37 protein-coding genes and 1 other annotated feature are annotated in these 41,652 nt (G+C 30.1%); of the genes, 29 read left to right on the top strand and 8 right to left on the bottom strand.

The annotated features are described in order from the left end of the window. Positions 1–238: 238 nt before the first annotated feature. The 8 genes from ACJDT4_RS22655 (at position 239) to ACJDT4_RS22620 (ending at position 6,877) form a co-directional block, all read left to right on the top strand. Positions 239–1,639, top strand: a complete 1,401-nt coding sequence (locus ACJDT4_RS22655) for an ABC transporter substrate-binding protein (protein WP_406789892.1) — start codon at positions 239–241, stop codon at positions 1,637–1,639. A gap of 219 nt (positions 1,640–1,858) precedes the next feature. Then, positions 1,859–2,341 carry a hypothetical protein gene (locus ACJDT4_RS22650; RefSeq protein WP_406789891.1) on the top strand — a complete coding sequence of 161 codons (483 nt, stop codon included), beginning with the start codon at positions 1,859–1,861 and terminating at the stop codon, positions 2,339–2,341. Between the two features lie 125 nt (positions 2,342–2,466). After that, complete coding sequence (locus ACJDT4_RS22645; protein WP_406789890.1) at positions 2,467–2,790, top strand: hypothetical protein; 324 nt, start codon at positions 2,467–2,469, stop codon at positions 2,788–2,790. 207 nt (positions 2,791–2,997) lie between these two features. Continuing rightward, a complete protein-coding gene (locus ACJDT4_RS22640; RefSeq protein ID WP_406789889.1) occupies positions 2,998–3,159 on the top strand; it encodes a hypothetical protein in 162 nt (53 codons plus the stop codon). Between the two features lie 187 nt (positions 3,160–3,346). Then, positions 3,347–4,045 carry a response regulator transcription factor gene (locus ACJDT4_RS22635; protein WP_406789888.1) on the top strand — a complete coding sequence of 233 codons (699 nt, stop codon included), beginning with the start codon at positions 3,347–3,349 and terminating at the stop codon, positions 4,043–4,045. A 21-nt stretch (positions 4,046–4,066) separates the two neighbouring features. Beyond that, complete coding sequence (locus ACJDT4_RS22630) at positions 4,067–5,149, top strand: sensor histidine kinase (RefSeq protein WP_406789887.1); 1,083 nt, start codon at positions 4,067–4,069, stop codon at positions 5,147–5,149. Between the two features lie 17 nt (positions 5,150–5,166). Continuing rightward, complete coding sequence (locus tag ACJDT4_RS22625) at positions 5,167–6,318, top strand: sensor histidine kinase (protein ID WP_406789886.1); 1,152 nt, start codon at positions 5,167–5,169, stop codon at positions 6,316–6,318. Beyond that, entirely contained in the window at positions 6,305–6,877 is a 573-nt protein-coding gene (locus ACJDT4_RS22620) for a hypothetical protein (RefSeq protein WP_406789885.1), read from the top strand. Before ACJDT4_RS22625 ends, ACJDT4_RS22620 begins: the two co-directional genes overlap by 14 nt. 481 nt (positions 6,878–7,358) lie before the next feature. Here the strand turns inward: ACJDT4_RS22620 and ACJDT4_RS22615 are convergent, their stop codons facing one another. After that, positions 7,359–7,736: a L,D-transpeptidase gene (locus ACJDT4_RS22615; protein ID WP_406789884.1), complete on the bottom strand. Its 378-nt coding sequence runs from the start codon at positions 7,734–7,736 to the stop codon at positions 7,359–7,361. A 572-nt stretch (positions 7,737–8,308) separates the two neighbouring features. Here ACJDT4_RS22615 and ACJDT4_RS22610 point away from each other — a divergent pair. After that, a complete protein-coding gene (locus ACJDT4_RS22610) occupies positions 8,309–9,202 on the top strand; it encodes a D-alanyl-D-alanine carboxypeptidase family protein (RefSeq protein WP_406789883.1) in 894 nt (297 codons plus the stop codon). A 60-nt stretch (positions 9,203–9,262) separates the two neighbouring features. Beyond that, positions 9,263–10,462 (top strand): HD-GYP domain-containing protein, encoded by a 1,200-nt coding sequence (locus ACJDT4_RS22605; RefSeq protein ID WP_406789882.1) that lies wholly within the window; start codon positions 9,263–9,265, stop codon positions 10,460–10,462. 95 nt (positions 10,463–10,557) lie between these two features. Here ACJDT4_RS22605 and ACJDT4_RS22600 read toward each other — a convergent pair whose 3' ends face one another. Beyond that, complete coding sequence (locus ACJDT4_RS22600; protein ID WP_406789881.1) at positions 10,558–12,525, bottom strand: methyl-accepting chemotaxis protein; 1,968 nt, start codon at positions 12,523–12,525, stop codon at positions 10,558–10,560. A gap of 419 nt (positions 12,526–12,944) precedes the next feature. Between ACJDT4_RS22600 and ACJDT4_RS22595 the strand changes: the two genes are divergently transcribed. The 12 genes from ACJDT4_RS22595 (at position 12,945) to ACJDT4_RS22540 (ending at position 26,153) form a co-directional block, all read left to right on the top strand. Beyond that, positions 12,945–14,327, top strand: coding sequence for an ABC transporter substrate-binding protein (locus tag ACJDT4_RS22595; RefSeq protein WP_406789880.1), 1,383 nt, complete (start codon positions 12,945–12,947; stop codon positions 14,325–14,327). Positions 14,328–14,400: 73 nt separating this feature from the next. Continuing rightward, a complete protein-coding gene (locus ACJDT4_RS22590; RefSeq protein ID WP_406789879.1) occupies positions 14,401–14,832 on the top strand; it encodes a hypothetical protein in 432 nt (143 codons plus the stop codon). Positions 14,833–14,888: 56 nt separating this feature from the next. After that, entirely contained in the window at positions 14,889–16,244 is a 1,356-nt protein-coding gene (locus ACJDT4_RS22585) for an ABC transporter substrate-binding protein (protein WP_406789878.1), read from the top strand. A gap of 17 nt (positions 16,245–16,261) precedes the next feature. Further along, complete coding sequence (locus tag ACJDT4_RS22580) at positions 16,262–16,696, top strand: hypothetical protein (RefSeq protein WP_406789877.1); 435 nt, start codon at positions 16,262–16,264, stop codon at positions 16,694–16,696. An 89-nt stretch (positions 16,697–16,785) separates the two neighbouring features. Further along, entirely contained in the window at positions 16,786–17,676 is an 891-nt protein-coding gene (locus ACJDT4_RS22575) for a carbohydrate ABC transporter permease (protein ID WP_406789876.1), read from the top strand. A 4-nt stretch (positions 17,677–17,680) separates the two neighbouring features. Next, a complete protein-coding gene (locus ACJDT4_RS22570) occupies positions 17,681–18,508 on the top strand; it encodes a carbohydrate ABC transporter permease (protein WP_406789875.1) in 828 nt (275 codons plus the stop codon). Between the two features lie 11 nt (positions 18,509–18,519). After that, complete coding sequence (locus ACJDT4_RS22565) at positions 18,520–19,680, top strand: efflux RND transporter periplasmic adaptor subunit (protein WP_406789874.1); 1,161 nt, start codon at positions 18,520–18,522, stop codon at positions 19,678–19,680. A 4-nt stretch (positions 19,681–19,684) separates the two neighbouring features. Beyond that, on the top strand, positions 19,685–20,923 hold the full coding sequence (locus ACJDT4_RS22560) for an ABC transporter permease (protein WP_406789873.1): 1,239 nt from the start codon (positions 19,685–19,687) through the stop codon (positions 20,921–20,923). A 152-nt stretch (positions 20,924–21,075) separates the two neighbouring features. Next, entirely contained in the window at positions 21,076–22,485 is a 1,410-nt protein-coding gene (locus ACJDT4_RS22555; RefSeq protein ID WP_406789872.1) for a S8 family peptidase, read from the top strand. Between the two features lie 543 nt (positions 22,486–23,028). Then, complete coding sequence (locus tag ACJDT4_RS22550) at positions 23,029–23,382, top strand: PPC domain-containing protein (protein ID WP_406789871.1); 354 nt, start codon at positions 23,029–23,031, stop codon at positions 23,380–23,382. Positions 23,383–23,450: 68 nt separating this feature from the next. Next, entirely contained in the window at positions 23,451–23,753 is a 303-nt protein-coding gene (locus tag ACJDT4_RS22545; RefSeq protein WP_406789870.1) for an MTH1187 family thiamine-binding protein, read from the top strand. A 315-nt stretch (positions 23,754–24,068) separates the two neighbouring features. Continuing rightward, positions 24,069–26,153, top strand: a complete 2,085-nt coding sequence (locus ACJDT4_RS22540) for a methyl-accepting chemotaxis protein (protein WP_406789869.1) — start codon at positions 24,069–24,071, stop codon at positions 26,151–26,153. Between the two features lie 560 nt (positions 26,154–26,713). On the opposite strand, the gene ACJDT4_RS22535 is transcribed toward ACJDT4_RS22540, so the two are convergent. Genes ACJDT4_RS22535 through ACJDT4_RS22515 form a run of 5 tightly spaced genes read right to left on the bottom strand, consistent with a single transcriptional unit; the run spans position 26,714 to position 30,998 of the window. Beyond that, positions 26,714–27,778: an ABC transporter substrate-binding protein gene (locus ACJDT4_RS22535; protein WP_406789868.1), complete on the bottom strand. Its 1,065-nt coding sequence runs from the start codon at positions 27,776–27,778 to the stop codon at positions 26,714–26,716. Next, a complete protein-coding gene (locus tag ACJDT4_RS22530) occupies positions 27,775–28,557 on the bottom strand; it encodes an ABC transporter permease (RefSeq protein ID WP_406789867.1) in 783 nt (260 codons plus the stop codon). Before ACJDT4_RS22530 ends, ACJDT4_RS22535 begins: the two co-directional genes overlap by 4 nt. Beyond that, the gene (locus tag ACJDT4_RS22525) at positions 28,551–29,381 is read right to left on the bottom strand and encodes an ABC transporter permease (protein WP_406789866.1); all 831 of its coding nucleotides are present in this window, start codon (positions 29,379–29,381) and stop codon (positions 28,551–28,553) included. The genes ACJDT4_RS22530 and ACJDT4_RS22525 overlap by 7 nt, the downstream gene beginning before the upstream one ends. A gap of 2 nt (positions 29,382–29,383) precedes the next feature. After that, a complete protein-coding gene (gene potA, locus ACJDT4_RS22520) occupies positions 29,384–30,430 on the bottom strand; it encodes a spermidine/putrescine ABC transporter ATP-binding protein (RefSeq protein ID WP_406789865.1) in 1,047 nt (348 codons plus the stop codon). A gap of 28 nt (positions 30,431–30,458) precedes the next feature. Continuing rightward, a complete protein-coding gene (locus tag ACJDT4_RS22515) occupies positions 30,459–30,998 on the bottom strand; it encodes a helix-turn-helix domain-containing protein (protein WP_406789864.1) in 540 nt (179 codons plus the stop codon). A gap of 358 nt (positions 30,999–31,356) precedes the next feature. Here ACJDT4_RS22515 and ACJDT4_RS22510 point away from each other — a divergent pair, with 358 nt between their 5' ends. Beyond that, entirely contained in the window at positions 31,357–33,168 is a 1,812-nt protein-coding gene (locus ACJDT4_RS22510) for a multicopper oxidase family protein (RefSeq protein ID WP_406789863.1), read from the top strand. Between the two features lie 61 nt (positions 33,169–33,229). Here ACJDT4_RS22510 and ACJDT4_RS22505 read toward each other — a convergent pair whose 3' ends face one another. Beyond that, the gene (locus tag ACJDT4_RS22505; RefSeq protein ID WP_406789862.1) at positions 33,230–33,742 is read right to left on the bottom strand and encodes a ferritin; all 513 of its coding nucleotides are present in this window, start codon (positions 33,740–33,742) and stop codon (positions 33,230–33,232) included. A gap of 234 nt (positions 33,743–33,976) precedes the next feature. Between ACJDT4_RS22505 and ACJDT4_RS22500 the strand changes: the two genes are divergently transcribed. The 6 genes from ACJDT4_RS22500 (at position 33,977) to ACJDT4_RS22475 (ending at position 41,475) form a co-directional block, all read left to right on the top strand. Beyond that, the gene (locus ACJDT4_RS22500; protein ID WP_406789861.1) at positions 33,977–34,822 is read left to right on the top strand and encodes a DUF4037 domain-containing protein; all 846 of its coding nucleotides are present in this window, start codon (positions 33,977–33,979) and stop codon (positions 34,820–34,822) included. Positions 34,823–34,825: 3 nt separating this feature from the next. After that, the gene (locus tag ACJDT4_RS22495; protein WP_406789860.1) at positions 34,826–35,656 is read left to right on the top strand and encodes an AraC family transcriptional regulator; all 831 of its coding nucleotides are present in this window, start codon (positions 34,826–34,828) and stop codon (positions 35,654–35,656) included. Positions 35,657–35,750: 94 nt separating this feature from the next. Then, positions 35,751–36,971 (top strand): multidrug efflux MFS transporter, encoded by a 1,221-nt coding sequence (locus tag ACJDT4_RS22490; RefSeq protein WP_406789859.1) that lies wholly within the window; start codon positions 35,751–35,753, stop codon positions 36,969–36,971. An 81-nt stretch (positions 36,972–37,052) separates the two neighbouring features. Then, the gene (locus ACJDT4_RS22485; protein ID WP_406789858.1) at positions 37,053–37,949 is read left to right on the top strand and encodes a LysR family transcriptional regulator; all 897 of its coding nucleotides are present in this window, start codon (positions 37,053–37,055) and stop codon (positions 37,947–37,949) included. Positions 37,950–38,021: 72 nt separating this feature from the next. Then, positions 38,022–38,220: a binding site (T-box leader), on the bottom strand. Positions 38,221–38,831: 611 nt separating this feature from the next. Beyond that, on the top strand, positions 38,832–40,490 hold the full coding sequence (ilvD, locus tag ACJDT4_RS22480; protein ID WP_406789857.1) for a dihydroxy-acid dehydratase: 1,659 nt from the start codon (positions 38,832–38,834) through the stop codon (positions 40,488–40,490). Between the two features lie 25 nt (positions 40,491–40,515). Beyond that, a complete protein-coding gene (locus ACJDT4_RS22475; protein WP_406789855.1) occupies positions 40,516–41,475 on the top strand; it encodes a bile acid:sodium symporter family protein in 960 nt (319 codons plus the stop codon). The last annotated feature ends 177 nt before the right edge of the window (positions 41,476–41,652 follow it).

The following is a 41,652-nucleotide window of genomic DNA, read 5'->3' as shown; positions in this document are numbered from 1 at the left end:
TTTTTAGCAAAGTAATTTTTAAATCAAATTTTATATCACTTCAATTTATTGTAAGGTTTCTTAAGTTGATGACATTGTTTGGGCGGAGCCCATGTGATTCATGAACTATAAATTAGTCTTCTCCATAATAAGGGTAAACCCAATAAACTAGCAATACCAAGCTGTGGTTCCCTCTTAACGATAGCTTAATACTTAATTTGATAATATGAATGCAAGCTATAATGAAAGAGGGAAAATGATGATGAGTGGTAAAATTAAAAAGAAAAAGATAATAATCGGTGCACTTATTGTAATTGTAATTGCAATTGGTATGTATCCAGTAATTAGTAAAAAGGCTTTAACTTTTAGCAATAGGGTTGGTAATAAAGTTTTTAAATTAAAAAACCCAGATGCAATAACCATTTATGCTTTGTCTTATAATGGTAAACTTGATGTTGATATAGAACCTATTGTAAATGAGTTTAAAGCAAAATATCCTAATGAAAAAATAAATATTGTAAAGTTTGATGAAAATGATAATGGTTTTCAAAAGTATAGCAAGAGTATTTTGAGTGATACTTTGGCTGGAGAAGGTCCAGATATAATATATTGTAATACAGTATATACTAATGCAAGGGCTTTCCAAAAGTCTGGTTTGCTTTGCGACTTAAAGCCATATATAGAAAAAGATAAGGATTTTAACAAAGAAGACTATGACTCAAAGCTTTTAAATACTGGCTTATATAAAGGAAAATTAACTTTTGTACCAGTAGATTATTATGTTCCTGCTTATATAACTACAAAGGAATTATTGGAAAAAAATAATGTGAAGCTTGATAGTAATATGACTCAGAATGATTTTATAAAAGCAGCAGCTGGTTATATTTCACAGGCTAAAAATACTAATGGAAAAAACCTTTTTGCAGCATCAATAGATGTGGGCCAGTTTATAGCAAGCAGTGGTTTTGAATGTATAGATTATGATAACAGGAAAATGAATTTTGATAAGCCAGAATTTAAAAATATAATGGAAAATTACAAAAAAATATATAACTCAACTCCTAAACCAACTAATAACACCAGTGGTGAAGAAGGACTTCAAGGAATAAAGAATGGCTCTACGCTTTTTTCAACCGATCAATCATATGCATATGGTTCAGAGATTTTTAATTCTGAATCGTTAATAAAAAGCCTTACTGGACAAACTCAAATTATTAATAGCTTTCCAACTTATAATGGTGGAAATAAGACGATTGCAATTGTTGGAGATTTAATTGGCATGAGTAAAAAGACAAAAAACAAGAAGGCAGCCTATGATTTTATAAAAGTAGCTTTATCTGAAAAAACGCAGTCTGGTGATAAATTTTATGCTCCACCTATAAATAAAAAAGCACAAATAGATGTAAAAAATGAATACTCAAAAAAGTGGGTTGGCAAGAAAGATAGAGAATACGAAAAAGTAACATTACAAGCACCATCAGATGATCTTAATAAGTATTATGACAAAATAACAAATAAAGTAGATGAAGTTAAAATTTTAGACAGCGATGTAGATAAACTAATTCAGGATTGCATGGCTCCATATTTTGAAGGGAAATCTTCCTATGACAGTGCACTTAAAACGCTAGAAAATAAAGTTAAACTGTATATTAATGAGTAAACATATGGGGGTTTGGGCGAAGCCCATGTGATTCATGAACTATAAATTAGTCTTCTGAAAAATAACGGAAAATCCTAAATATAAGTCTTACTAAGCTATGGGGGTTTGGGCGAAGTTTCTAAGTGACTAAAATTATGTTCAAGAAGGATAATGGGCTGAAGCTCAAGCCCCATGTAGGTTTATGTGATTTAAGAATGTTAAATAGGAAGTGAAATTAAAATGAAAAGAATCATTAAAAAAAATGTTGTTTTGATTATAGTACTTATTTTGTTATGTATATTTGGATATGTAGTTGTAATAAATATACCAAAACTATTAAATGTAAAAAATAATAGCACAAATTTAACTAGCTTGAATAATAAGAATGATGATAAGGAAATTGTGGATAAATTAGGAGATTTGAAAGGTCTTTGCACTGTTACAGATTTAAATGGAAATGAAATTACAGTAGATATAGTTAAAGGAAAGCGAACTAAAGATGGAGGATCTATGGGTGGGAAAATTCAAAAAGGCAAAAAAGTAGAGATTGATAATGCAAATATATTAATAGATAATTACGATAGAGAAACAAAAAAATCTAATATAAGTAGTGGGAAAATTAGTGATATTAAAATAAGGTCAACTTTAACTATATGGGGTAGAGAAGAAGAAGGCTTGTTTAAAGCAACTAAAATAAAAATATTTAGAGAAGTTAATAGTTGAAGTATTATTTTTATATTTCTTAGGATTTATTTAAAGTAATATTAAGATAGTAGGATTAAAATTACTTATATAGAAGAAAGTTTAATAAATTATGACTTCGATTATCTTGACATGGAGAGTATAAAATGAAAGGTAGGAGAAATTATAATATATTTATAATTTCATTAATAATAGCTCTTTTTATAGCAATTTCAGGATGTGCGATTTTATATACTATTAGAATTTTTGATTTAAGGTATCAATATAAAATTGTTCATCCTCCTAATAGAAAAAGCTATTATGCAGCTGATTTTAGAAAAGCAAATAATAAATCAAGTATAATGAAGTCAAAAATTAATAAAGTAGCCACTGAAATTAAAACTTTGCTAATGATAAGTTTAGTTTATCTTAACTATTTTTACTATACAAATAGCATAAATAAAGGATCTATAAGATATTTATTCATATAGATTCTTTTTTTATTCAACTAAAAGTAAATCTTTATAATTCTTAAGATTTATTTTAAATTATCTTAAACAAATATAATTAAAATTAATAACATAAGATAACGGCCTATAATTAAGAAAATCTTAATAAATTTTTATACTGCTCTGTAATTTTTAACTATTAAAATTAAGCTATTGATTATAACAAATTATTTTATGTGAGAGGTTAAGATGAAAAATAAAGAAAATTATAGATTATTTATAAGTTCATTAGTAATAGTTTTTTTAATATCAATTTTAGGATATATAATTTTAAGCAGTTTGGATGCTTTTGATTTAAATTGTAAATATCAGATTATACATTCACCTAATAATAAAAGTAAATCTTTATAATTCTTAAGATTTATTTTTAATTACTTCAGACATAATAATTAAATTTTAGTTTATAATTAATATAAATAAACCGCTTCAACTATTGAAATTCATGTGCACGAAAATGCACAGAAGATGGCAATTGGTACAAATAAATTTTAAGTTTCATAGTGGTTTATCTTTAATGACTTTTATCTGAGGTGATAAAATGAATGAGAAAATTTTAATTGTAGATGATGATAAAGAAATCCTTAATTTAATTTCAATATATTTAAATAATGAGGGCTACACGGTTATTAAAGCAATGAATGGAAATACAGCCTTGAAGCTTGTAGAGGAAGAAAAGCCTAAGCTTGTAGTTCTAGATATCATGATGCCGGGAATAGATGGACTTGAAGTTGTAAGGAGAATACGCCAAAATCTCAATATACCAATTATATTGCTTAGTGCTAAAGTTCAAAATAATGATAAAATTGCAGGTCTTTTGACGGGGGCAGATGATTACATAACAAAACCTTTTGATGAACTGGAGTTTGTTGTTAGGGTGAAAACGCTTCTTAGAAGAACTTATTTATTTGATAAAAAAGATGAGAAGAAAAATGATGATTTGCTGCAATTGGGGCAAGTAGCTATTAAAAAATCAACTCATTCTGTATTTGTATGTGATAAGCCAATTACTTTAACTGCAAGGGAGTTTGATATACTATTTCTTTTAGCAAATAGTCCTGGAAGAGTTTTTAGTGCAGAGGAGATATTTGAGAGAGTTTGGAAGGAAAAATATTTTCAATCTAATAATACTGTTATGGTTCATATAAGTAACCTTAGAGATAAAATTGAAAGTCAGCTTGAAGGAGAAAAGCTTATTCATACGGTTTGGGGAGTTGGCTATAAAATTGAAAAACCATAATGCATTATAGGAGGAAAAAATATGAAGATAAAAAAGCTCGATATTTATAAAATGGAATTTAAAATTGTTTTTATGATTGTGATAGGATTAATATCTTCAGACATAGGTGTTTTGCTAATTGATTTTATTGGGCGTGTAATAAAAAATATATTGCAGTTAAGTAATATGCAATATCCTAGCGTTCTCACATCTACAATAAGTAGATTTGGAAAGATAGAATTTGTTTTAATCCTTATAATATATTTTCATATAGCATGTAGGAAAAAAGTAATTGCTTTTTTAGAGATGAATAGTATTGTAAAAGATATGGCAAACGGAAATTTTAAAATTCGCATTAATAATAATTCAGAAGATGAACTTGGAAGGCTTTCCCAAAATATTAATAAAGTTATGAACAAATTTAGCTTGGTTTTAGAACAAGAAAAAAAAGCAGAGCAAACAAAAATAGATTTAATAACAAGTGTTTCTTATGATCTCCGTGCTCCAGTTACATCAATTCTAAAGAACTTAAACTTTGTGGATGAGGATGAATTTACAATTAGAAGTTATGTAAATATGGCTTTAGTCAAGACAAAAAAATTAAAGGTTTTAATAGATGATCTTTTTGAGCTTACAACCTTAAATAATTATGGAACAAAAATTTCTAAAAATAAAATTAATATTGTAGAGCTATTAAAGCAGATGATTATAGAACATAAAGCAAATTTTAAGAAGGCAAATATAGAGTGCAGACTTAACATGATTGATGAAAAATTACATGTTTTAGGTGATAGTAATAAGCTTGTAAGAGCTTTTGAAAATTTAATTTTTAATTGCGTAAAATATTCAAAAAGGAGTGAGTTTATAGATATATCAGTAGCTAGGGCTGCTTCTAAAGTTATTTTGGAATTTACAAATTATGGACAGTCAATACCACCTATGGATATACCGTATATTTTTCAAAGATTTTATAGAACTAATAAGCGGGAAGATAATGAAAATAGTGGTTCGGGTTTGGAACTTGCCATAACAAAAAATATAGTAGAATTACACGATGGAAAAATAAGTGTTGAAAGTAACATTTTAAAAACTACTTTTAGAATAGAACTTCCATGTTTAGAGTGAAAATAGAGAGGTGCATGATGGAAAAGAGCATGAAACCCAAAAAATTTGATGCCTATAAAACTGAATTTAAAATTATTCTGCTGCTAATAATAGCATTAGTGCTTACGATTATAACTGGAGAGCTAATTCAGTATTTTAAAAATATAGTTGATGAGCTACTTAGAGTATATTTACCTGCAATGTTTAATAAACTGGAAAGAGCACGAGATGCTTTAAGGTCACTATATGATATAATGGGGTATTTTGAGTTTGCTGTAATTTTGGCTGCATATTGTCATTTAATATTCAGGAAAAAGATAGCTTTGTTTTTAAAAATAAATTATACTGTAAAATCTGCAATAAATGGAAATTTTCAAATCCGAATTCAAAGTGTTTCTGAAGATGATCTTGGAAAGTTTTCTGAAAATATTAACAAAATCATGGAGAAATTTAATTCAGCCTTAGAAGAGCAAAAAAAATCGGAACAGACAAAAATAAATTTGATAACAAGTATTTCTCATGATTTGCGAACTCCTCTTACATCAATATTAGGCTATTTAAAGCTTGTAGACAATGATGAATATGAGGATGAATTTATCCTTAGAAGCTATGTAAATATAGCTTTAAATAAAACAAAGGGTCTAAAGGTTTTAATAGATGATCTTTTTGAGCTTACAACCTTAAATAATTATGGAATAAAAATTACCAAGACAAAAGTAAACATTATAGAGTTAATTAAACAGTTAGCTGTAGAACACAGAGTGAATTTCAAGAAGGCAAATATTGAATGTAGATTAAAGGTAAGCGATGAGAAGATGTATGTTTTGGGTGATAGTTTTAAGCTTGCAAGAGCCTTTGAAAATTTGATATTTAATTGTATTAAATATTCTAAAAGTAGTAGGTTTATGGATATATCCGTAAGTAAAATTGCTTCTAAAGTAAGTTTAGAATTTACTAATTATGGTGAACCGATACCACCAATGGATTTACCATATATTTTTCAGAGATTTTATAGAGTTGATAAAGCAAGATCTAGTGAAATAGGTGGCTCAGGGCTTGGACTTGCTATAACAAAAAATATAGTGGAATTACATAATGGAAAGATTACTGTAGAGAGTAATGCTTCAAAAACTACCTTTAAAATAGAACTTCCATGCTTGGAGGAGGAGAAGGCTCATGAACAAGATTAAGGATAAGAAAAAATATATTATTATAGCTTTAACATTAGTTTTAATAATAGCAGCTTTTAAAATAGTGAGTTCATATTTAAGAAGAAAGTCCTTAGAAAAGGTTTCGGTAGCAGTTGTAAATTATTTAAGTGTTACTTCTAATAGGAGAAAAAATATAGATGAGGCAGCTAGATTGAATAGTGGCATTTACACTAATACCTGTGTTTATTTTGCATCTGGCGCACTTAGGGCAGCCGGACTTGATGTGCCTACAGATGTTGGAAATACTACTCAGCTTACAGAGTTTCTACTAAAGAAAGGATATAAAAAATACTATGATTTAGACAAGCTTAAACCAGGTGATATTTGTTTTGCAGCTCCATCGGGAAATGCAAATGAAACTCCAGACCATACGTATATATTCAAAAGTTGGACAGATAGTTCCCATAAAGATGCCTATATATTCGACAATCAGTTAACTGAGTATGGAAGCTGTTATCATATTAGAAATGTAACTTATAAAACTATGCGTAATGGCAAGAGCAAAAGCCCAGCTATATATTTTATGAGACCAAAGTAACTGAATTTACACATAAGCAAATAATGCGAAGTAACAATACTTCGTCGCATTAAAAAGGTTCTATAAATCTAAGATAAAAAAATCCTAAGATCCTAAGAGGGTTCAATAACTCGCTTTGCTCAAACAGATTGAAACCTCTAAGGATTTTAGGATTTTTTTATCAAGATTTATTAGAATCTTTTTAAACTGTTCCTTCAGCATTGTTACTTCGCTTCCACAGTAGTGCAAGGAAAAAATTCCTCCGTACCTATGGAATTTTAGGCGTGAATTTTTGTAGCCCATTTTACCACGAAAAATAATTTAATGTGTTTTGCCTAAACCTATATTAGAAGATTTTTCGTAATGTAATGGAGGAAAAGCAACCTTCACTGTTTACCGAAAGTAAATCCTTTCACTTTTGACGTGCGATACATCGTCAAAGCTTTCACTATTTGCTGCTTTCGGTCAGCAAATTCTTTTGTTTTGCGTTAGTTAGCATTATTTATATGATTGTGACTATAGTGCCTATTGGAACAAGGTTGCTAAGTTCAATAACTTGTTCGTTAAACATTCTTATGCAGCCATTGGAAACACTTTTTCCAATAGAGGATGGATTATTTGTACCATGGATTCCATAATCTCCATTTGGTGCATTTAAACCAAGCCATCTTGCGCCAAATGGTCCCCCAGGATTTATTGCTCGGTTAATTATTTTAAAAGTTCCTTTAGGGGTTGGTGTAGACGGTTTTCCTGTAGCAACTGTATATGTTTTATAAACGATATTGTTTCTAAATAAGGTAAGTTTGTGAGCACTTGTATTTATAAGTATTCGATATATAGATCTATAAGCATTATTGTATGGATATAAACAATAAAACATTATTTTAACTCCTAAAAAAATAATTATATAAGTATAATATTAAACTTATACAAAGATAGTGAAGGAATATACACATATAGGAGTTTGGGCGAAGCCCATGTGATTCATGAACTTTAAAATAGTCCCTACTTAATTATAGATAAAACCAATAAATTAGTCCTACTAAGATAGGAGTTTGGGCATAAGCCCATGTGATTCATGAACAAAATGTTATTTTCTCTCTATAATCTGTTTCTCTACGAAAAATACACTGTTAACGAGATTTTAAAATGCTGAAGGAATGATTTGAAAAATCCTAATAAATCTTAGATTTATAGGATTTTTTTATTCAAAGTGCTTTTAGCTTATTCTAGAAGGATAATGGGCTTACGCCCAAACCTCGTATATGTTTATGTGACGAAGCATTGTTACTTCACAATCTTTATGTTTCTTAAGCTTTAATTAAAAGTATTTTAAATTATAGGTTTTAAAATTATTTATATGAAGTGACAAATACAAGGAAGTTAACGTTATCTTAATAGTTTACTTGATATCATTAAAAAAGATTATTAGAAAAAGGAAGGATAAAGGTTATGAAATATATATTAAAATGTATAGTTGGAATTTTTATAATAATATTTGTATGGATTTTGTTTAGCGGTAATATTGGAAAAGTAGTTCAGGTGTTTAGCTCAAAGAACACAAATTCTTTGATTAAAACACAAGGAAAGGTAGCAGAAGATAACCAATATAATGAAATTCCTTCAGTGACTTCTGTGTCGGCGTTAACATTAGATGTAAGTGATAATAAAATAATATATGCTAAAAATATACATAGACGAATGTATCCAGCAAGTACTACTAAGCTTTTAACTGCACAGGTATTTGCTGATAGTGAAAATAAAAATAGCTTAATAACTTATACAAGAGATTCAAAAATGCAGCCACAAAGTAAGCTGGATTTAATAGTAGGTGAAAACCTAAGAGGGGATACAGCAATGAAGGCAATGCTTATATATTCTGCTAATGATGTTGCTGAGGCTATAGGAGAAAATGTAGCGGGAAATATACCAACTTTTGCTGAAAAGATGAATGAAAAAGCTTCTTCACTTGGTCTTAAAGAAAGTCACTTTGCAAATGCAAATGGGCTGCCTAATGAAAATCATTATACAACTGCATATGATCTTAGTAAGATTGCTAAAAACGTATATAATTATCCTTGGATAATGAACACTATTGAAGAAAAAAGCGATGATATTAAAACAAGAGGAAGATATATTCATTTAGAAAATACTAACAAGCTCCTTGGCATTAAGGGATGCATAGCAGGAAAAACGGGTTATACAGCAGCAGCAGGTAGATGCTTAGTTGCATATTATGAAAGAAATAATAAAAAAATGATAGGAATTGTGTTGAGTTCAACTAATGAACAAACAGTAGATGTTGATATGGAAAAAATCATAGACTGGAGTTATGGAAAACTTTAATCATATATACTAAATTAAGCTTTCATAGTATAATTTATAGCATAAAGAGGTGATTATATTATGAAATTTAATTTAAATCAATTTCTAATGGCTGTATCGCTTGCACTTGATTTTGTTGAAATAGATATAAGGGGAAGAAGTACAAATCATGGTAAAAGAGTTGCATATGCGGCCTTAAGGATAGCTGAAAAATTGGGATTTAAAGATGAAGATCTATATGATATAGTGTCACTTGCTATACTGCATGATAATGGTATATGTGAAGCAAGCAGTAGGGATGTAAAAGATGAGACAAATGAAGAAGAACGTAAAATAGAACACTGTATAATAGGAGAAAATAATATAGTTAATTATCCATTTTTGAAAAAGAGAGTGGATATAATAAAATATCATCATGAAGCATATGATGGAACTGGATTTTATAAGCTTAAAGGTTCTCAAACTCCAATAATATCACAAATTATTTTCTTTGCTGATTACTTAGAAAATAAATTTGAACTTGATAAAATAGATGCAAATAATAGAAAAGAGATAAGGAATTTTGTAATGGAACAAAGTGGTAAGATATTTAATCCGGAAATATGCAGCATATTTTTACAATTAGAAAGTAACGAGAGTTTTATACTTGATTTTAAAGATAATTTTATAAATTTAGCTTTGAGTAGGGGCGTTCATGAGTTTGATTTAGAGTTAAGTTTGAAGGAAATACTAAATATAACTGATGTTTTTTCAAAAATAATAGATTCAAAGTCAAAGTTTACAAGAAGACATTCTAAAGGAATTGCAGAAAAGGCTGGGATTATGGCTGATTACTATAAATATGCTGAAGAAGAAAAAACAAAGCTTATTATTGCTGCTAACTTGCATGATTTAGGCAAGCTTGCAATCCCTAACACAATACTTGATAGTCCAAGGAAGCTTACCGAAGATGAATTTTATATGATAAAATCTCATACTTATTATACTAGAGCAGCATTGTCACAAATCGATGGGTTTGAGGATATAACAGAATGGGCTTCCAATCATCATGAAAAATTAAATGGAGCAGGATATCCTTATGGTAAAAAAGGAGACGAGCTAGATTTTAATTCAAGGTTAATGGGTTGTATAGATATTTATCAAGCACTTACAGAGGAAAGACCGTATAGAAAACCGCTGAAACATACTACGGTTATGAATATAATGAATGATATGGTTCAAGGTGGATATATAGATGGAAGTATAGTAAGTGATATTAATTTTGTTTTTTCACTTACATAGCTTGATTTCTTGTACACAAAGTGGCTGCCGGATTAATTTTTTAGTACGACAGCCACTTTAAGTGATCTTAATTATTAATGTAGCATCATATTTTTTTACAGTTTAAATTTAAGTACCATTTCATTTAATTTTTGAGCCATTTCAGCTTGGTTTTGAGCTGTATTTGCAATTTGATCAATACCTTGTGAAACTTCATCAATGCTTTCTTTTATTACAGTTGTACTTTTAGAAGAACTTTGAGCAAGTTTAGACATATTTCTCATGCCAGCTGTAACCTTTTCCATTGTAGATGAAAGTTCCCTTGTCATAGAAGTTATTCCATTTGACATAGAACTTATAAAGTTTGCATCATCGTAGTACTGGCTGCCTATTGAACCCATATTTTTAAGTTCTGTTTGAACATTTTCTCTTATGAAGCTTAAAATATCGCTACTATTTTGAGAAAGATTATTAAATGCAGCTTCAACTTCACCAATAGTATTTTGAATATTTACTACGGCATTAGAGGATTGCTCTGCAAGTTTTCTTACTTCTTCTGATACAACAGCAAATCCCTTACCCTGTTCTCCAGCTCTTGCAGCTTCAATTGCTGCATTAAGTGCTAAAAGATTAGTCTGCTCAGCTATATTTGCAATTGTATCTGCCATAATTTTAATAGTTTCGACAACCTTACCATCCTCGATAGCTTGAAGAATGTTTCTCTCCTTTTCATTGAAGTTTTTTTCAATATTTTGTATTGATATTTTACTTTTGTTTTGTATTTCTAAAGCATTATCTTTGGATTTTATTGAATTTTTGTTTCCTTCATTGGATTTATCATTCAACTTTATAACATTTGATTCAATATTTTCTAAAGAAATTGTTATTTCTTCCGACGACAAGCTTGTCTCGTTGACTTTGCTTGAAATTTTCTTTGTTTCACCATTTATCTCATAGAACTTTGAAGTAAGTTCTTCAACAGTCGCAGAAAGCTCTTCACTAGCGGCACTTAAATCCTGTGAATTATCAAGTATATTTTTAATAAGTGAAACTATTTCTTTTTTCATAAAAATAAAGGATCTAGTAAGTTCACCAATTTCATCACTTGAATTTAGAAATGTATTACAACTATCATCATCACTTAAATCAAAATTAGAAGCCTTTTTTACTAGCCTAGTTGTTAAGATAATTGGCTGAGCAATCTTTTTACCAATATAGAATGCTAAAATTGAGAATATAATAATAAGTATTATAGTGGTAAGAATGATAACTATTTGAAGAGAGTTCATTTTGCTTAACACTTCATTTGTAGTAGCATTTATAACCAGTATATTACCATTTTCTAATTTGTTGTATCCGAGTATAGAGGATTTACCATTCATAGTTACATAAACAAAACCTTCTTTATTATTAGATATAGCTTCTGCAGCAGATTTTAATTTCCCATTTTCAATTTTTGCGAAATTATCTTTTGAAGTAAAATTCTTATCTACTAAAAAATCAAAATTTTTATTCAAAAGAAAAGCATATCCACTATTGTAAACTTTTATATTGTTGATCATTTTAACATAATCATTAAAAAATAAATCTATTGCTAGTACTGCAACTAGTTTATTATCCTTGTAAATAGGTGCTGTATAGGTGATTCTTATGGATGTATCGTTTTTATTGTTGGCATCTACATGAGGATCACTCCATATTCCTTTACCCTGCTTTATAGGATTATAATACCAGGACATACTTCTGTTACTTTCGTTAAATTGATTTATATTAAACTTAGTTTTTTTTATAAAATCTCTGTTTGTTGTTGAACCTTCATAACAAATTTGGTATAAATTTTTAGTTATATCAGGATTTAATATAAGAGTAATTCCAAGAACGTTGCTTCCCTTCTCACCAATTTTTTTAATTGATGGATCTAAAAAATCAACATATGAGCTAGCATAATTTGTATCCTTTGAAGCTTTGACATCATCATAATTTGATGATATCAAATTAGAAATATTGTTAGCAGTATTTTCTGTATTTAAAATTAACGTGTTTAAATTATTAGACTTATTTTTAGAAAGTTCAGCAAGTCTCAATTGCGATTCGCTTTTTATAGCGGCTTTGCTTTGAAAAATGCATATGATAGATATAATTAGTGAAGTAAAAAGACAACATATAGATATAGCAGCAACAATTTTATAACGTATACTAGAACTTAATTTAAATATAATAAACACTTCCTTAAACAAAATATTAATGGAGCTGTGGTACTAAAACATGTTAAACAATAATTTTTAGTGCGGCAACTCCATTTTATTATCGGTACGTAGTAAAAAAAGTAAATGATGTATAATTGCATGATATGGAATATACTTACTCTGGCAACGATTACTATGCATTTTATAATATAAATTTTAATTTTGAAGTGGTTTATCTTTATATTTCTTAAGGTTTAATTAAATTTATTTTAAACAAAAAGTTTTAAAGTTGTCTTATAGAAGAGGTGGTAATAGCAATGAAGATTAGTAGGAAAAGGTTGGTAGCTGTTGGGTTTGTGATTATTATAGCTGCAGCAGGAATATATCCTGTTCTTAATAAAAATGGAGTTAAAGGTATTAGCTTAGGAAAATCAAATAATCTAAAGGTATATGTTATGCAGATTGCAGGAAAAACTCATCCGGAGATGCAGGCATGGATAGATAATTTTAAAAAGAAATATCCAAATATAAATATTAAAGAAACACCTGTTTCTGTGGAAAACAATCAGTATTCAAAAAAACTTTTAGCTGATAGTTTGGCTGGAAATGGTCCTGATGTGTTGTACTTTGATCCAGAGGAACTTAATGTGCATTCAATGCAAAAGTCACAAATACTTACAGATTTAAAACCATTTATTGAAAACGACAAGGACTTTGATGCGGAAAATTATAATAAAGCTGTATTAAATGCAGGTAAGTACAATGGAAAAATGACATTTATACCATTAGATTACTATGTTAATAGCTATATAACTACAGATAAGCTGTTAAAAAATAATGATATAAATTTAAAAAATAATATGTCTCAAAATGATTTTATTGAAGCAGCTAGCAAATATATATCTTCAATAAATGGCAGCAAGAATAAAACATTATTTGCTTACCCAATGAGTATTACTAGCTTTTTAGCAAGTAGTGGAATTGATTTTGTTGATTATGAAAATAAAAAAACTCACTTTGATAAGCCTGAATTTAAAAAGATAATAGACAATTATAAAAAAATATATAATTCTTCTCCAAAGCAAGCTGAAATTACTGGTACTTCTGGTGAAGAGGGATACGATGCAATTAAGGCAGGAACTACTCTTTTTTCAGATGATAGATTAGCTCTTAGGGATCTTTTGGAATCAGAATCTAAAATAAAGGGAGTAACAGGAGAAACACAGATTATAAATAGCATGCCAACATATAATGGAGGAGATAAAGTAATTGCAATGGCAGGAGAATGCATGGCAATTAATAAAAGTTCCAAGAATAAAGAAGCAGCATACAATTTTATAAAAACTGCATTATCTACAGAAATAAAAATAGAGTCTAAGGGTAATTATGTGCCTCTTCAAAATATACCAGCTGGTAAAAAATTTAGAGATATAACTTTTAATCAGTATTTAAAAGATGAAGTGGGTAAGACTGAAGAGATTAGTAAACATGATGGAAGCGTGACTATGTTAAAACCATCTAATAAGTTTGAAGCTTACTATAATAAAATAACACAGGATATAGAAAAAACTGAAGCTTATGACCCTACCTTAGATGATTTGATAATGAAATGTTTAATGCCATATTTAGAGGGCAAGGATTCTTATGATAGTGTGTTTAAAAATTTACAAGAAAAAGTAAAGGTATATTTAAATGAGTAAAGATAAACAAACTGAAAGATTGGAGGCTCCAATTTTAATATTCCAAGTTGTCTATATATAGAGGGGTGAAGAAATGAAAACTATGGTGAGAACTTTAATTGCAGTGGTAATAATTTTAATAATAGCAGTTTTGGGTTATAAAATTTATACAGCACATACAGCCAATGTTTTAAATAAAGCTATTATAAAGGAATATGGAGATTTATACGGTTATGTTAATAAGGTAGATAATGAAATTTTTACAGTTTCTAAGCAGAAGGTTATTAAACAAGGCAATAGAACTATGAATCAGGATACAGGGCAAACGATTAAATTTAAATGCAATAAAGATACCAAAGTTATAAAAAGAACTATTTATAGTATTAACAAGAGTAAGGCAGAAGCAAAAGATCAAGCTGGAAGTTTGAGTGATATAAAGGTAGATAAATTAGTTAGTGTGTGGGGAAAAAGTGGAGCTGATGGCACTATTACAGCTGAAACTGTAGTTTTAATGGAATTTAATTAAGGCATACTCAAAAAAATTATTATTATGGTGATTAGTTGTATTTGAGAGGAGAGGAAATGAAAAAAAATAAAATTATAATTATCGCTGTAGTTTTAATAATTGCAGCTGTTATAGGAATTTATCCTGTTCTTAATAAAAAAGGTTTTAAAGCTGAGAATATGAATACACTTAAGATTTATAGCGAAGAGCAGGGAGGAGGAGAAACTCCAATTCTTAAGTCTATTATTGATGAATTTAAAAATAAGTACCCTAGTATAAAAATAGAAAAAGTAGTGTTTAATGATGCACAGAAATATAATCAAAAACTTTTAAGTGATACATTATCAGGTTCTGGACCAGATATATTATTTTTTAATACAAATTATGTAAATGAAAAAATACTTGAAAAAAGTGATGTTTTAACTGATTTAAAAACTTTTTTTAAAGGTGATAGTAAAAATTATAATATGAATGTTATTAATTCTGGAGTATATAAAAATAAATTGTTTGTACTTCCAATAGATTATTCTGTTAGTGGATACTTATCAACAAAACAGCTAATGGATAAAAACAATATTAAATTAGATAAAAGTATGAATGAAGATAATTTTGTAGAAGAAATAAGTTCTAAATTTTTAAATACAAGTGAAAATAGTAAAAAAACACTTTTTGCATATCCAATAAAAATTACAGATTTTATAGCAAGCAGTGGAATTGATTTTATTGATTATGAAAATAAAAAAGTATATTTTGATAAAAAAGAATTTAAAAATATAATTGATAATTATAAAAAAATATACAATTTAACACTTAAAGCAGAAAGTTTTTCAGGCCATTCAGGTGAAGAAGGAGTAGAAGCACTTCAAAATGGAAAAACACTTTTTTCAGATGATGAAGCAGTGCTTAGCTATCCATTAGGTTTATTACAATCGCAATCGAAGATAAAAGCATTAACTGGAGAAGATGTAGTAATGGGCACCATGCCAACTTACAATAGAGGACAGAATGAGGTAATAGCAAAAGTAGAAGATTGTATGGCCATAAATAAAAAGACCAGTAATAAAAAAGCAGCATATAACTTTATAAAAATTGCATTATCTCAAAAAGCACAGAAAAATATAAATTCAATCCCCGTCAATAGAGGTACAGCGGAAGACATAAAAAGTAATTATTTAAAGCAATTTAATGGAAAAGATTCAATAGTCCTTTCTGATCCTAGTGGTTCTGAAAAACTTACACTTATTAAGCCATCTAATGATATTGAGAAATACTATGATGATGTTACAGGAAATATAAGTGAAGCTAAAATAATTGATCCAACAATAGAAAAATTAATAATGGAAAGTTTTAAACCTTATTTTGAAAATAAAAAATCTTATGATGAAGCTCTTAAAGTTTTAAAAGACAAAGTTAAATTATATATTAATGAATAAAATGGGGATGTATTTATATGAAAAATAAAATTATATTTGCTGTGATTATTATAGTTGCTATTACAGGAGGATTTTTTGGTTTCAATAGATTGCATAATGCTAGTAGAAATGTATCTAAAGTAGTAAATTTGCCGAAAAATATTAATAATCTAGATGGAACAATAAGAGAAATCAATGGTGGAGAACTTTCAGTTGAAAAAAGTACTATTGAACATTTAGGACACAATAGATGTGCAAGTGGTGGAAAAGGAGAAATGTTGAAAGTTAAAGTTCAAAAGAATACACAATATACATTAAGGGTCACTTATGATCAGGGAAAAACACATACAGATAAAGCTGGTAACAAGAGTGAATTAAAGGTTGGAAGAGTTATAACTATTTTTGGTGAAAGTGATGGTACAGCTATTACAGCTAAAAATATAAGAATACTACAAGTTAATCAGCGTAATTAACGTTATCTTAATGATAGCACTGTTAATATTAAAATAGCAATTAAGGTATCTTCTTTCAGATGCCTAAAAAGGAAGGAGGAGGTTTTTAGATGGAAAATTGTAAAGAACTTATTAAAATAGAAGACTCAAGCTTAAAGAAAAAGGAAAACCTTATAGGTTATATTTTTGCAGGACCTTCAATATTTGGATTTTTGTTTTTTTTCGCAGTTCCGTTTTTAATAAGTTTAATGTACTGTTTTACAGAGGGAGCTGGAGACATAGAATTTGTTGGCTTTCAAAATTTTATAGATTTATTTCAAAATTCTTCTTTTAAATTAGCAGTTAAAAATACAGTGTTATTTAATGTAATAGCTGTTCCATTAGTTATTATTGTTTCCCTTGGAGTTACACTTGTGTTAAATAGTAAAATAAAAAAAGCATCATTTTTTAGAACAGTACTTACTTTTCCATTAGTTATACCAATAGCTTCAGTAATACTTGTATGGCAAATATTTTTTGCTGAATCCGGCGTAGTTAATGGGATGCTTTTGAAATTTGGAGTTGTAGGACCTGATTACCTTAAAACCGGTTGGTCATTTTTTATACTGGTTTTGCTATATGTATGGAAAAATTGTGGGTATAACATGATAATATTTCTTGCAGGTTTAAATAATATACCTAAGGAATATTACGAAGCGGCTTCAATAGATGGCTGCAGTGAAACAAAAGCCTTTTTTAAGATAACCTTGCCGCTTCTTGTACCAACAATATTTTTTGTATTCATAATTTCAATAATAAACTCACTTAGAATTTATAGGGAAGCTTATTTGCTTTCTGGGCAATATCCAGATTCAAGTATATATATGTTGCAGCACTTTATGAATAATAATTTTACAAATTTAAATTATCAAAGACTTTCAACAGCATCTGTAATAGTTTTTATATTTGTAGGACTTGCAGTTTATTATTTGTTTAAGTTCCAAAAGAAGTATGAGGTGTAGAGTTATGAGACAAAAAAATAAAATAGCAGCGTTTTTTGAATATGTAGTGCTAATTTTTTTTGCTTTATGTGCAATATTTCCGGTTGTATACATGATTTCAAGTTCTTTAATGGGTGAGGATGAAGTAAAGACAGCTGCTCAAAATTTTAAATTTCACATTATACCGAATGGCTTTACGATGATTCAATACTACACTATTTTACTTAGAAAGCCTGATTTTTTACTGAAATTTTGGAATTCTATAATACTAACTGTACCGGCAGTTATTGGACAAATATTAATATCAATTTTTGGAGCATATGCTTTTGCCAAGATAAGATTTAAATTTAAGCAAGAAATATTTTTTATGTTTATTTTGCTTATGATAATGCCATATCAGGTAACCCTTGTGCCAATATACATTATTATGAAGAAACTTAATTTAGTTGGTTCTTATGCAGCGGTAATATTTCCAGCAATGTTTTCAACCTTTGGGGTGTTTTTAATGACACAATTTTTAAAGGCTATCCCCGACGAAGAGTGTCAAGCTGCAAAAGTTGATGGAGCAGGTCATCTGCAGATTTTATTTAAGATTATTATTCCTCAGTGCAAGGGAGCAGTGGTTTCTCTTGCAATACTAAGCTTTGTTGATAATTGGAACATGATTGAGCAGCCACTAATACTCTTATCAGAGCAAAAGCAGCCCCTTTCAACTTTTTTGTCTCAAATTAATGAAAATGAGCTTGGAGTTGCATTTGCCTGTGGTGTAATGTTTATGCTGCCTTCGATATTTATGTTTCTCAAAGGTGAAGAAGAACTACTTCAGGGAATACAACATCTAGATATGAAGTGAGGTAAGTGTATATGAAAAGTAAAAGAAATAAAATAGTGAATATAAGCATTATAGTGTTTATAGTAATTGTTGTACTTTGTACGTATCTTTCAAAAACAGTAAAAAATATGCTGCTTCCTGAAGTTACTGTGGCTTATTTAAAGCCTGGAACAATAGGTGATGGTTTTGAAGGTACAGGAACAATAGATTATGAAGATACACATAAAATATATTCAATGCCAAGCTGGTCTGTTAAGGAAATTAGTGTAAAATTAAATCAAAGTGTAAAAAAGGGAGATGTGCTTGCAAAGGTAGATAATGATGCAATAAACTTGAAGGAAAGAGAAGAAAAGGCGGTTATAATGCAGCTTCAAGATGAAATTGATACCTTAAAGAAAGCATCAACTCCAGATCAAAATAAAATTAATGAAGATCAGTATAAGCTTGATACAGAAAATGCAAAGTATAAGACAATAAGAAAAGGCTTAACAGATGATGGAAGCATTCTTTCAGATGTTGATGGAAAAATAGTAAGTATAAATTCAAAAAATAGTGGAGAGTCTTCTTTAAACGGCCAAGATGAAGGTTCAAGTGGAGCTTCAGGTGATTCGGATAGTTTAGGATCAGGGGATGATTTAGGTCAAAGTAGTAGTGCATTATTTGAAATTGTAAGTAATGAACCTAGCCTTTGTGTAAAATGGGCAGTTCCATATAAAGATGATGATAAATTTTCAGTTGGTACCAAAGTAAATGTTATTAGCGGAGATGATGATAAAGATTCAAAAGCTTCATCAGTAACAGGAGTAGTTTCAAAAAAAATATACAACTCTGGAAGAGATGAATATGAAATTTACGCAGATATAAACGATAAAAGCAATTTGAAAAAAGATGATAAGGTTACAATAACTACTCAAGGAAGTACTAAACGATATAATAATGTAATACCAAAGAGCTGCTTATATGAAGAAAATGGTATAGATTATGTGTATGAATTTAGCGCTGGCGGTGGCACTCTTGGTGAAGAAAGTTCTGTAAAAAAAGTACAGGTACAGGTAGTTGCTTTTGACAGCATGAACTGTTCAATTAAAGCAGAAAGTAATTCACAGTTAAGCGGCGGCATTGTAACTAATACTTCTAAGCCTATTAGCGATAATGATGAAGTAAAATGTACTTTTACAGCTGCATCGAGGTGATCACATGCATATAGGTAAGATTACAAAATTTAAATTAATAGTAAGCTTTAGTATTTTAATTGTTTTAATCATAATGAGTAATTATCTTAACTTTAATGTAAATAAGAATGTATCAAATGTAATTGAATATAAAAGCATTAATAGCGCAAGCGGGGGTATTACCTTTGATGAACTTAGCAAAGTAAAAAATAAGTACAAAGATTTGGAACTTACTGGCTGCAAAGAAATGACGTCTAGTGTAACAAACAAATATGGAGTGTCTCCACAAAAAGAAATGAAGACAGAAGAAGCTATAAGAACAAAAATAGTACTTACAGATGAAAATTATTTTGATTTGTATCCTTTTAGAATGATAAGAGGTGGAAAATTAGATTTTTTAACTGTAAAGTATGGAAGCAAGGTTGCCATAGTAAGTGATGTACTGGCAAATTCACTATTTAAGAGCGTTGATGTAATAGGTAGCACTTTAAATGTTGGTAACTCAAAGTATAGAATTGTGGGAGTGTATAAAGAAAATAAATCCTTACTGTATAGTGCAGCTGAGGATGGATATGAAAGAATTTATGTTCCGTATACAGCATATTCTGACCAAGATAAAAAGGATAAGTCTTTCATTGATATAATGGCAACAAGGGAAACAAAAAATTATGATGAAAAAGCTATAAATGATAAGCTTAGTAAGGCTTTAAATGATAAGATGCCTTTGTATAAATCTGTGAATTATACAGTTTCAAAGCAAATAGTGCTGCAGAACATAAAGATACTATATTTTATAGTTGGTTGTATTGTAATTGCCTTTTTTATAAAGCTTATATTAAAGTTTATTTGCGAAATTAAGTTGCTTTTTAAAGAAAAATTGAGAGTCAGCTATTTAAAAGAAGTAATATTAAATAATAAGAAGGAAATTTTGATTCTGTTTAGTAAGGTATTTATATGCATTGTGGGAATTGCTACTGTGTTTAATTTGATTAAATTTAATCTAGTCATTCAAAATAAGTATTTACCTTCTGAAAATATTTTTGATGTTAGCTTCTATAGAACGACTATTATTTCTAATATTCAGCTTAATAATGCAAATGAGAATGGTATAAGTAATGTTTATAATAGGTATTTAGCTATTGTGGGTAAAACAGAAGCTTTTGTCCTTTTAGGAGAGGTTGCTGCATTAGCTGCAGGAGTTATGCATTTGGTTTGGGCATTAGCTCACTGTCATTCTGAAGCTAAAGAAAATATTTGTAGTTGAGCTGGTTTATCTATAAACAAAAATACATCTGGTTTAATAATAAAAACTGGATGTATTTTTTTTGTTTTACATATTAACAACATATTTACATTTAAGTAATAATGATGTATTATCAAGACGAATAAAATATCTTACTAAAAAGGGGGATAAAAATGAAGAAAATTAAAAAATACTTATGTTTCTTACTTATTTTATTAATCTCTTTTATGGCCAATCCTAGCTATAATATTAAAGCAGAAGGTGTTTCTAAACAGAAAACGAATTTATCAATAACTTTTGCTGATAATATTAACCATGATGTTGAGAAATTGGTTACCAAATCTGGTGGACAAGTTGTTTCTGAGTTTCCTAAGATAGGTGCTTTGAAAGTTAAATGTAGTGATGAAATAGTACCACAAATTTTAGAATGTTCAGGTGTAGAATCAATTTCTCCTTCATTAGAAATGAAATTACCATCTGAAAAAGTTATAAGTTTTAATGAAGAAAAAGCTGTTTCAAGTGAAGCTTCAGATCTATACGACAAATATCAGTGGGATATAAAAAAAGTGACTAATGACGGTGAAAGCTATAAACTTGGAACTGGAAATCATAATGTAGTTGTAGGTATAATAGATTCAGGAATAGATGAAAATCATCCTGATTTAAAACCAAACATATTAGGCGGAGAAAATTTTGTGCCAGCTAATTATAAAAATGATAGTACTGAAACTGGAGACAAAAGTGATATACAGGATAGAAATGGGCATGGCAGTCACGTGGCGGGAACTATAGCAGGAAATGGAAGAATTAAAGGAGTTGCTCCTAATATTGGAATCAAGGCTTATAGAGTTTTTGGAAAAGAAGGAACTACAGATACATCAATTATAGTTAATTCAATAATTAAAGCAACAGATGATGGAGTTAATGTTATAAGCTTAAGTTTAGGTGGTTATGGATTGAAAGGAAAGTGCTTTTGGAAAGATCCTAAAACTGGAAAGGTTAAGAGAGTAGGGAATGATATAGCAGATATGGATATATATAAAAGGGCCGTTAAATATGCTATAAAGCACAATGTAGTTGTAGTTGCAGCAGTAGGAAATGAAGCTTTAAATTGTGATAATAAAAAAAGTGTTACAAATTATATAAATAGCCAGAATACTGATAAAGCATTTACCTATGAGGGCTTGGGCTATGAACTACCAGCATCAGTTAAAGGAGTTATAGGCGTTTCAGCAGTTGGACCAACTGACAAATTAGCTTCATATTCTAATTATGGACGAGGCTTTGTAGATGTGACAGCACCAGGAGGAGATCTTTTGAATGTAGATAAATCTGATTATTATGATTTATGTTTAAGCTCATATCTTAACAGAGGGTATGCTTTTATGGCAGGTACTTCTATGTCCACACCAAAAGTTTCAGCTGTAGCAGCACTTGCAATATGTAAATATGGTAATGTAGGAACGAAGAAAATATCTAAGATAATATATAGTAGTTGTGAAAAATTAAATAATGATCCTACAGAAATGTATTATGGACATGGCTTGGTAAATGCTTATAAGTTGTTAAAAGGTCAAGATTAGTGAAGTAACAATGCTTCGTCGCATAAACATGCCCGAGGTTTGGGCGTCAGCCCATTATCCTTCTAGAATAAGATAAAAGCACTTTCAATAATAAGTCCTATAAATCTAAGGTTCAAAAATTATAAAATACTAAGATATTCCAATAACTCGCGTTGCTCAAACAGATTGAAATATCTAAGCATTTTACAATTTTTGAACCAAGATTTATTATAATTTTTTTAAATCGTTCCTTCAGCATTGTTACTTCACTCCCACGGTAGTGCAAGGAAAAAATCCCTCCGTTCCTACGGAATTTTGGTGTGAATCTTTATAGTGCATTATTTAAACAATTTATCACTATTTTTATTGTGAAACCTCGTATATATGTATATTCTCCTTGCTTTTCGGGCTAAGCGAAGTGATGTTGATTTGGGATATTAAATAAAGCTTTATTTAATATCCTAAGTCAATATTACTTCACTAATTTTCAGTTTACTTGTTATAAACTCCATAATATGTTAGTATTGGTATTAGGTAGGATTTATATGATAGGAGAATATATTTATGAAAAAAACTAGGATTGTAACTGTTTTGTTAGCGTTTTTATTGATTTTTTTATCAGGTTGCAAGCATGATGTAACAAGTATAAGCAAGACATGTAGTTCTCCAGTTACGCAAAGTTCAACAGGAAGTTTTTCAGCCCAAAAGGGTGATAAGGTTAATATTAGATACAATTCTAAGGTTAAAAGTGGAGAGTTAAAAATACAGTTAATTGATCCAAATGAAAAAGTAATAAATAATTTTGAAACAAATTTAAATGGAAAAGAACAAGTAACGATAAATAAAACAGGAGAATATACTGTGATGATTAGTTTATATAAATTTAAAGGAAATGTTAATGTAAGAATTAAGGAATAGTTACGGTCATTTTTAATAAGTTTAAAATACAGTATCAAAATGAAATTATGAGAGAGAAGTGATAAGAAATGGCAATTGCGGAGGCAACAATATTTCCAGTTGGAACAGGTTCAACTAGTTTGAGTAGTTATGTTGCAGCTTGTGAAAAAGTATTACAGGATGAAACTAGGATAAAATATCAGCTTACACCTATGGGAACAATTTTAGAGGGCGAGCTTGATGTGATTTTAGAGATTGTAAGAAAAATGCATGAGGTTCCTTTTGAAAATGGAGCTGAAAGAGTAGAAACTTACATAAAAATTGATGATAGAAGAGATAAGAAATCAACTATGAGTCAAAAATTGAATTCTGTTATGGAGAAATTAAAGTAATAATAAAGGGATATTTCAATTTTATGAGAAAATGGTCATGTTTACTGTAACTGCGATAATGAAATTAAAATTTTTAATTGAAGAGTACTAAATGTTCTCTTCAATTTTTTTTAGTCTATTTTTTAATATAGTAGTTATAAAATAATGTAGAGAAAGTACGAAAAATATAGTATGATGTAAAGTAAGTTTTTTAAATCAATTATAGATAAACAGCTTCAACTATTGGAATTTATGTACTGTAATGTTAGAAACACACATTTTGGTACAAATAAATTTTAAGTTTTAGGGTAGTTTATCTTTACTGGGAGGAAATTTATGAAATCTATAAAAAAGCAGTTCATAGTACTAATTTTAGCACTAGTCTTAATTCCAATAGCTATTGTAGATTTAAGCTACTATTTTTTGGCATCAGATGCTATAAAATCGCAAGTTAAAAATAACAACAAGGTTATTGCAAATTCTGTTTCAAAGGATGTACAAAGTTTTGTGCAAAAAGCGTATTCAGTTTCAGAAGAAATTGTTAATAACAACGATGTAAAGAGTTTGGTGCCAGATAAACAAAAAAGCGTTTTAGTTAGTAGTATTAATAGAAACAAATATTTTGATTTGTTTTATATTCAGGATACTAAAGGTATGCAGACGGCCAGAAACAGTGGGAAATTAGCAGATAGATCAAAGAGATGGTGGTTCATCAAAATTATTAAGGATAAAGAACCATTTGTAACAAAATCTTATTATTCTGTATCTAATAATTCAACTGTATGTTCTATAATTTTGCCTATTTATGACCAAGCTAAGAAGCTTATTAGTGTTTTTGGAGCAGATTTAAAGCTTGATTCTCTTCAATCTTTAGTAGAAAAAAGCAATACCCAAAAGGGAAGTTATACATATATAATTGATGGAGATGGTACTGTCATTGCACATCCGGATAAAAATCAGGTTGCTCAAATGTATAATTATAAAACTAAAAAGAAAACTGTAATGCTTAAGGATGCAAGCGGTAAAGTAATGATGAACAGTGATGGTTCACAAAAAACTAAGCAGGTTGATATTAAAGTACCAGAAAAATTGGGTAATTCAGTGGCAAATGCATTAAAAGGTGAATCTGGAAATATAGAATATGTAGATAATGACGGCAAGAATCAAATGTGCGTTTATAATAGTATAAGTATTCCAGGAAGCTCAGATAAATGGGCGGTTATTACGGTTCAAGATAAGTCAGTAGCACTTCAACCAATTAAAAATATTCAGTATATAAACATCACTATTTTAGTAATTGTGGTTGTGTTAATAATTTTAATAACACTTTATTCGGTACAAAGCTTAACCAATCCTATAATTAAACTTAAGGCACTTATGGAAAAGGCTTCTCAGGGTGATTTAACTGTACATAGCTATTATAACTCTAAAAATGAAATAGGAGATTTAAGTAATAGTTTTAATTCAATGATAGATGACATGAAGAAATTAATTAATAAAATATCAGAAACATCAGGTAAAGTAACTTTATCATCTTCTTCACTTGTAAGTGTAGCAAATGAAAATGTAAAGGCAATTGAAGAAATAGCAGGGACCATTACAAATATAGCTGAAGGTGCACAAGATCAGGCGGTTGGAGCTGAAAATGGTTTAAATGCAGCGAATAATCTTTCAAATGAATTAGAGAAAATGATGAGTGATGTAGAAAGAATGATGGCGTCAACAGAGGAAACTGTTAATTCAAATAACAGAGGAGTAAAAGTTATAGACAAACTTGAAGGTGAATCTAATAAAAATAATGAAGTTATTAAAAAAGTTGCCAAGGTAATTAATTTACTCAATGATAAAGCTAATAGTATTGGAGAAATAGTAGAAACTATATCAGCGATTTCAGAGCAAACTAATTTGCTAGCATTAAATGCAGCAATAGAAGCTGCAAGAGCTGGTGAACATGGTAAGGGATTTTCAGTAGTAGCTGAGGAGGTAAGAAAATTATCTGAAGGTACTTCAAATGCTAGCAGCAAAGTTAAAGAAATACTTGATACAATTCAAAATGATGTAGCTGAAGCTAGTGAAGCTATTAATTATGCTAACAGTGTTGCAGATGATCAAAATGCTGCTGTCAAAGATACAAAATTAATATTTAGCGATATTGCTTCATCAGTTAATAATGTGATTATAAAGGTTAAAAATATTTCAAAGAGTATAGAAAATGTAGATACTAGCAGAAATGAAGTACTAGATGTATTAAATAAGGCCGCAGAAATGGCTACTAATCTTTCTAGTTCTTCAGAAGAGGTTTCAGCTGCAACACAGCAGCAGACAGCATCTATGAATGAGATGAACAACTTTGCACTGCAACTAAAAGATGTATCAAACAATTTAAATGATGAAATAAAAGCATTTAAAATTGCAAAGTAACAGTGCTTTGGAACATTAAAAAAAATCCATAAATCTAAGGTGAAAAAATCGCAAAATCCTAAGATATTTCAATAACTCGCTAAAAAAAAGCTCAAACAGATTGAAATATCTAAGTATTTTAAGATTTTTCCACCAAGATTTATTGGATTTTTTTAAATTGTTCCTTCAGCACTGTTACTTTGCTACCACGGTAGTACAAGGAAAAAATTCCTTTGTACCTACGGAATTTTAGAGTAATTCTACAACTAAACAAAAAAGGCCATATATTCTATATAAACATAGATTAATAAAATAAATGATATAGATTTGAATTACAGTGTCATTTTCCGTAGGTACGGAGGAAAATGTTCCTTAAATAATGTATAATGCGAAGTAACAATAGTGAAGAAATAGTTTAAATAAAATTTTATAAATATTAGAGGTTAAATGGTAAAAGTCTTAGATATTTCAATTTGTTTGAGCCAAAGGCGAGTTATTGAAATGTCTTAGAATTTTAGAATTTAACCTCTTAGATTTATTAATTTTATTTAATATTTCAAGGTATTGTTACTTCGCAGTTTTTACTTCTTAGCTGTTATTTTCACCCAGGTATCATTGTAAAGTTTTCTTGTATCTCCAAGATCTTTGAAGATTTCAGCATTCTTAAGAGAAGCATCATCTGGGTAAGAAGCTTTGTTATTTTTTTCTGAGTCTTGTAAAAGATTGTAGGTAGCTTTGTTTGGTGTTCCATATCCAATAAAGTCTACATTCTTTTTGTTTACCTTTGCATTAAGTAAAAAGTTAAGAAATTTTTCTGCGGATGTTTTATTTGAAGCATTTTTAGGAATTACCCAGCTGTCAAACCATAAATTTGTGCCTTCCTTTGGTATTACATATTCGAATTTTTCAGGCTTTTCTTTCATAAGTACAGCAGCATCTCCAGAATAAATAACTCCCATTGGCTTTTCACCATTTCTTAGAGAATCTTTAATTTCGTCTCCTATATAAACTGGATTCATGCTTTCCTTTTGTTTTGTAAGTTCAGTTGCTGCTTTTGAAATTTGCTCTGTGTTTGTAGAATTCATGGAATAACCAAGTCTCTTAAGTGAAATTCCTATAGAGTTTCGCATATCATCTGACATAAAGATTTTATCTTTGTATTTTGTATCCCAAAGCACATCCCAGCTGTCTATTTTATCTTTAATTTGAGTTTTATCATAAATTATTCCTATAGTTCCCCACATATATGGTACTGAGTATTTATTTTTAGGATCAAAGCTTAAGTTTTTATATTTATTATCTATATTTGAATAGTTTGGTACATTTTTAAAATCAATTGGTTGGACGAGATCTTCTTTAATCATTCTATCAACCATGTAATCTGAAGGGCAAATGAGGTCATATTTGTTTGTACCAGATTTCACTTTTTGGTACATTTCTTCATTTGTTGAAAAGGTTTGATAGTTTACCTTTATGCCTGTTTGTTTTGTAAAATCTTTTATTATGCTTTCATCAATATATTCACCCCAATTAAAAACACTGATAGTTTTTTTGCTTGAATTAGGAGCTATGCTGCAGCCTGTAAACATTGAAACAATTATCCCTAATGCAGCAGAAATTGATATGATTTTTTTTATGGTTTTCATTTCTTTTCCTCCTTAGATAAAAATTCTTTTCCGTTTGCAAGAAATAGCAATATTAGGATAGTTAAGAACATTAATGTAGATAGTGCATTTATTTCAGGACTAATACCTCTTCTAGCCATGGAGTATATTTCTATTGATAAATTTGTAACATCATTTCCAGTGTTGAAAAAACTAATTACAAAATCATCTATGGACATTGTAAAAGCAAATAAAAAGCCAGCTACTATGCCAGGTTTTATTTGTGGTAATATTATTTTTCTCATGGTATATCTAGGAGTAGCACCGAGATCTAGAGATGCCTTTACAATATCCTTTGGAAGCTGTTTAAGTTTTGGAAGCACAGATAATATTACATATGGGGTAGAAAATACAATATGAGCTATGATAAGCGTAGTTATCCCAAAAGGTATCTTAAAAAATATAAATAGTGTCATTAAGGATACAGCGGTTACAATGTCAGGATTGAGTACTGGTATATTGTTAAAGTTTAATATGGCTTTCTTAGATATACCAGACATCTTGTCTATGGCTATTGCACTTAAAGTTCCAAATATTGTTGATACTAAGGATGAAACTACAGCAACAAATACAGTGTAATAAAGTGCAGTAAGTATTCTATCATCACTTAGTAAGGAGCTATACCACTTTAGTGAAAAGTGTCCCCAATTTGAGGAGTATTTTTCCGAATTAAAGGAAAATATAATCAAGAAAAATATTGGTGCATATAAAAAAATATAAACTAAGGCTAAATAAAACTTTTTTGAATATTTTTCTACCATAGCCGACCACCACCTTTAACATCATCTGTATTATCAAATTTTGAAAGTACAGCCATTGAAATCAGTATTATAATCATCATTAAAATTGATATAGCAGATCCAAAGTACCAATCTCCAACTGTTGTAAACTGAGATTCAATAAGATTACCTATAAGCATAAATTGTCCGCCGCCTAAGAGCTTTGATATTACAAAAGTTGAAACAGCAGGCATAAATACCATAGTTATGCCAGACATTATTCCTGGTATGCTTAAAGGGAAAACAACCCGCCTAAACACAATAAATCTATTTGCACCAAGATCTGAAGCTGCTTTTATTACATCTTGATCTATTTTTATAAGCACTGTGTATATAGGGATTATCATAAATGGTAGAAAGTTGTATACCATTCCAAGAATAACAGCTCCATTTGTATAGAGTATGTCTACTTTAGAAAAACCTATAAAAGAAAATATTTTATTTATTATTCCATTTTTGCCCAAAATTGACATCCAGGCATAGGTTCTTAATAAAAAATTCATCCACATAGGAATTATAAATAAAAGCATTAGTAGGTTTCTGGTTTTAATTTTTGTTTTTGCTACTATGTAAGCAGCAGGATAACCAAAAAGGAGACATATAATTGTAGAAATAAGTGCTAGTTTTATAGAGTTAAAAAATACTAACATGTATAGGGAATTAAATAATTTTTTATAGTTATCTAGGGTAAAGATTCCATCATTATTTGTAAGGCTGAAATATATTACAAGGAAAATAGGAACAACTATAAAGATTATGCTCCAAATTAAATATGGATATTGAGATAATGAAGTTTTCTTTTTCATTATTACTTAAGAGCCTTTCTCATGATGTGTATATCATCAGGAAATATATTTATTCCTATTTCTTCCCCAACTATGGCATGCTTTGTGTTATGGATTATCCATACAGCATTATTTATTTCAACCTTAATTTCGTAGTGAACACCTCTAAATACAACAGAAACGACCTTACCCTGTAGCCTTCCTGTTTCTTTGTCTGAAATTTTTATGTCTTCTGGTCTTATTACTACATCAACCTTTTCATTTTTATCAAAGCCCTTATCTACACAGTTAAAGTTTATTCCATAAAAGTTAACCTTGTAGTCCTCAAGCATAGTTCCTTCCACGATATTACTTACACCTATAAAATTTGCAACAAATTTATTTTTAGGTTCATTGTATATGTCCTCTGGAGTTCCAATTTGTTGAATAATGCCTTTATTTAAAACTACTATGGTATCAGACATTGTGAGAGCTTCTTCTTGATCATGCGTTACAAAGATAAAGGTTATACCGAGTTTTTTTTGAATGTTTTTGAGTTCAAGCTGCATTTCTTTTCTTAATTTTAAATCAAGAGCTCCAAGAGGCTCATCAAGAAGTAAAAGCTTTGGCTCATTTACAAGAGCTCTGGCTATAGCAACTCTTTGTTGCTGTCCACCACTTAAAGAATCTGTTGATCTTTTTTCAAAGCCTTCAAGTTCTACCATCTTTAGCATAGTTTTAATTTTTTCTTTGATTTGTTTTTCTGGCAATTTTTTTATTCTAAGGCCAAAAGCAACATTTTCATAGACATTCATATGAGTGAATAATGCATACTTTTGGAATACTGTGTTTATTTGCCTTTTGTAAGGCGGAACAGAATTAATTTCTTTTTCTTCAAAAATAATTTTTCCGTCATCTGGTGTTTCAAATCCAGCAATTATGTTTAAGGTGGTTGTTTTACCGCAACCGCTTGGACCTAAAAGAGTAATAAATTCATTTCTTCTAACTGCAAGATTCAAATTATTGAGAACGGTATTATCATCGTATTTTTTGGTTATGTTTTTTAAGTTTATTATGATATCGCTTTCCATAATTAGTTTAAACACCTCTTTTGAAATATTAAAATGAAGGAGGAGAACTTACCCATATAATTTTGGCGGTTTTCTTCCCTTGATTTAGTATTTGATGATTTACATTAGCTTTAAAGTAGAAACTTTCACCAGCTTTGACTTTGTATTTTTTGTTTCCTAGTTTGATATTTATTGTTCCATTTAAAACATATCCAAATTCTTCTCCTTCGTGAGGTTCATCTTCAGGATATTCTCCACCGTTATCAAGTGTAAGAATAACAGGTTCCATAGAATCTTTTTGAGAATTTGAGACAAGCCACATAAGCTTGTATTTTAAAGTTTCATCATAGGTTTCACACATATCCTCTTTTTTAAAGACTATTTTTTCTTCACAATCTTCTTTGAAAAATTCAGGCAAATTAGTTCCTAAAGCCTCTAGAATATCAGTTAAAGTAGCTATGGAAGGTGAAGTAAGATCTCTTTCTATTTGTGATATAAATCCTTTTGAAAGTTCACATCTATTTGCTAGTTCTTCTTGAGTAAGCTGCTTTTCTATTCTGATACTTTTTATTTTTTTTCCGATTTCCATAATCCACCACGCAATTATAAAATTTGTTTTCTAAATACACACTAGTTTAACTACCTAAACAGCTTGTACCATAATTCTCAGAAGACAGTATTTTGGTACAAATTGCTTTTGAAGTTTCAAGTGGTTTATCTTTAATAGTATATGTAAACTCTAAGTTTAAATATACTAAACTTAACAATAAATAATTATACAAACATTTTTTACATAAATCAATATTTTATTAAACTTTATAGAAAAATTTTCATTAGAGGTGATATTGTAACAATGATAATATTTACAACATATTATAGAAATAAACGTGAAGAAAGATATTTCTACAAAAATTAAAAAGAATATTGAAAGGAGTTTTTACAAAATAATGGTTACAATTGATCCTAATAATATACCGAAATTTAAAAGTCAATTAATAGTTCCGCCGGTTTATATGCCAAAGGTTGTAAAGCGGGCTAGTTCTGGTGAAGTAATAAGTTATAATTATATAGTATCTATAAGTGAATTTAAGGAGCAGATACTCCCAGAAGGTTTCCCAATGACTATAGTTTTTGGATATGGTAGTAGAGTGTTTAATAAGGTTACAGGCAAAATAATAAATAATTTTAAGAGCGCTCCAGGTGCTACTTTTGAGGCAGTGAGAGGGATAACGATGAATGTACAGTGGATTAATGACTTAAATGGATATAATAGATTACCTGTAGATCCAACGCTTCATTGGGCAGATCCTAATAATATAGGAATGGTTGAACCAAGTTCAGTTCCTCCATTTCCACCAGGACTAGCTAAAGCACAAATTCCAGTTCCAATTGTTACTCACATTCATGGTGGAGAAAATAGCTCGATTTTTGATGGTCATCCGGATGCTTGGTTTACTTCAGGAGAGAATAAAGTTGGAAGTGAGTTTATAACGTCATTATATAGATATCCCAATAAGCAAAATTCTGCTACGTTGTGGTATCATGATCATTCCCTTGGAATAACAAGACTCAATGTTGTTATGGGACTTGCTGGGTTTTATATAATAAAAGATCCTAACAATCCGCTTGATATTCCTGGAAAAGTGCTTCCAGATAAAAAGCATGAGATACCATTAGTAATTCAAGATAGGACTTTTAATATGGACGGAAGTTTTTATTTCCCTAATGTTGGAATAAATCCAGATGAGCATCCATATTGGCAGCCAGAGTTTTTTGGAAACACAATAGTTGTAAATGGAAAAGCTTGGCCTAATCTAAATGTAGATAGGCAGGAATATCGTTTTAGAGTACTAAATGGGTCAAATGCTAGATTTTATAATTTTAAGTTTTCTAATGATATGGAGTTTTTCCAAATAGGAAGCGATGGTGGATACTTAGAAAGACCAGTAAAACTTAAGTCTATTCTTATTGCACCAGGGGAAAGAGTAGATATATTGGTCGATTTTTCAAAAATATTACCTGGAAAAAAGTTAATACTTCAAAATACAGCTAATGCTCCATTTCCAAGTGGTGAAAGTCCTGACCCTGACACTGTAGGAAGCATTATGCAATTTACTGTTACAGGTTGTATTACCCACCCAAAAGCAAAACTTCCAAAGAAACTTAACAATATTCCTAAACTTACTAGAGATGGGGCCAAGAGAACTTTAGTTTTATATGAGGTTATGGGTAAAAATGGTCCACTTGAGATTTTACTTAATGGACAAAAGTGGTCAGCACCAGTTTCTGAAGACCCAGTAGTAGGCTCTACAGAAGAATGGGAAATTGTAAATCTTACTGGGGATACTCATCCTATTCATTTACATCTAGTGCAGTTTCAAATTTTAAATAGACAGAGCTTTAAAGTAGACGATTATAGTACTAAATGGCTTGAACTTAATGGAGAACCTCCTCTAAATCATCCTACTATTGTTCTTCCAACTGAAGGATATTCTATTGGAGAGCCAATTTTACCTGAGGAAAATGAAGCGGGATGGAAGGATACCATTAGAGCTAATCCAGGGGAAATCACTAGACTTATAATTAGATTTGCACCTCAATATGCTGCTTCTGATATGGTTAAGCCTGGAGTTAATCTTTTCCCATTTAATCCTTCATCAGGGCCAGGTTATGTTTGGCACTGCCATATACTTGATCATGAGGATAATGAAATGATGAGACCACTTAAAATTGTTTCAGAGAATAACGAAATGCTTTAAAGCTAAAGTAATGGTTTGGCTATAAGAAGGTGAGGTATAAACACCTTCTTACTTTATATGTCTATATTACAAGAGTTGGCGGGGCATATACTCTTGCTTTAAGTTCATTATCTAACAAGTATAATCCTTTAGCGTCATTTCCAAATAGATCAAACCTTTTTGTTAAATCTTCCGCATTTTTTTCTTCTTCTCCCTGTTCTTTTATAAACCAATCTAAAAACTGTGTGGTTCTGAAGTCATTTACTGAAAGGGCAGAGGAATATATTGTACTAATTGCTTCAGTGATTTTTTGTTCATGCTTGTAGGTTTGCTCTAAAGGAGCTTTGAAGTTTTCAAATTTTTTATTAGCTGAACTTATTGGTTTTAATTCTATTTCTTCACCGTTGTTGTGCATATATTTTATGAACAATATCGCGTGATCTTTTTCTTCTTGAACTTGAACGAAAAACCAATTTCCAAAACCATCAAGATTTTTGCTCATAAAGTAGTTGTAAATATCGAGATAAAAGTATGCAGAATAGAATTCAAAATTAATTTGATTATTTAGTAAAAGTGATATTTTTTCATTTAACATAAGCTTTGCCTCCATAATTTTAAAGAATATATTATTTTTATGTCCTTATATACCCAAATTTAAACTAAAAACAACTATGTACTTTATGGAAACTATAAAACTATTTACAACGAACTGTCGAAGTTTTAAAATGATTTTAATATTAAAAATATAAAAGCCATAATTAAAATAAGGTCATACATATCTTATTTATGACATAATAAAGATGTATTTACTTTATTTAAGGAGAGTAACATGGTTAAAAAAATTAATAATTTAGAGATGGATAATGACATTATTAAAATGCTGGATGAATTCACAAAAATAGAAACTGTAGAGGGAATCATGCTAGCAGGTTCTAGATCAGTAAAAACCAATGATAAATTTTCAGATTACGATATATATATTTATGTAGATGAAGAAATACCAGTAACTAAGAGAAAAGGTATAATAGATAAGTATTGCAGTTATATGGAGCTAAATAATCACTTTTGGGAAATAGAAGATGATGGAATATTAAAATCTAATGATGTTCCAGTAGAAATAATATATAGAAAATTAGCTTGGATTAATGATTCATTAAGTAGGACTGTTGTAAAATGTGAAGCAGATACCGGTTATACTACATGTTTTTGGTGCAATATAATGAGTTCAATAATACTATACGATAGAGCTGGTAAGTTAAACAAACTGCAGGACAAGTATAAAGTACCTTATCCTATCAAATTAAAGGAAAATATATTAAAGAAAAATTATCCGTTACTTAAGCAGCAAATGCCTGCCTATTATTATCAAATTGAAAAGGCATTAAAAAGAAATGATTTCATTAGTGTAAATCACAGAACAGCAGCCCTATTTGCAAGTTATTTTGATATAATTTTTGCTGTAAATGAAATGCTTCATCCTGGTGAGAAGAAGCTTATTAAAATCATAAAGGATAAAGGACTTAACGTTCCACAGGATATGGAGTTAAATGTTAATAATATTCTGAGGTTCTCGGCAGAAGGTGATTCCAAAATATTAAAAGAAATAGATTTATTAATTAACAATTTAAACGTATTTCTAAAAAAAGAAGGTTTATGGAGAGAATGGATGAAATAAAGTATGAAAATAAGTAATTTAACATTTTATATTCATTACTGTAATAAAAGAGATATTACAGATAGTGATAGATTGCTAAAGACGATTTCTAGACAAATAAATCATCATGAGTTAATGCTTGTAACAGGCGGGGGTGCTCATGTTACTATTGGAAATAAAAAGTACAAAGTTAAAAAGGGAGAACTTTTATATTTACGCCCAGAGACTTTTCATTGCATTAAACCAGATTTAGAGGATCCATTGAAGTTTATATCAGTTCATTTTAGCTTTACTAATGTAGAATTTGATAATAATAAATGGAGAATAGAAGCTGAAAAAGATGATTTGCCCCTTCAAGATGTTCAAGCTCTAGATAACTACTACAGCGTTAAAAGTTTAATGAAAGGCATGTTAGAAGTTTGGTTTGAAAAATTTCCAGAGTATGAGTTTGTTTCTAAGATAATGCTTCAACAAATCTTATTTAAAATTTTTAGAAATATAGAGGCAAAGTCACCCAATTATTCAAATTCCCTGAAAGTAAAAGAGGTTATAAAGTTTATGACAGAAAATATAGAAAAAAAGATAACTTTGAGTGAATTATCACAGCTTGTAAATTTATCACCAACATATTTAGCAAAGATTTTTAAAAAAACTACAGGGTATTCGATAATTGAGTTTTTTAATAAGATGAAAATAGATAAAGCTAAAGAACTTATTATAGAAGGAGATAAGAAGGTAAAAGAAGTTGCAAAAACTCTTGGATATAAAGATGAATTTTATTTTAGCAGAATATTTAAAAAAATAGAAGGAGTAAGCCCTAAAGAATTTTATGGCAAGAATGTCCATGAAGTTTAATATATTGCATGGTATTACTTGAATTTAAGGCTTATAATTTGGATATAATCGTCATATATTTATTCTTAAACAAATGAAGGAAGGGATTATATCCATGAAGTTATGGAAAAGAAATTTGGCAATTTGTTGGGCTGGAGCTTTTATAACTGCTATTGGGCTTAGTCAAATTGCACCTATATTGCCGCTATACGTAAACCATTTAGGTGTGCATAATACTAATAGTATAGAACAGATATCTGGAATTGCTTTTGGTGTTACTTTTATAACATCAGCAATTTTTTCACCAATCTGGGGAAAGGCTGCGGATAAGCTTGGAAGAAAACCAATGTTACTTCGTGCAAGCTTTGGAATGTCCATTGTCATATGCTCTACTGGTTTTGTAACTAATGTGTACCAGCTTATAGGACTTAGGCTTTTGCAGGGAGTAATTACAGGTTACACTACGGCATGTATAACATTAATTGCTACACAAGTTGACAAGGAGCATGCGGGATGGGCACTTGGAACACTTTCAACAGCTTCAGTTTCAGGAGCACTATTAGGACCTATAATAGGTGGTTTTATAGATGAAATAATTGGACCACAAGGTGTCTTCTTTGTGACAGGTGGTCTTATGGTTATAGTTTTTATAGCTACTTTAATATTTGTAAAAGAAGATTTTAAACGCTCAGACAAAAAGGTTATGAGTACTAAAGAGGTCTGGGACATTTTACCAGACAAGGGTATATTCATAATAATGTTTATAACAGCTTTTGTGCTGCAATTAGCACTTTATTCAATAGAACCAATGATTACAGTTTATATTAAACAGCTATCTCATAATGCTTCACATGTTGCTTTGATTTCTGGCTTAGCATTTTCTGCTTCAGGGTTTGCAAGCATAATTTCTGCACCTAGGCTTGGAAAACTTTCTGATAAAATAGGTGCACGGAAAGTTATATTAGGATCACTTATTGCTGCTGGAATATTTTTTATACCACAAGCATTTGTAAAGAACCCGTGGCAGCTTATGGGATTTAGATTTTTATTAGGTCTTGCTACGGCAGGATTAATGCCATCTGTTAATACTCTTGTAAAAAGGCTATCTCCAGAAGCTGTTACAGGAAGAATATTTGGTTACAGCATGTCGGCACAATATTTAGGGACATTTGCGGGGTCAGTATTTGGAGGTCAAATATCTTCTCACTTTGGTATTAGAGATGTATTTTTTGTTACTAGTGCATTGTTGTTATTAAATGCAGTATGGGTGTATAATACAGTGTATAAAAAATTATCTGGAAAATACAACAATAAGTATTTATCAAAATGTAGTTAAAAACAAAACTTACTTATCATGAATGGTAATGTTTTATGATAAGTAAGTAGATAAATGTAATTTAGTGAAGATGGTGATTATATGGATTTTAAACAGCTAAATGCTTTTGTAACTATAAGCAAACTTCATAGCTTTACAGGAGCAGCGGATACCCTTGGTTATGCTCAATCAACTATAACTAATCAAATTAAGCTTCTTGAAGAAGAACTTGGGGTAAAGCTTTTTGAGAGAATAGGAAAAAACGTAACAATGACACATGAAGGAAAAAGGCTTTTGCCATATGCAAAGCAAATGATAAAATTATCTCACGAAATTAAAAATGCAGCATTTAGTGATGAAAAACCAACAGGGACGTTAACTATTGGCGCGGCAGAATCTTTATGTGTGATTAGGCTTCCGGAAATATTAAAGGAATACAGAAAACTTTATCCAGAGGTTGAGGTATCTTTAAAGTTTGGAAGTTGTGCAGATTTCAGACACTATTTAAAGAACAACATAATTGATGTTGCATTTTCCCTTGGTACTAAAATTGATTCGGAAGATTTTATATCAGAGGTTGAATTTGATGAAGAAATGGTCTTGCTAGCTTATCCAGGTCACCGTTTAATAGGTAAAGATAAGATATTTCCAAAAGATATTGAAAATGAACCACTTATACTCACCGAAATGGGCTGCAGCTACAGAGCGGCCTTTGAAAATATATTAAATGAATATAATATAAAACCTAATCTTGTACTCGAAACGGGTAGTGTACAGGCAATAAAGCAGTTCACCATGAGTGGGCTTGGAATAACACTGCTCCCTAAAGTTGCTGTTAAAGATGAACTTGAAAGTGGAAGAATGGTTGCACTAAATTGGGCGGGGCCAGAATTTGGAATCATATCTCAAATTTTGTATCACAAAGATAAATGGATATCTCCAGCCTTGAATGCATTTCTTAAACTTTCAAAAGAGATAATAGGAAAAAATATTCAATAAATACACACTAAATTTAAAATGAACTTGTTATAAAAAAACTTTAAGGTATAAAAAAGACAGGCAAACTCCCATCGCTGGGGCGAATGTCTGTCGCGGTACCACCCAAATTATTACTCATGATTATAACGGCATTGCCGGCACAACTTACTTTAAATAAATTTCAGTCTGCAACTCTGGAGTGATTTTCAACAACCTTAGCTTATGGGTTCACACCAAATTCCCATTCTCTGAAAGCATATTTTTGTTTACTTGTCTCCGTCATCGTTTTTTCGTTTGCAATTACTATAATATAAAAAGTTTTTTGTGTCAACATAGAAAATTAAATGATTTTAGTGTAAATGGTGGAAAAAATAAATTAATTAAAAAAAGAAATGTAATTTAATCGTTTGCAATTATTAAATTGTTAATAATATGGCGCTGAAATTTTTATATTATTAAATTTTAGCACTAGTTATAAGAACTTTTATAAGATTTTTTGAATATAATGTAGAAAAATTAAATTTAAAAAAAGTAGTAAAATAACTGTTGACATTATGGAAATATGGTATTATCATCATAACATACACTAAATTTTGATAAATCAAATTTGAACTTCTTATTGTTATAAAGAAATTGTTAAAGGTAAAATTAAGGATTGTATCTTTGGGATCTTTTATGTTATCTCAATTATCCTGTAATTTATCTTTATTTTTATGTCATAAAATATAAAACTGCCTACTATTATTGCTTTAAGTAAAAAATTTGGGTGGTACCGCGCGGTCAAGATTCTCGCCCCAAGGAGAGAATCTTGACCGTTTTTTATACAATTTTAAGAAGACTATTATAAGAATAATCACAACATTCTTCATAATAATTGATTTAATAAAAGGGAGGCTAAATATAATGAGAAGTGATTCTGTTAAAAAGGGAGTTAAAGCAGCTCCAGCAAGAGCATTAATGTATGGAATGGGGTATACCAAAGAGGAAATTGATAAGCCGCTTATAGGAATTGTAAATTCTCAAAATGAAGTTGTTGCAGGTCACATGCACTTGGATGAAATTGCTAAGGCAGCAAAACTTGGAGTAGCTATGGCAGGTGGAACACCTATGGAATTTCCATCTATTGCAGTTTGTGATGGAATAGCAATGGGGCATATAGGAATGAAATATTCACTTGCAAGTAGGGAGCTTATAGCTGATTCTATAGAAGCTATGGCTATGGCACATGGTTTTGATGGATTGGTTTTAATTCCTAACTGCGATAAGATTGTTCCAGGAATGCTTATGGCAGCAGCAAGACTTAATATTCCAGCAGTAGTAGTAAGTGGTGGACCTATGAGGGCTGGAAAGTTAAAAAACAAAACTTTAGACTTTAGTACATGTATAGAGATGGTTGGAACTTGCAGTGATGGAAAGGCAACAGAGGAAGAACTTGAAGAGGAAACTAAAAGATCATGCCCAGGATGTGGCTCATGTTCAGGTCTTTTTACAGCAAACAGCATGAATTGTCTTACAGAAGTTCTTGGGATGGGATTACCTTTAAATGGTTCAGCTTTAGCACAAACAGGAGAGAGAAATCAACTTGCAAAATATGCGGGTATGTATGTAATGGACTGTGTGAAGAATAATAGACGACCAAGAGATATAATGACATTAAAGGCTTTTGAAAATGCCATAACAGTTGATATGGCTATGGCAGGCTCTACTAATACAGTACTCCACCTTCCAGCTATAGCTCATGAAGCAGGAGTTGAACTTAATTTAGACTTATTTGATGAAATAAGCAGAAGAACACCATGCTTAACAAAATTAAGTCCAAGCGGAAAGCATCATATGGAAGATTTGCATATGGCAGGTGGAATACCATCTCTTATGAATGAACTTTGTAAAAAGGATTTAATTAATAAGGACTGTATGACAATTACAGGAAAAACTATTGGACAAACTATAAAAGATTGTAAGGTGGAAGACCATGAAGTTATAAGAAGTGTTGATAATCCTTATAGCAACAAAGGAGGAATTGCAATATTGAGAGGGAATATTGCAGTGGATGGCTGTGTTGTTAAGGAATCTGCTGTGGCAAAGGAAATGCTAGTACATGAAGGTCCTGCAAGAGTATTTAATTCAGAAGAAGAAGCTGTTGATGCAATATTTGGAGACAAAATAAATAAAGGTGATGTTGTGGTAATAAGATATGAAGGACCAAAGGGAGGTCCAGGCATGAGAGAAATGCTTTCACCTACATCTGCTATAGCAGGAATGGGACTTGATAAAGATGTAGCACTTATTACAGACGGTAGATTTTCTGGTGCTACAAGGGGAGCGGCTATTGGACATGTATCACCAGAAGCTATGGAAGGTGGACTAATAGGTCTTGTAGAAGAAGGAGATACACTTTTTATAGATATACCAAATAAAAAACTTGAATTAAAAGTAAGTCAAGACGAATTGGAAAAAAGAAGGCAAAAGTATGTAACTCCAGAGCCTAAAATTAAGACTGGATATTTATCTAGATATGCAAAGCTCGTTACATCGGCAAATACAGGGGCAGTATTAAAATAGTAAAATAGAAAGAGGGCTAATTAAATTGATAGAAAAAATAAGTAAATTTTGTAATAAGTATTTTGCACTTTTAGTAATTTTGGTTGCAGCAATAGGGCTATTTAAGCCTGGTACATTTTTGTGGGTTGTCCCAAAGGTATCTCTGTTGCTTGGAATTATAATGTTTGGCATGGGTATGACGCTTAAAAAGGAAGATTTTAAAGAAGTTTTTACAAGACCAAAAGATGTGCTCATTGGGGTAGTAGCACATTATATCATAATGCCATGTGTAGCATATCTATTATGCTTAGCTTTGAGACTTCCAAAGGAGATAGCTGTTGGAGTAATACTTGTTGGATGCTGTCCAAGCGGTACTGCTTCAAATGTGATGTGTTTTATAGCAGGGGGAGATTTAGCACTTTCAGTATGTATAAGTTCGGTTTCAACACTTTTAGCACCAATATTTACACCACTTCTAATACTTCTTTTGGCAGGAAAGTGGGTATCAATACCAGTAACGGGCTTATTTATTGATATTGCTAAAATAGTTATATTGCCGATTGTTCTTGGGGTAATAGTAAATAAAGTTGCAGGAAGTGCTTCTAAAGAAATAGTTAAGTTTCTTCCTATGGTGTCAGTAATTGCTATAGTCTTAATAGTTGGAGGAGTTGTTGGGGCAAACTCTAAAAAACTAATAACAACAGCATTAGTTTCAATAGGAGCGGTGGTACTTCATAATTTGTTTGGATTCTTATTTGGATATTTAGCAGCTAAGGTAATGAAGATGGATGAAGCTAAAAGAAGAGCAGTTGCTTTTGAAGTTGGAATGCAGAATTCAGCACTAGGAGTATCATTAGCCATGAGTTTCTTTTCACCATTATCAGCTATTCCAGCAGCAATATTTAGTGTTTGGCATAACATCTCAGGGCCAACTTTAGCTAGTTTTTGGGCAAATAAGAAAGTTTTAAGTAATGCTGAAAATGCAAACGAAAAATTAGCACAATAAAAATAATGCGAAGTAACAATGCTTCGTCACGTTAAAAAAATCCTATAAATCTAAGGCTCAAAAATCATAAAATGCTAAGATATTTCAATAACTCGCTATCGCTCAAACCTGCTAAGTAAAGTCAAGTGTTTTTCTTAAAAAATTTCAGAGAAATTTTTTAAGAAAATAGGGTAACTT

It is taken from the genome of Clostridium neuense, from assembly GCF_045310695.1.
Lineage (GTDB): Bacteria > Bacillota > Clostridia > Clostridiales > Clostridiaceae > Clostridium_S > Clostridium_S neuense.
Note: the sequence above shows the minus strand (reverse complement) of the source record. Positions and strands in the feature narration are given on the sequence as shown.

What these genes read in the sequence shown, in the direction of transcription:
- ACJDT4_RS22655 (WP_406789892.1), top strand. Translation starts at nt 239, where the DNA reads ATGATGAGTGGTAAAATTAAAAAGAAAAAGATAATAATCGGTGCACTT.
- ACJDT4_RS22650 (WP_406789891.1), top strand. Translation starts at nt 1,859, where the DNA reads ATGAAAAGAATCATTAAAAAAAATGTTGTTTTGATTATAGTACTTATT.
- ACJDT4_RS22645 (WP_406789890.1), top strand. Translation starts at nt 2,467, where the DNA reads ATGAAAGGTAGGAGAAATTATAATATATTTATAATTTCATTAATAATA.
- ACJDT4_RS22640 (WP_406789889.1), top strand. Translation starts at nt 2,998, where the DNA reads ATGAAAAATAAAGAAAATTATAGATTATTTATAAGTTCATTAGTAATA.
- ACJDT4_RS22635 (WP_406789888.1), top strand. Translation starts at nt 3,347, where the DNA reads ATGAATGAGAAAATTTTAATTGTAGATGATGATAAAGAAATCCTTAAT.
- ACJDT4_RS22630 (WP_406789887.1), top strand. Translation starts at nt 4,067, where the DNA reads ATGAAGATAAAAAAGCTCGATATTTATAAAATGGAATTTAAAATTGTT.
- ACJDT4_RS22625 (WP_406789886.1), top strand. Translation starts at nt 5,167, where the DNA reads ATGGAAAAGAGCATGAAACCCAAAAAATTTGATGCCTATAAAACTGAA.
- ACJDT4_RS22620 (WP_406789885.1), top strand. Translation starts at nt 6,305, where the DNA reads ATGAACAAGATTAAGGATAAGAAAAAATATATTATTATAGCTTTAACA.
- ACJDT4_RS22615 (WP_406789884.1), bottom strand. Translation starts at nt 7,736, where the DNA reads ATGTTTTATTGTTTATATCCATACAATAATGCTTATAGATCTATATAT.
- ACJDT4_RS22610 (WP_406789883.1), top strand. Translation starts at nt 8,309, where the DNA reads ATGAAATATATATTAAAATGTATAGTTGGAATTTTTATAATAATATTT.
- ACJDT4_RS22605 (WP_406789882.1), top strand. Translation starts at nt 9,263, where the DNA reads ATGAAATTTAATTTAAATCAATTTCTAATGGCTGTATCGCTTGCACTT.
- ACJDT4_RS22595 (WP_406789880.1), top strand. Translation starts at nt 12,945, where the DNA reads ATGAAGATTAGTAGGAAAAGGTTGGTAGCTGTTGGGTTTGTGATTATT.
- ACJDT4_RS22590 (WP_406789879.1), top strand. Translation starts at nt 14,401, where the DNA reads ATGAAAACTATGGTGAGAACTTTAATTGCAGTGGTAATAATTTTAATA.
- ACJDT4_RS22585 (WP_406789878.1), top strand. Translation starts at nt 14,889, where the DNA reads ATGAAAAAAAATAAAATTATAATTATCGCTGTAGTTTTAATAATTGCA.
- ACJDT4_RS22580 (WP_406789877.1), top strand. Translation starts at nt 16,262, where the DNA reads ATGAAAAATAAAATTATATTTGCTGTGATTATTATAGTTGCTATTACA.
- ACJDT4_RS22575 (WP_406789876.1), top strand. Translation starts at nt 16,786, where the DNA reads ATGGAAAATTGTAAAGAACTTATTAAAATAGAAGACTCAAGCTTAAAG.
- ACJDT4_RS22570 (WP_406789875.1), top strand. Translation starts at nt 17,681, where the DNA reads ATGAGACAAAAAAATAAAATAGCAGCGTTTTTTGAATATGTAGTGCTA.
- ACJDT4_RS22565 (WP_406789874.1), top strand. Translation starts at nt 18,520, where the DNA reads ATGAAAAGTAAAAGAAATAAAATAGTGAATATAAGCATTATAGTGTTT.
- ACJDT4_RS22560 (WP_406789873.1), top strand. Translation starts at nt 19,685, where the DNA reads ATGCATATAGGTAAGATTACAAAATTTAAATTAATAGTAAGCTTTAGT.
- ACJDT4_RS22555 (WP_406789872.1), top strand. Translation starts at nt 21,076, where the DNA reads ATGAAGAAAATTAAAAAATACTTATGTTTCTTACTTATTTTATTAATC.
- ACJDT4_RS22550 (WP_406789871.1), top strand. Translation starts at nt 23,029, where the DNA reads ATGAAAAAAACTAGGATTGTAACTGTTTTGTTAGCGTTTTTATTGATT.
- ACJDT4_RS22545 (WP_406789870.1), top strand. Translation starts at nt 23,451, where the DNA reads ATGGCAATTGCGGAGGCAACAATATTTCCAGTTGGAACAGGTTCAACT.
- ACJDT4_RS22540 (WP_406789869.1), top strand. Translation starts at nt 24,069, where the DNA reads ATGAAATCTATAAAAAAGCAGTTCATAGTACTAATTTTAGCACTAGTC.
- ACJDT4_RS22535 (WP_406789868.1), bottom strand. Translation starts at nt 27,778, where the DNA reads ATGAAAACCATAAAAAAAATCATATCAATTTCTGCTGCATTAGGGATA.
- ACJDT4_RS22530 (WP_406789867.1), bottom strand. Translation starts at nt 28,557, where the DNA reads ATGGTAGAAAAATATTCAAAAAAGTTTTATTTAGCCTTAGTTTATATT.
- ACJDT4_RS22525 (WP_406789866.1), bottom strand. Translation starts at nt 29,381, where the DNA reads ATGAAAAAGAAAACTTCATTATCTCAATATCCATATTTAATTTGGAGC.
- potA (WP_406789865.1), bottom strand. Translation starts at nt 30,430, where the DNA reads ATGGAAAGCGATATCATAATAAACTTAAAAAACATAACCAAAAAATAC.
- ACJDT4_RS22515 (WP_406789864.1), bottom strand. Translation starts at nt 30,998, where the DNA reads ATGGAAATCGGAAAAAAAATAAAAAGTATCAGAATAGAAAAGCAGCTT.
- ACJDT4_RS22510 (WP_406789863.1), top strand. Translation starts at nt 31,357, where the DNA reads ATGGTTACAATTGATCCTAATAATATACCGAAATTTAAAAGTCAATTA.
- ACJDT4_RS22505 (WP_406789862.1), bottom strand. Translation starts at nt 33,742, where the DNA reads ATGTTAAATGAAAAAATATCACTTTTACTAAATAATCAAATTAATTTT.
- ACJDT4_RS22500 (WP_406789861.1), top strand. Translation starts at nt 33,977, where the DNA reads ATGGTTAAAAAAATTAATAATTTAGAGATGGATAATGACATTATTAAA.
- ACJDT4_RS22495 (WP_406789860.1), top strand. Translation starts at nt 34,826, where the DNA reads ATGAAAATAAGTAATTTAACATTTTATATTCATTACTGTAATAAAAGA.
- ACJDT4_RS22490 (WP_406789859.1), top strand. Translation starts at nt 35,751, where the DNA reads ATGAAGTTATGGAAAAGAAATTTGGCAATTTGTTGGGCTGGAGCTTTT.
- ACJDT4_RS22485 (WP_406789858.1), top strand. Translation starts at nt 37,053, where the DNA reads ATGGATTTTAAACAGCTAAATGCTTTTGTAACTATAAGCAAACTTCAT.
- ilvD (WP_406789857.1), top strand. Translation starts at nt 38,832, where the DNA reads ATGAGAAGTGATTCTGTTAAAAAGGGAGTTAAAGCAGCTCCAGCAAGA.